Raw genomic sequence first — 56,883 nt, 5'->3', positions numbered from 1 at the left:
TGCCGTCACTGACCGAAACGATAGTACCTTCGTTGCGGGCTTCACTGACGACTTCGAACTGCTCGATCCGCTGCTTAATCAGATCGCTGATTTCAGTGGAATTCAGTTGCATGCTCAAACTCCCAATTACGACTGCAGCTTATCAGACAGGCGGTTTAATTTGCCGCGGACGGATCCATCTATCACCAGATCCCCTGCCTTGATAATAATACCGGCGATAAGCTCGGCATCGACGCTGCAATTCAGCTTAACTTTGCGTGCGAGACGTTTCTCTAAAGAAACACTGATCTGCTGTTGCTGCTCAGAGCTAAGCTCAGTAGCAGATACCACGTTGGCTTCGATTTCCTTAGCCCATTCGTGGCGAAACTCAGCATAGAGCTGAGATACAGCAGACAGTACCTCCAAGCGACCGTTTTCAGCCATTACCTTGATCAGATTTTGACCGTGCTCATCAATTTGCTCGCCACAGATATTGATAAAGAGTGCAGCTAGCTTATTGCTGGACATAGATCCAGCCAGCAGTGGCTTCATGGATTCGTTTTCACTCACCATTGCCGCGAAATCGAGCATTTCTGCCCAGTTTTCTACTGCTTGATGTTCAACAGCAAAGTCAAAAGCTGCCTTAGCGTAAGGGCGAGCAATGGTGGTTAACTCAGCCATAACTCAACTCCCTTATCAAATTTCAGCAACTAGTTTATTAACTATGTCGCTTTGGGCGGCTTCATCAATCGAACGCTCGAGGATCTTCTCTGCACCAGTGATGGCAAGAGTCGCAACCTGCTTACGCAGTTCCTCTTTCACGCGATTACGTTCAGCTTCAATTTCTGCTTTACCCTGAGCAATGATTTTCGCACGCTCAGCGTCTGCTTCAGCTTTGGCTTCATCAATAATCTGAGCCTTGCGCTTGTTGGCAGACTCAATGATTTCGTTGGCTGTAGCCTTGGCGTCTTTCAGTTGGTCAGTCGCTTTCGCTTGAGCCAACTCCAGGTCTTTTGCTGCACGGTCAGCGTCAGCAAGACCATCAGCAATCCTTTTCTGGCGCGCTTCGATGGCATTCATCAAAGGGGGCCATACAAACTTCATGCAGAACCACACGAAGATAATAAAGGCGACCGTCTGACCGATTAGGGTAGCGTTGATATTCACAACAGCCTCCTATTTAGAGTTAAGACAGAAGCGTTTATTACAGCATTGCACCCAGTGGGTTAGTAAACAGCATGTAAAGTGCAATACCTACACCGATCATGGTCACGGCGTCGAGCAGACCCGCTACAATGAACATCTTAACTTGCAGCATAGGAGCCATTTCTGGCTGACGCGCAGCGCCTTCCAGGAACTTACCACCCAAAAGGCCGAAACCGATAGCGGTACCCAGTGCACCCAAACCAATGAGCAGAGCAACAGCAATTGCAGTAAAGCCCAGAATCGTTTCCATCTGTATCTCCAGTATCTAAATCTGTGTTGGTTGATGATTTAGTTTAAAAAATTTCTTCAGCAGTCCTTAATGATCTTCATGAGCCATGCTTAGATAAACAATAGTCAGCATCATGAAAATAAACGCTTGCAGCGTGATAACCAGAATATGGAAGATCAGCCAGCCCAGTTGCAAAGTCACACCCAGAGCGGCAATCGCCAAGTTGGTACCATACATCAGCGCAATAAGGATGAAGATCAACTCACCTGCATACAAGTTACCAAAAAGACGTAGCCCCAATGAAATAGGTTTAGCTATCAAGGTAACAGTTTCGAGCAGGAAGTTGACGGGTATCATTGCCCAATGGTTGAAGGGCTGTAGCGTCAGTTCTTTCGCAAATCCTGACACACCTTTGACCTTGATGCTGTAGTAAATAATCAGCACAAACACGCCCAACGCGAGGCTGAAAGTGATGTTAAGGTCAGTAGTCGGTACTATCTTCAGATAAGGCACACCGGCCAAAGCGGCAGTATGTGGTATCCAGTCAACTGGCACCATATCCATGAGGTTCATCATGAATACCCACATAAAAATAGTCAGAGCAAGAGGTGCAATCAAAGCATTGCGACCGTGGAATGTATCTTTAACGCTGTTGTCGACAAACTCGACGATCATCTCGATAAAGCATTGAAGCTTACCGGGAACGCCAGAGGTTGCTTTTTTACCAACGCTGCGGAACAACCACAGAAACAGCACGCCAAGACCAACCGAAAAGAGCAATGAATCAATGTGCCATGTCCAGAAACCTTCACCAACGGTAAGGTTGGTAAGGTGATGCTGGATATAGCCCTGCGGTGTTAATGTTTCACCAGGTGCAGCCATGATTCATCCCACTTAACTTTGCTTGAAGTACAAAGGAGCTGCCCAATGCACTATCAACGCCAGTACATAGCAAATAAAAAGGGGCATAAATGCGACCTCTAAATTGATAAATACCAGCGAAAACAACGCTATTGTCAACAGCAACTTTACCGCTTCCCCCCAGTAAAAGCCTTTTAGGACCTTACCGGCAGAGCTTGCTCCCATATGGGAAAAAGCCAGGGTAGCGAATACAAAATTAGGGAGCACAGCTATGGCAGTTCCTGCCAGAGCAGAATAGCCAAACTGGGCTCCCCACACGGCAAAGAAGATAATTGAAGCACCCCCAGCTATCGCCGCCTGCATCATCACCAATTTATAGGCTGACCAACGGCCACGACGCGCTAAAACCTTACTCAATTATTCTTCTCCGCATTCCTACTTTTTGTTTCGATGACCGGACTACAAATATCCGTATAGAGTCGAGGTACAAAAAGCTTGCGAAAGTATACCTTTTCAAGTCTTGTTTGCAACTTTGAGATAAGTAAAAACCTCACCTTTTAACGTGATACAGCCCCAAATTCGCATAAATGCAATATTAACAAACGTCACAAATTTACACTAAAAAGCGTTAACGACGTTTTTTTAATGGATTTTGGCAAGAATGCCGTCTAATTCAGCCAGATTTTGATAGTTAATTACAATTTTTCCCTTTCCCTTACTACCGTGGGAAATAGAAACTTTTGCACCTAGCCTCTCAATTAACTGACTCTCCAGACGAGCAACATCGGTATCTTTTACAGGCTTTTCGGCCTCTTTGGCAGGATTTAAGACTTTATTAACCAATCGTTCTGTTTCACGAACGGTCAATTCCTTCGCTACCACCAATCGGGCAACAGAAGTTTGCTCCTCACCTTGCAATGCCAGCAAGGCTCGGGCATGACCCATCTCAATATCACCGTACTCCAGTAATCGCTTTACCGGTTCATTCAATCCATTGAGTCGCAGCAAATTTGAAACGGTAGCCCGTGATTTTCCCACAGCATCAGCTATTTGTTGGTGAGTAAGATCAAATTCTTCGATCAAACGGTTAAGCGCAATAGCCTCTTCCATGGCATTGAGATCTTCCCGCTGAATGTTTTCTATCAGGGCAATAGCCACAGCAGCCTCATCGGCAACCTGTTTGACTATACAGGGCACCTTGTCCAACTTGGCCAGCTGCGCCGCACGCCAGCGACGTTCACCAGCGATAATTTCGTATTTGTCATCACTGATCTTACGCACCACTATGGGCTGAATAACGCCCTGAGCCTTGATAGATTCAGCCAGCTCTTCCAGCGCCTCCGGCGACATATCTTTACGGGGTTGATACTTACCGGGTTGCAGCAGATCCACATCCAAAGTCAGCAAGGTTTCGCCGGCATCAACCTTGGATTGCTCGGCATCATCACGCTTCTTACTCGCCGCATGGCTGGTACTCAAAAGTGCGTCCAGGCCCTTGCCCAGACCCCGTTTTTTCAGTGTCATGCTCATTCCTTTATGCCTGTTTCGCTTGCTGATTCTGCTCTGAGCGACGAATGATTTCGCCGGCTAAAGCCAGATAGGCCTTGGCCCCAGCGCTACTCTTGTCATAGTACATAGCCGGAGCGCCAAAACTCGGCGCTTCGGCCAAGCGAATATTTCTTGGGATCACAGTGCGGTAAACCTTGTCACCGAAATGCTGTTTCAGTTGATCGGAAACATCGTTGGCCAGACGGTTGCGGGGATCGTACATGGTTCTGAGTATTCCCTCGATCCCGAGTTTAGGGTTAACCATGGCCGCCAACTTGGAAATGGTATCCATCAGGGCAGTCAAGCCTTCCAGGGCATAATACTCACACTGCATGGGAACCAGTACTGAGTCGGCCGCCGACATGGCGTTCACAGTCAACATATTCAGCGAAGGAGGGCAGTCGATAAAGATAAAGTCGTACTCATCCTGCACCTTTGCCAAGGCGTTGCGCAGGCGAATCTCCCTGGCAAAGAACTCCATCAATTTGATTTCGGCGGCTGTCACATCACCATTGGCGGCAATGAGATCGTATTTTCCGGCAGTGTTACGCACGACGACTTCGTCAAAACTCTTTTCTTCCACCAGCAACTCATAGGCGGTGTTTTCAACTTCGTATTTGTCGACGCCACTCCCCATGGTGGCATTGCCCTGGGGATCCAGATCGATCAATAGCACCCGCCGCTTAGTTGCCGCCAAAGAGGCAGCCAAATTAACACAAGTTGTTGTTTTTCCAACGCCACCTTTCTGGTTGGCTACGGCAATAATTCTCGCCACACTGTCACCTTGTCTGTCAATTTTGTTATTGATGCCCGGTTCCGTTTGCATCAAGTTGCTTGATACGCCAGCCAATTGCAAGGCATTCAAACCTGGGGAGCTATGATCAGCAGATGTCTCTGTTCATCCAATTTTGGAACCTTGAGTTCAATGGATTCCCTGATGCTGTACCCCTCAGGGATCCCGGTTAACTCATCAGGGTTCAGTTGCCCTTTAAGGGCATAGAATACTCCATTTTGCGCCGGCAAATGCTGACACCAGCTTAACATGTCTGCCACTGAGGCAAAGGCACGGCTTAGCACACCGTCAAACCCTTGCGGATCCTGAAAGGCTTCCACCCGGCTCTCAACCGACTGTATATTTTTCAATTTGAGTTCAATCTGAACCTGTTTTTGAAAACGGATCCGCTTACCCAAACTATCGAGCAGCACAAATTCTTTATCCGGATTCAAAATCGCCAGCGGGATGCCGGGCAACCCAGGGCCTGTGCCCACGTCGATAAAACGCTGTCCCTTGATATGAGGAGAGACGACCAGGCTATCCATGATATGACGGATGAGCATCTGCTCAGGTTCGCGCACCGAGGTCAGGTTATAGGCCTTGTTCCATTTGTTGAGCATGGCAACAAAACCAAGCAACTGTTGCTGCTGTTCATCTGATGCATTGAGGCCTGTCTCAGCCAGATATGTTTTTAACTGTGCTGCAAGCACGGGTATTCTCCCCAGAAAAATACTGCGGGGCTATTATGCGGCCCCAAAACGGCCAAGGGAAGCATCTACAGCTTCCCCGGCTCTGGAATGGTTTACTGTATCAGGCCGTTCGGCGCAGTAATCCCCGTTTTTTCAGATGCACCAGCAAAATGGAGATGGCTGCCGGAGTTACCCCCGAGATCCTGGAGGCCTGGCCTATGGTCTCTGGTTTATGGGCATTGAGCTTGGCGATCACTTCGTTGGATAAGCCTGGCACTTCATTGTAATCTAGCTCCAGCGGCAGGCCGGTATTTTCGTTACGCTGTGCTTTGGCGATCTCTTCCTGCTGGCGCTGAATATAACCGGCATATTTAACCTGGATCTGCACCTGTTCAGCCGCTTGACGATCCTCTAGCCCCGGCCCGAAACCTTCAATCCCCATAAGCTTGTCATAGTCCAACTCAGGGCGCCGTAGCAGCTCTTCAAACGAAGCTTCGCGAGATATTGGAGTATTGAGATGCGGATTCAGCGCTTCAACCAGAGGGGAATTCACATGGATCCATTGACTGCGCAGACGTTGCAGCTCAGATTCTATCGCCTCAACCTTGGCTGAGAACTTGGCCCAGCGCTGATCGTCAACCAAACCCAGCTCACGGCCTTTCTCGGTCAGGCGCAGATCGGCATTATCTTCGCGCAGCAGCAAGCGATATTCGGCGCGGCTGGTAAACATACGATAGGGCTCTTTAGTGCCTAACGTCGACAAATCATCCACCAGCACGCCAAGATAAGCCTGATCCCTTCTAGGTGCCCAAGCGTCTTTACCTTGCACCTGTAAAGCCGCATTCATGCCGGCCAACAGGCCTTGAGCTCCTGCCTCTTCATAACCTGTGGTGCCGTTGATTTGACCTGCAAAGAACAACCCATTTATGGTTTTGGTTTCCAGCGAATTTTTCAGATCTCTGGGATCAAAGTAATCATATTCAATGGCATAGCCAGGGCGCATGATCTCAGCATTTTCCATCCCCTTGATCGAGCGGACCAAAGCAATTTGCACATCGAATGGCAAACTGGTTGAGATACCGTTGGGGTATAACTCATTGGTATTGAGTCCCTCAGGTTCAATAAAGATCTGATGCGAACTCTTATCGGCAAAGCGATGGATCTTGTCTTCGATAGACGGACAGTATCTCGGGCCTATTCCTTCGATAACCCCAGAATACATAGGGCTTCGGTCCAAACCGCCACGAATTATCTCGTGGGTTTTTTCATTGGTATGGGTGATATAGCAAGAGATTTGTTGAGGATGTTGGTTCACATCACCGATAAAAGACATCACAGGAAGAGGATTATCTCCTTGCTGTTCTGTCATCTGCTCGAAGTCGACACTGCGAGCATCGATACGAGGCGGCGTACCCGTTTTGAGACGGCCAACTCGAATAGGTAACTCTCTGAGTCTATGAGCTAGAGCGATCGCTGGAGGATCACCTGCACGCCCACCACTGTAATTTTCCAATCCAATATGGATCTTACCTCCCAAGAAAGTACCGGCTGTCAGCACCACAGCAGGAGCTTCAAAAGCCAGTCCCATTTGGGTAACAACACCAATGACTCTGTTGTTTTCAACAACCAGATCGTCAACAGCTTGTTGAAAGATCCTTAAGTTGGGCTGGTTTTGCAATATCTGTTGGATCTTTTGTCGATATAAGGCGCGATCTGCTTGGGCTCTGGTAGCTCTTACTGCAGGTCCCTTACTTGAATTCAGGGTTCTGAATTGGATCCCGGCATAATCAGTTGCTGTTGCCATGGCGCCACCCAAGGCATCTATCTCTTTAACCAAGTGCCCTTTACCTATACCCCCGATAGCCGGGTTACAGGACATCTGACCCAAAGTGTCAATATTATGGGTTAAGAGTAGGGTGTTAACTCCCATTCTGGCAGCTGCCAATGCGGCTTCAGTTCCGGCATGACCACCACCTACAACAATTACATCAAACCGTTCATGAAAACGCATAGATTTACCTTTGGCTGAGCAAGGGATGAAAAAGGAATTTCAGCCGATCATTTTAGCACCTGTAACGATTCAGGTGAATGCTCTATTTCATGCTGATGGATCGCAAGGGATCTGCCTTATAGATCTTAAGATCTTTATATAGATCTTCTTGTTATGTTTACTATTAGGATCGGGTTTTTCTGTGGGTAACGGTTATATTTACATAAAAACAATAGGTTAACGCAAATCGATCCTGTGATCAGTTGGCGATCTATCTCCATTAAAGCTGGGGATAGATCGCGATCTTATCCACAAGGAGGATCTGGCATGCATTCAGGATCCGATTCATGCAACGATTGATCAGATCAAAATAAAGTATTATCCACAGAGTTATATTTTATTGAGCAAAATTGTGGGTAAGTTAGATCTAAATTGTGAGTATTTGATAGCTTATTCAGTTTTAAATACGTTTTAGAGTTTGCCTAACCAGTCATCAAGCCACGCCAATGCTGGATCTTCCGGTACGGGATCGTATTGAACATCGATCTGGATCTTATCCACATAGGATTGGGCGCCAAGTGCGCTCAGTTGGTGTAGCAGCTTTTCCGGGCCTTGGCAGAAAGTGTCGTAACTCGAGTCGCCGATCGCACATAAAGCATACCGACAGTCCTGCAGATTTTGGTTTGACTGGAGTAATTCCTGATAGAAGGGCTGCAAATTGTCCGGAAGATCGCCGGCCCCATGGGTGGAGGAAACGATCAACCAAAGGGCTTTGGGATCCAGTTGATCCAACTGTGGGGTCAAATACAGGTTTGTCTGGTGGCCGTTTTGTTCAAGCTTATTGATGAGTTCTTCGGCGACATATTCGGCTCCTCCCAAGGTGGTTCCGACCAATACTTCGACTTTCGCCATGATATTCCTCTCTGTATGTAGCGCCTGGCGCCTTGATTTAATCGGCCCATATTAATCCAATTTGCGGTGACAGACAGCCTTGGGTAACCTGAGTTTGAGCACTATTGCATTAATCCTGTTGTAGGCTCTTTCTGCGCTTGAGGCTGATATGAAACTGAAGTGGTTGCTGATCTTCCCGTTGCTTTCTTTGCTGGTGATACTCGGGGGATGGCATTGGTTGTTTACTGTACCGGCAAATGTTCAACTGCAATCTGACAGGGTTGATTCCAATACCGGCGCGGCCTGTATTCAAACGCCAACGGCAAAGGCGCTGGATAATAATGGTGAGTTTGGTGTATTGATCTGGAATATTCAGAAGCAGCAAAACTGCCAGTGGCGTTCTCGTCTCGATGATTTTACAACTGGCAGGCAGTTGGTGCTGTTGCAGGAAGCCAGTTTGGATCCCGGCATGTATCTTTATCTGAATACTGCGCAGTGGTTTTGGCGTTTCGCTAATGCTTTCAGTGTATTGGATACCCCAGCTGGGGTAATGAATCTCTCCCGCAGCGCTCCTTTGAGCAGTTGTGGCTACCGTACTCTTGAACCTTGGTTGCGGTTGCCCAAGACGGCTTTGGTCGCTGAATATCCTTTGTCTGATGGTTCATTATTGACTGTGGTCAATGTCCATGGAATTAACTTCAGTGTCGGTATCGAAGAATATCGGCAGCAACTTAAGTCTTTGACTGAAGCCCTGGCTGAGGAAAGAGTTATGGGGCCTATTATTCTGGCGGGTGATTTCAATACCTGGAGTGAGGAACGCAGTATGCTGCTGGCCGCCTTTGCTTCCTCTTTGGGATTGAATGAGGCTCATTTTGGCGAGGATAACAGGGTGAGAGTTCTGGGGTATCCTTTGGATCATCTCTTTTATCGAGGATTGAAACCCAAAGAGCTGTATGTGCCGGAAACAGATGTGTCTGATCACAATCCTATGGTCGCCAGCTTTGTGATTGCTGAGAACTAGGCCATAAGGAAGGTGCGAACAAGTCCCATGCGTTCTCTGCGTCGGCTTACGGGCATGGATGCAAGGCGTGGTTCGCAGCAAATGGCCTTAGTCCTTTGTAAGAAGCACAACACAGCAGGCAGGCCTGTAAGCCACGCCCTTCGGGGCTTACACAGCAACCGGCTCTCTGCGTTATCCGACTTTGACAGGCCCCGGCATGCCTTCAGTCAGATGCCTTGAACGCCAATTGCTGTGTAAGCCAGAGTACCGCGAGGACTTATTCGCACCTTCCCTAAGTAACTCATGTTTCCCTGACACCGGTTCCTCCAAAAAAGGACCTGTGACCGAAGTAGCGGAAGTCAGCATTCCTAACGGAGGGCCCTGATAGATTATCTTTCCGCCATGTTTTCCGGCTCCCGGGCCCATTTCTATTACGTGGTCGGCATTGGCTATCATCTCAAGAATATGCTTGATGATTAGCAATGTTTTTCCTTCAACTGCGAGTAAGGTAAATAGTTCGAGCAGGCGCTCGACATCGGCCATATTCAGGCCAGAGGTGAGGATTTAAGGACATTATGCAGCGACCACCCCTGAGTTATACAATGAAAATACGTCAAATCAATTGTGGCAAATATCGCCAGAAAAAGAACACTGGCGTACCCAGCCTGCCTGTTAGGGAATTGACTTAAATTCGCTTTTGCAGCGACTCTGTATAACTGGTAGCGGTAGAACACTTGCATGGCTCAATCCTTGACCGTGGTTTCTGTCCTTCAGTGGCGCACGCCGTTAACTCTTCCGATATCGAGTGCATGGAATAGCCGACGGCGATGCTTGAATTCTTAGCCTTTATTCAAATTAAATTTGTTGTTTGGGTGTGAGTAGGTACGCCGGCTACTGATATTCTGCCTTCCACAAAGTCAAAGGTTCGGCAGAGCACCATTGCCAGAATTTCTTCTCCACCAAGTCACTTGCCGCAGCTGCATCCCGTCCCTCAAACAAGCGCCAATTTTCCTCTGCAGATTTCAGGGCATACTGTCTCAAGTGACCGGTGATCCTCTCGAAATCGGATGGCTCGAGAAGAAATATGCTGCCATCCCTGTAAGACTCCCAAGGTATCTGATCTTTAGGTTGTCGTTGATGATTCTGAAAGAACGCCTCGCTGTAGATGCTGGCCGAACCACCCGCAGACACACAGTCGTCCCAACGTTGGCAGCGAAAGAAAAACTCGTCCTCTGCCTCGGCAGTGCCTGTTAGCTCTCGATAGGGGCAAGATTTTTCCCAAGGCTTATTGATATTGGCCTCGGCCACACCTTGGCGCGCAAGCTCTATCTCATGGGGCTTGGGGAACCTGTCCATCAGTAATTGCGCTGGTTCGCCACTCTCGTCTGCCATCAAAATGGAGGTAGTTCCCAAAAGGAACACACCGAGCGCGACGCGGGTGAAAGTTGACTTTGAAAACGATGGCATCAAGCGAAATGACATTCTACAACCCTCTGAAGGACTAAGTTATTTATCCAGAAACAGGAATAGGCCATTTATAACAATGGCCTTTATCCTTACTTGTGCTGGTTACTTACGAGTACTGGCCTTTGAAGCAGTCTCGTTGTAAGCGTTCAAGCCACCAGCCTTGGCAGCGTCAGTTACCGCTTTTTTACCTGCTTTTTCAGCTTCACTATTGGCAGTCTTAGTTTCACTTGCACTACCTGAAAGTTCAGCGGCCATAGAAGCCGTTTGGTTACGTACCACATCACCAAACATAGTGAACGCACCGATAGCCGCAATGGCAATTAGAGCAACAATTACGATGTATTCAGTCATACCCTGACCGCGAATTTTACGTTGGAAAATAGTTTCACTCCTTGAAGCAATTGATAGTAATTTCGCGGTTATTATTAGAGTAATCCATCTATGACTCAATTACTCCGGAGGATAAAAATTGCTCAGGCATTACACCTTAAAGGATTAATTAATTAGTATGATGACATTAATTGAATTCGCCCTTTAAGGTTGTTTTTTCTGTAAATATTTGGAGATGCATTTTCACAGTGTTTAGCGAAATATTCAGCGCATTTGCGATTTCCTGATTGCTTATTCCTTTAAAAATACAATCCACTATTTGCCGTTCTTTCAGGGTGACATCAAGAGCCGTTCTTTCAGAACTGACCACCTTGTTTTTAAATGATGTTTTAAGAACATATTGCGAAAGTGCTTTTCGTGAAAAGTACATCTCTTCTTTAACAAGGAAATCGATAGCAGTTAGCTGCAACACTAAAGAACTATTTCTTATCAATTGGCCGTGAAACCCTGTCCGCAGTAATTCGACTTCGATTTGAGTATCGAGGTTATTGACTATCACGATATAGGCTGTAGAGGGCTTTCGCGTCGAAGATACGCAGGGCTCTGGCTTTTGTGTTCAATCTACAAAAACCACGCTATTGATATGCTGTTCATCCGTGTATGATAATGCTTTGCGTAAACACCGACCATTCGCAAGGTAAAACTGCTTTAACTCAGGCAGTAAGTCAAAAACCTCTCCCTCCAGGCGTATACTGGTGCGAGTTCGTATATCCATTTCGTATATTCATATAGTTCTCGGGTAATATTCAGCTGAAACAAATACGAAGGCTGACACTTTAATTATTTTATCGTATCATCCTACTCTCTTAATTAATACGCTAAAGTAAGATTCGCCCGCTGAAAAGGATTTTTTTATGGGACAAAATACTTTATTGAGTGCAGTATTTTTGGTTGTTACTGCCTTCAGTGCCTCTGCCAGTACGCTTTTCGGCACTTTCCCTGATGCCAAATATCCCGCAGAAAAACGCATTCATTTTACGCCATTTGATCTCATTACTGCCGTTGATGGAGACAAGCTCTCCGTTTTGCCTGTGTCAGGAAAACTGACTCAACACAGCTTCGAGCTCCCAGACAGCTATACGCTGGAGCTTGTTATCAATAACTATTTGGCACAACTTAAAAAAATAAATGCTGAGATAGTGTTTCTATGCCAGCAGGAAGCCTGCGGTGATCCCTATGTCCTAAGGGACCAGTTGGCACCTAGGATAACCGTAGATACCAGTTATCTCGGCGCATACGTGGCGGCAAAACTAACAGGTTCCAGCGGGGATGTTTACAGCGTCATCTATGCTTTTCACCGTGAGGACCGTTACACCAAGGTACAGCTTGTGACCCTTGAGAGTATTCCCGAGCCACTGGATCTGATTGAGGCAAACCCGGCGTTTTTACAGCAGGATCCACAAGAGGTGGAGATAAAAGATAGACGCAGTGAAGATAGTCAGGACTCGGCAGATCATCCGCTGCTTGGCCGCATGCCCGGCAGTTTCATTAGTCGCTACAAGCAAACCAATTTTACCCAAGTCCCTGTGATTGTCGGCATATCTGCAGCCGGTTATCAGACCCAGCCACTCAATGCCAAACTCACCGAGATACGTTATCGGATGCCAGAGGAATACTCGCTGTTTGAAATCAGCAGTAACTACGCCGCCGCAGCCAACAAGCTGGCCGCTGAGTCCGTATTCCATTGCGAGGGTAAAGCCTGTGGTGACGATGCCGAATTGATAAAGTCCATGGGGTTACATCAGGATGTTAACACCGATGAATGGCAGGACTATCAGCTATTTAAACTGAGCCGCCCTGGTGGTGATGTGTATTTCGATATCTATGCCCAGGGCCGCTACGATGGTACGCCGGCAGACACCACTGTGCGAGTGATGGAGCTTTCGGCACTGAAAGATGACAGGGTTGTCATTGACCTCGATGCTCTCACCAAGGCCATTACCCAATCCGGCAAGGCTACTCTGGAAGGCCTGCTGTTCGATTACGACAGTGACCAGATGCTGTCAGAGTCCAAGCCAGTGCTGGAAGTACTGGCAAGCTACCTTAAGCAGCACCCGAAGCTGGATTTTTACGTGGTCGGCCACACCGACGATAAGGGCGACAACCGCTATAACCAGAGCCTGTCACAGCGCCGAGCGGCGGTAGTGATAAAACAGCTCACCGAGCAATACCAGATCCCCGCCAGCCAATTAGCAGCCCATGGCAATGGCGAGTACAGCCCCGTTGCCAGCAATGCCAACTAAGCAGGCCAGCGGCTGAATCGCCGTGTGGAGCTGGTGCTCCGCTCTGACAAAAAGTAACCCACTGAACCTTTGCAGCCGGTTACATTGTACTGTCATCAACGGTGAGGTTAACCCGTTGGTTACGTAGGGAAATAGACCACATAATTGCAGATGACTTTACTCTGGCTGTTGCTCTGACAGGTCTTTGTACCATAGCTGGCAGACGAAGATATTTATAAGTGGGTGGGTGTTTTAGGTTTGTCGTGAACGTACAGGTTTAAGGTTTCTTAGCTGCGTTTACGTTTATTTTGGCGTTCACCTTGTATATTTGTGGTGTAGCCATAGTCATAAACTAGGCGTAGTGAGCGTGTGCCGTCAGTTCTAAGTGTTCGTTTTTCAATGGAAATAGCCCCCAATTGGTCCCCAATACGGCATTTATCATGTCATTGGGGCCCAACTGGGGACTAGATTTGGCAACGAACAGAAAATAAAGAACTAATAAAATCAGTGTGTTATCTACTGTTGTTTGCTGTTGTTTTCCGTTATTTGCCCGCTTTACTTCCCGATACAGAAGCTGGAAAAAATTCTTCCCAGCAGATCGTCCGAGGTGAATTGGCCGGTGATTTCGGCCAGAGCCTGTTGAGTCATGCGCAGTTCTTCGGCCAGCAGCTCACCTGCCTGATAGACTTCCAGCTGTACTTTGCCCTGCTGTAGATGTTCACCGGCGACTTCCAAGGCTTCCAGGTGACGGCGACGGGCGATAAAACCGCCTTCCAGGTTACTCTGATAGCCCATCAGGTTCTTGAGGTGCTGTTTCAGTGCATCGACCCCGAGCCCGGTTTTGGCTGAGATCCTAAAGACGTCATAGCCTTTCTCTTCGCCGGGGCTCAGTGACTCTCCGGTCAGATCCGCCTTATTGCGTACCACAGTGACGCCGAGGTTTTCCGGCAGGCGATCAATAAAGTCCGGCCAGATTTCATGGGGATCAACGGCTTGGGTTTCTGTGCCATCTACCATAAACAGCACTCTGTCGGCGGTGGCGATTTCGGCCCAGGCTCTTTCTATGCCTATTTGTTCCACTGTGTCAGTAGTGTCGCGCAGGCCGGCGGTGTCTATAACATGCAGCGGCATGCCATCCAAGTGGATATGCTCCCGCAATACATCCCTTGTGGTGCCGGCTATTTCGGTGACAATCGCCGACTCTTTTCCCGCCAGGGCGTTGAGCAGACTGGACTTACCGGCGTTGGGGCGGCCGGCTATCACTACTTTCATCCCTTCGCGGATGATGGCGCCCTGTTTGGCACTGGCCTGTACCAAGTCCAGTTTATCTATGATGCGATAAAGAGCATTGGCAATCTTGCCATCAGAGAGGAAGTCTACCTCTTCATCTGGGAAGTCGATGGCGGCCTCGACATAGAGGCGCAGGTTGGTAACCTGTTCCACCAGCTCATGCACTTCGCGGGAAAACTCGCCCTGAAGTGATTGCAGGGCGCTCTTGGCGGCCTGTTCGCTGGTGGCATCAATGAGATCGGCTATCGCTTCTGCTTGGGTCAGATCCAGTTTGTCATTCATAAAGGCCTGTTCGCTGAATTCCCCCGGGCGTGCCAAGCGGAGTCCTTCGACTTCCAGGACTCTTTTGATCAGCATGTCCATGACGATTTGACCACCATGGCCCTGAAGTTCCAGCACATCTTCACCGGTAAAAGAATTGGGGCCTTTGAAGAACAGGGCTATACCCTGATCCAGCACTTCTCCCTGACTTCCCTTGAAGTCACAGTAATCGGCATATCTTGGCTTGGGCTGATGGCCCAGCAATGCCTGTGCAACGGCTTGGGCCTTGGGCCCCGAAACTCTGACTATGCCTACACCACCGCGGCCTGGAGCGGTGGCCTGCGCCACGATAGTATCTGTTGTCACTGCATTAACCCTTGAAAACGTATTTATAAAAAACAAAAGGCGACCCTTAGGCCGCCCTTGATCATTTGACCCGAAATCGGCTTATTTTAAGCCTTTTTTCTCCAGGCCGGCATAGATAATCTTCTGCTGGATAATGGCAACTATGTTACCCACCAACCAGTAGAGTACCAGACCGGATGGGAACCAGAGGAAGAATACGGTAAAGATGACCGGCATCCATTGCATCATCTTCTGCTGCATAGGATCCATGGTCGGTGCCATTGGCTGCATTTTTTGCATCAGGAACATGGAGACACCCATCAGCAGCGGCAGGATGTAGTAAGGATCCTGTACCGACAGATCGTCAATCCACAGCATGAATGGCGCATGGCGCAGTTCCACGCCTTCCATCAGTACCCAGTAAAGGGCAATAAAGATAGGCATTTGCAGCAAGATAGGCAGACAGCCACCCATAGGGTTCACTTTTTCCTTCTTGTACAGCTCCATCATGGCCTGGCCCATCTTCTGGCGATCATCACCGAATCTGTCCTTTAGCTCCTGCAGTTTTGGTTGCAGGTTACGCATCTTGGCCATAGAGGTGTATTGCGCCTTGGTCAGCGGGAATAGAATACCGCGCACCGTCAGGGTGATCAGTATGATGGCCACACCCCAGTTACCCACGATGGATTGGAAGAACATCAGCAGCTTGTAGATAGGCACTGCCAGCCACCAGAGGAAGCCATAATCCACAACCAGGTTAAGGGTGTCAGACAGCTCGGACAGGGCGGCCTGATCCTTTGGACCTACGTAGAAGTCGGCGCTCAGGGTCATTTCAGTGCCAGGGGCAACTGTCTTTTTCTCGCCCATGAAGCCAATGTTGGCGGTACCTGAACTATCTCTGGTAAATATGGTGTTGGTTTCATTCTTTGGTGGAACCCAGGCTGACACAAAGTAGTGTTGCAGCATGGCGGCCCAGCCACCTTCAGTCTTCTTCTCCAGGTTCTTTTCCTGGATATCTTCAAAGTTATACTTTTCGTAGCGGATATCGGCAGTTGAGAAGGCCGCACCACGATAAGTAGGCATCATCATGCTGCTGTCTGAAGGCTTGATGGTCTGTTTTATCTGACCGTACATCTGAACCTGCAGTGGCTCAGATGTGGTGTTGTCAATCTTGTAATCAACGTCTACGGCAAACTGGCCTTTGTGGAAGGTGTAGATCTTGGTGTACTTGGCGCCGTTTGCTGCTGTGTAACTCAATGGAACAGTCAGTGTGTCCTGACCATCGGCAAGAGTAAATTCTTTGGCGCTGGCTGAGTAGGTAGAACGGCCCTTGGTACTGTCTGTACCGCCGCTGCCCATCAGGCCACTCTGGGCTATGTATACAAACCCCGGCTTCTGTTCCAACAGGACGAAGGGCTCGTCTTTGTTCAGCTCCAGTTTATGAGAAACCAGAGCCGCATGAACAATGTCACCGCCGACAGGGTTGATCAGCACATCCAGTTGATCTGTGGTGACTCTGATAAGATCTTTGGACGCCACGGCTGTTTCTTCTGGCATGCCTGATTCGGCAACCGGAACGTCAGCGCTGTGAGTTGTCTCTTGAACGGAAGTGGCAACTGTATTTTCAGTTACAGCGGGTTTGGGTGCTTTATCGGTTTGCCATTGTTGCCACAGCAAGAAGCTGACAAACAGCAAGCCGATAAGCAGTAAATTGCGTTGAGATTCCATAGCCTATTTATTACACCTGTCATTTTTAGGGGGGACGGGATCACTGCCGCCCGGATGTAAAGGGTGACATTTTAATATGCGTTTGATTGCAAACCAACTCCCTTTAATCGTTCCGTGCACTCGCACCGCTTCTATGGCGTAGTGAGAGCAGGTTGGATTAAAGCGACAACGAGGCCCCAGCAGAGGGCTGATAAGGAGTTGGTAGGCTCTGATAGCCTTAATTATCAGCCATTGAAACGGCGACTGAGTTTGCGCCATAACTTTTCTACCAGCTTTCTGAGCTGTTCATTATCCATATCCAGCACACCGCCGCGCACCAGCACTACAATATCCAGTGGTGGCAAATCATGTTGATTGAGGCGGAAGCTATCCCGGATCACCCGCTTGATACGATTGCGTTGATTGGCTCTCTTTACATGGCGTTTGGCCACTGTGAGTCCCAGACGCGGATGTTGCATCTCATTGGGTACAGCAAGCAGGGTTATTTCAGCTGAGGAGGCTTTAATGGGGTTGGTAAATACGGTTTTGAATTGCGCGGGAGTTAGCAAGCGTAACTCCCGCGTAAAGGTGTAACGAGTCACCTAGTTGTCTACTCGCAATTAAGCAGACAGACGAGCGCGACCTTTGGCACGGCGACGAGCCAGTACCTTACGGCCGTTCGCTGTAGCCATACGAGCGCGGAAGCCGTGAGAACGCTTGCGCTTCAGGTTGCTAGGTTGAAAAGTACGTTTACTCATGATGGCAATCCGTCTTTGTTAGTGAATTTACCTTATCTCTGTTTGAGGTAAGGGCAAAAAAGAGGCCGAATTGTAATCACTTTAGTCAAGGCAGTCAACACGTGCAGCCCCTCTCAAGGTAATTTATCTCGGCATTTTCGCGATCTGTTGAGCAGAGGTCACCACAAGATGTGGATAACTCTGTGTACGGACACTACATCTTGTGGATCCATTAATATCTTGGCAGATCGGCGGGTGTTGATTATAGATCAGGGTGGATCGCTTTATAAAGCGGGATTTTAACCGTCTCGCCAAATAGCGGATCCTGGGGGATCGATCTGGATCCGACAGATCTGACTGTTGGGATCTGCCTGGGGATAATTACACTTAAAGGATAGCGATTATTCAGATCTCACTATAGAATACCCTCCTTTCGAGGCGATCTTTTGGGGATAAGTACGTGGCGGTTTCACTTTGGCAGCAATGTATCGGACGACTACAAGATGAGCTTTCTGCTCAACAATTCAGTATGTGGATCAGACCGTTACAAGCCGAAATGGATGGGGATACCCTGGTGCTCTATGCGCCCAACCGGTTCGTGCTTGACTGGGTTAGAGATAAATATCTCAACATTATCAATCAGTTTTTTACTGAGCATTTGGGCAATGATGCACCGAAACTCAGGTTTGATATTGGTAGCCGTCCGTCGGCCAAGCCCCAGGTACAGGCCCCAACTGCGACCAAGGCGTCTGTCAGCGCGCCCAAGAGTGCAGCCGGTAAAGGTGCAACCTTTAACACTGCTGCTGAACCGGCTGTAAACCACAGTTATCGCAGTAATATTAATCCCACTTACCAGTTTGACAACTTTGTTGAAGGTAAGTCTAACCAACTGGGTAAGGCGGCCGCATTGCAGGTGGCAGAAAACCCGGGTGGTGCCTATAACCCTCTGTTTTTGTATGGCGGTACCGGTCTGGGTAAGACTCACCTGTTGCACGCCGTAGGCAACGGCATTATCAAGAATAATCCCAACGCCAAAGTGGTTTATATGCATTCCGAGCGTTTTGTTCAAGACATGGTCAAAGCGCTGCAAAATAATGCCATTGAAGACTTCAAGCGTTACTACCGTAGCGTAGATGCCCTGTTTATTGATGACATTCAGTTCTTTGCCAATAAAGATAGATCCCAGGAAGAGTTTTTCCATACTTTTAATGCCTTGCTTGAGGGCAATCACCAGATCATTTTGACATCGGATCGTTATCCGAAAGAGATCGATGGTGTGGAAGATCGACTCAAGTCGCGCTTTGGCTGGGGTCTTACCGTGGCCATTGAGCCGCCGGAGCTGGAAACCCGGGTCGCCATTTTGATGCGCAAGGCGCAGGAGAGCGGGATCAACTTGCCGGATGAAGTGGCCTTCTTCATTGCCAAGCGTTTACGTTCCAACGTGCGTGAATTGGAAGGGGCATTGAACCGGGTTATCGCCAATGCCAACTTTACCGGTCGGCCAATAACCATTGATTTTGTGCGCGAAGCCTTGCGTGACCTCTTGGCTCTGCAGGAAAAATTAGTCACTATAGACAACATTCAGAAAACAGTGGCTGAATACTACAAGATCAAGATGGCCGATATGCTGTCCAAGCGCCGTTCCCGCAGTGTGGCGAGACCGAGGCAGATGGCCATGGCATTGTCTAAAGAATTAACCAATCAGAGCTTACCTGAGATAGGTGATGCCTTTGGTGGCCGTGACCATACAACTGTGCTGCATGCTTGCCGCAAGATTGCGCAGCTGCGGGAAGAGAGTCACGACATTAAAGAAGATTATGCCAACTTGATTAGAACCTTATCTTCTTAATCAGGGAACAGGACCATGAAATTTTCGATCGATAGGGATGCCCTATTAAAGCCGCTCCAGTTGGTCAGTGGCGCGGTGGAAAGACGCCATAACTTGCCCATTCTGGCAAACCTCCTGGTGGAAGTAAGCAATCACTCACTCAAGATGACGGGTACAGATCTTGAGGTGGAACTGGTCGGCAGTGCCGAGGTGAGTGGCGAAGTGCAGGAAGGTCGCACCACAGTGCCGGCCAAGAAACTGCTCGATATCGTCAAGTCTCTGCCTGAGCAGAGCGAAATCAAAATCGAACAGCAGGAAAACAAGTGGCTGCTTCGCAGCGGTCGCAGCCGTTTCTCATTGGCGACGCTACCGGCGGAAGAATACCCCAATGTCGAGAGTTTCCAGCCTGCCATCGAATTTAGCCTCAAGCAGGGCACACTCAAGTCACTGATAGATGCTACTCAGTTTTCCATGGCCAACCAGGATGTGCGTTACTACCTCAACGGCTTGCTGCTGGAAACCGAGGGTAATGTACTGCGCGCCATTGCAACAGACGGCCACCGCTTGGCTCTGAGTCACAGAGAGATAGCAGCCTCTTTGCCGGAAAATCAGGTGATCGTGCCTCGTAAAGGGGTGATGGAGCTGGCTCGCCTGCTGGACAGTGAGGATCAGGATATCCATATTGCCATTGGTGATAACGCCATTCGTGCTACTACCGCCAGCGCAGTGTTCACCAGTAAGCTGGTGGACGGCCGCTTCCCTGATTATCGTCGGGTATTGCCCAAGGGTGGTGACAAGATAGTGCTGGCCAGCCGTAATCAGCTTAAACAAGCACTATTGCGGGCATCTATCCTGTCCAATGAGAAATTCCGCGGTGTCAGGGTGCAGCTGGAAAATGCGCTACTCAAGATTACCGCCAATAACCCGGAGCAGGAAGAAGCCGAAGAGATCATCGATGTGGATTATGCCGGTCAGCCGCTTGAAATTGGCTTCAACGTCTCTTATCTGCTGGATGTGCTCAATGGCCTCAAGGCCGACGAAGTCAGGATTACCCTCAGTGACGGTAACTCCAGCGCCTTGATTGAAAACCACGTCGAGGAAGACTCCATGTACGTGGTGATGCCGATGCGCCTCTAGGGGTGACTTTGGGCCTTAAATGAGTCTAACTCGTCTCAATATCCAAGCTTTTCGTAATATCGATTCAGCCCAACTGCTCCCCGGCACTGGGCTGAATCTTATTTACGGCCAAAATGGCAGTGGCAAAACCAGTGTCCTGGAGGCGATTTACTTTCTGGGGATGGGACGTTCATTTCGCAGTCATCTGTCTCAGAGGGTGATCAATAACCAACAGGATCAGTTGACCCTGTTTGCCAATTTGAACCTGCCCTCCGGTGACAGTAAGTTGGGACTGCGACGGTTTCGCAGCGGCGAAACCGAGGTCAGAATGGATGGCGAGAAGATTAAGCGCCTGTCTGTGCTGGCCGACACTCTTCCGATCCAGGTGATAACTCCAGAGAGCTTTTCGCTGCTGTTTGAAGGCCCTAAGGCCAGGCGTCAGTTTATCGACTGGGGCGCCTTTCATTGTGATCCGCAGTTTTATCAGGCTTGGGTTAATGTAAGAAGAATCCTTAAACAGCGTAATCAGTTACTTAAGGATGGTGCTGCCTATCAGCAAATCGCATTCTGGGACCGGGATTTTGTCCGTTACTCCGAGTTGGTCACTGAGATACGAAAGGCATATGTAGACTCGTTAAATGAACTACTTAAGGGTATAATCGGGGAGTTTCTACCACAGGTTGATATTAAGGTTTCTTTTACCCGTGGTTGGGATAGTAAAACTGAGTTTGCGGCCCTGTTGCAGGCGTCTTATTCCCGGGATCTATCCATGGGGCACACTGTCAGTGGCCCCCATAAAGCTGATTTGAGACTCAGAGTGGGTAATTTGCCTGCTCAGGATGCTTTGTCTCGTGGTCAGCTGAAGTTGTTGGTGTGTGCATTACGAATAGCACAGGGAAAGTTACTTAAACAACAAATAGATAAGAATAGTATCTATCTGGTCGACGATCTGCCGTCAGAGCTGGATGCGAAACACAGGAAGTTATTGCTGCGGCAGTTGAGCGAAACCGGGGCGCAAGTGTTTGTCACTGCGATTGACCCGGCGGCAATATCAGATTCATTAAGCACGCCCCCCAGCCGAATTTTTCAGGTGGAACAGGGGCGGGTAACGGTCATTGAATAACCGATGAGAGAATAATATGTCAGAGAACAGTTACGATTCTTCGAGTATTAAGGTCCTTAAGGGCCTTGATGCGGTACGTAAAAGACCTGGGATGTATATTGGTGATACCGACGATGGCACGGGTCTGCATCACATGGTATTCGAAGTCGTCGATAACTCTATCGATGAAGCTTTGGCGGGCCACTGCAGTGACATAGTGATCACCATTCATGTTGATGGTTCTGTCTCTGTAAAAGATGATGGTCGTGGTATTCCGGTTGCCATTCACCCTGAAGAAGGAGTATCGGCAGCTCAGGTTATTATGACAGTGCTGCACGCCGGCGGTAAGTTCGATGACAACTCCTATAAAGTTTCCGGTGGTCTGCACGGTGTAGGTGTATCCGTGGTTAACGCACTGTCGGAAAAACTGCAACTGACTATTCGCCGCGATGGCAAGGTTTATGAGCAGTTTTACAAACATGGTGAGCCGCAAGAGCCTATCAAGGAAATCGGTGAAGCGACTAAGACAGGTACTGAAATTCGTTTCTGGCCCAGCCATGAAACCTTTACAGATACCGAGTTTCATTATGAGCTGCTGGCCAAGCGTATTCGCGAACTGTCATTCCTGAACTCCGGCGTGGGTATTCGTCTGGTTGACGAGCGCGACAACAAAGATGAGTTATTCCATTATGAGGGCGGTATCAAGGCCTTCGTAGAATACCTGAACCGCAACAAGACTCCGGTGAATAAGGATGTTTTCCATTTTTCTCAAGAGCGGGAAGATGGCATTACTGTCGAAGTGGCAATGCAGTGGAACGACGGTTTTCAGGAAAGCATTTTCTGTTTTACCAACAACATTCCCCAGCGTGATGGTGGTACTCACTTGGCAGGTTTCCGGGCGGCATTGACCCGTAACCTGAACAACTACATGGAGAAGGAAGGCTTCAACAAGAAGGGCAAGACCAACGCCACAGGTGACGATGCCCGTGAAGGTCTGACCGCGGTGGTATCTGTGAAGGTTCCGGATCCTAAGTTCAGCTCCCAGACCAAAGACAAGCTGGTTTCCAGTGAGGTCAAAGGCGCCGTGGAACAGACCATGGGTGAGAAGCTGAATGACTATCTGCTGGAAAACCCAGCCGATGCCAAGATGATTGTTGGCAAGATTATCGATGCTGCCCGCGCCCGTGAAGCGGCCCGAAAAGCGCGCGAGATGACCCGTCGTAAAGGTGCTTTGGATTTAGGTGGTTTGCCGGGTAAATTGGCAGACTGTCAGGAAAAAGACCCAGGTCTTTCTGAAATCTACATAGTGGAGGGTGATTCGGCCGGCGGTAGTGCCAAACAGGGCCGAAACAGAAAGAACCAGGCTATTTTGCCACTCAAGGGTAAAATTCTTAACGTAGAGAAGGCTCGCTTCGACAAGATGCTGTCTTCTCAGGAAGTGGCCACTCTTATCACCGCCCTTGGCTGTGGTATCGGCCGTGATGAATATGATCCGGACAAGACCCGTTACCACTACATCATCATCATGACGGATGCTGACGTCGACGGCTCGCACATTCGTACGCTGCTGTTGACCTTCTTTTTTCGTCAGATGCCAGAGCTGATCGAACGTGGCTTTGTTTATATTGCTCAACCTCCTTTGTTCAAAGTGAAAAAAGGCAAGCAGGAGCAATATCTGAAAGATGAACCGGCATTGACTGAATACTTGACCACTCAGGCTTTGGATGGCGGCAGCATCTATCCATCCAAGGATGCACCGGCTATGTCTGGTGAAGGCCTGGAGCGTCTGGTTTACCAATATCGTGAAGTGGAAGCCATCATTGAGCGCTTGGAAAAACGTTATCCAACCAATGTGACCAACCGCATGCTGTATCGTCCACGGGTGACAGCCGAAATGTTGGCCGACGAAGCCGCTATGACCACTTGGTGCAACGGGCTGCTGCAGGATCTTGAAGATGAAGAGAACGGCGGCGTGATCTACAAGATGGAAACTGTGCTGGATCCTGAGCGTAAGGTGTATCTGCCGCAGCTCATTGTGCGCAAACACGGCATAGATACCCATTATCTGTTTGGTTATGACTTCTTCCATTCCAGCGATTATGAGCGCATTGCCAAGCTGGGTGAGCAGATCTGTGATCTGATTGAAGACGGTGGCTATGTTAAACGCGGTGAGAGGGTTAAAGAGGTCAGCAGTTTTGTTGAAGCTCTTGACTGGCTGATAGCCGAGTCCAAGCGCGGTCTCTATATCCAGCGCTATAAAGGACTGGGTGAAATGAACCCTGAGCAGCTATGGGAAACCACCATGGATCCAGAGAGCCGTCGCATGTTGCAGGTTACCATTGAAGATGCGATTGCCGCTGATCAGCTGTTTACCACTCTGATGGGCGATCAGGTTGAGCCAAGACGCGACTTTATTGAGGCCAACGCCCTCAACGTGGCTAACCTCGACATTTAATCAAACTGCTTATTATCTTTAAAAGGAAGGCTTCTGGCCTTCCTTTTTTATTGGATGTTCGCCGCGTTTACTTTGTTAAATAGCGATTATACTGAACCATCTTGGGTGGAATAATTGCGCAGGAAATCAATTGATAAGACTCTTCAGGAAACTGTTTAATCTCAGGGAAAAGGTTGAAGTAGAGCGACCGAAAAGCTTCAACGAAGCCCCGCCCAATATCAAGCATGAGCGGAAAACCTTGAGCCGCTCCCGGGAGACAGCCACCGAGAGCGATGAGTTGGTGACCGCCGTTGATGCTACGGCGCTATTTTACAGTTTACTGTTCTCCGTCAGCAGTCAAAATAGCGGTGGCGTAGCCAATAAACTCGAAAAGCGGGTCATGAGCGACATTGAGCTGGCTCTGGCCTCACCGCAGCAGATTGCCGATTCTGTATTGCAGATCCCTGGCCGAATGCTGGAGCTGGACAGTAAACTCAGCGATCCTGAATTTGATAATCAGGATATAGTCGCGCTTATTCAACAAGATCCCGTGTTGAGTGCCGAGGTGATCCGCATCTGTAACTCGGCGGCTTTTCGCCGCAGCGAGCGGCAGATAACCAGTCTTCAGCAGGCTTTGGTTCAACTGGGCAGCAACAGGTTGAGACGGATAGTGACCACCTGCATGATGAAAGAGATGATAGATATCAAACCCATCTACTTTCGCCGCTTTGGGGCCCATTTGTGGCGCCATTCACTGCAGGTGGCTTTCCTGGCCGGAGAATTGGAAACCGAAGAACCTGATACTGCTTTTATGGTGGGGCTGCTGCACGATGTTGGCAAGATAGCCATCTTCAAACTACTGCTCGATGCCTTTATTCAAGCCGAGCCTGGTGAGCAGCCCAAGTCCTGGCTGTTCCGTCAGGTGATGACGGCGCGCTCCCTGTCATTGAGTAGCCTGCTGGTGAGTTGTTGGCAGTTGCCCAAGGCATTTGAGACTGTATTGCAACCTTTGGCCAATGTCGGTGCCAAGCCGGAAAATCGTTTAAGCCAGCTGATTTGGCAAGCCAATCTGCTCAGTGAATGTTCTATGCTGGTGGAAGAGGATAAGTTGCCTCCGGAATTGCTGGACGCCTTGTTGAAAGAAGCCAATATCAGCCGGGGAATGTTTGAACAATGGCACCAGCAACTGCTTGAAATAAAATGAAAAAACGCGCTTTTCGGCGCGTTTTTTTATCGGTTTGCCATTACAGCAACAGCCATCACTGCAACAGTGATATGTCGGCCACCCGCAGGAACTGATTTCGCAGTTGATTCAGCAGTGCCAGACGATTGCGGCGCAGCGCCTCATCGTCGGCCATTACCATCACATCTTCAAAGAAGGTATCTACCGGCTCTTTCAGCGTCGACAGCAGGGTCAATCCCTGTTGATACTCCCCTTTGGCAAATAAGGGGTCAAGTTGTGGCTGAAGTGAGCTCAGAACTTGATTCAGGGCTTTCTCGGCATCTTCCTGCAGCAGAGTCATATCGACTTCGCTTGGCAATTCACCTTCAACCTTGGCAAGAATGTTGGAAACCCGCTTGTTGGCAGCGGCCAGAGAGGCTGCCTGCTCCAGGCTGCGGAAATGGCTGACGGCCTGGATACGGCTGTCAAAGTCGGCCGGACGAGTCGGCCGACGGGCCAGAACCGCCAGAATCACATCGGTACTGATGCCTTTATCTTGATACCAGGCGCGGAAACGGCCCATCAGGAATTCCAGCACCTCTTCGGCGCAGTTCTGATTGCTGAGGTTGCTGCCGTGGGCCTTGATGGCGTAGGCAATCAGCTCGACCAGATCCAGTGGCAGTTTGTTCTCAACAATGATCCTCAGTACACCTATGGCCGCGCGGCGCAGGGCAAAGGGGTCGGCAGCGCCTTTAGGAGCCTGGCCGATACCGAATATTCCGCTCAGGGTATCCAGCTTCTCTGCCAGTGCAACAGCGCAGGATACCGGCGCTGTTGGCACAGTATCACCGGAGAACTTGGGCTTGTACTGTTCTTCCAATGCCTGGGCAACCGCTTCGGTTTCGCCTTCGAGGCGCGCGTAATGCATGCCCATGGTGCCTTGAGTGTCGGTAAATTCCATGACCATATTGGTCATCAAATCGGCCTTGGACAACAGACCGGCACGCTTGGCATCGGCTTGGTTGGCATCGATTTTGGCCGCAATGGCTTCGGCCACACAGGAGATACGCTCCACTCTGTCTTTAAGGGTGCCCAATTGCTTCTGGAATACCACGGTTTCCAGGCTGGCAATGCGGGACTCGAGTGATTGCTTTTTATCTGTGTTAAAGAAGAATTCGGCATCGGCCAGGCGAGGGCGGACAACTTTCTCATTTCCGGCAATGATTTGCGCCGGATCTTTGGACTCAATATTGGTCACAAAGATGAAGTTGGGCATCAGTTTATTGTTGCCATCAAATACCGGGAAGTATTTCTGATCGCCTTTCATTGTGTAGACCAGGGCTTCAGCGGGCACCTGCAAAAACTTCTCTTCGAAAGCCGCTGTCAGTACCACAGGCCATTCAACCAAGGAGGCGACTTCTTCAAGCAGTTCATCGGCGATATCGGCACGGCCACCCAACTTGGCAGCGGCTTTTTCTGCGTCTGTCTTGATGATATCTATTCTGGCCTGATAGTCGGCAATCACCTTACCGCGCTCTTTCAAGCTGCTGAGATAGTTGTCGGCATGATCCAGCTCGAAGCTGGCTTCACCCATAAAGCGGTGACCTCGAATGGTACGCGCTGAATTGATACCCAGCAGCTCACCGGCTACCAGCTTGTCGCCCAGTAGTATAGTAACTGTGTGCACGGGGCGGATAAATTGAGTCTTGTTGCTGCCCCAGCGCATAGGCTTGGGGATCGGCAGCTTGTCCAGAGCGTGTTGAGCCATGGACGGGATCAGGCTTTCAGTGGTCACACCTTCAACCTTGGCTCGGTGCAGCAGCCATTCACCCTTGTCTGTCACCAGACGCTCGGCTTCGGCAACGCTGATACCATTGCCGCGGGCCCAGCCTTCGGCGGCCTTGGTTGGCTTGCCTTCGGCATCAAAGGCCGAGCTGACCGCTGGGCCTCTTTTCTCAACCACTTTATCCTGTTGTGCCAGAGCCAGTTGCTCTATGTAGAGCGCCAAGCGGCGCGGAGCGGCATACCAGTGTGCCTTGCTATAGCTGAGTTCGGCCTTGTCCAGTTCTTCGCAGAAGTTGTTTACAAAAGATTCTGCCAGAGTGCGTAGGGCTTTTGGTGGCAGCTCTTCTGTACCTATCTCTATGAGTAAGTTGTCAAAATTCATTAGTTCTACCTCACTTGCACATTGGGAAGCCCAGGGCTTCACGCGCCTGGTAATAAGCTTCGGCTACCGCCTTGGCCATGGTGCGCACCCGCAGGATATAGCGCTGACGCTCGGTCACAGAGATGGCGTGACGGGCATCGAGTAGGTTGAAGGCGTGTGAAGCCTTCATAACTTGCTCATAAGCGGGCAGAGGCAGAGGTTTTTCCAGTGAAAGCAGGTGCTGGCAGGTTTTCTCGCACTGATCGAACAGACCGAACAGGAAGTCGACATCGGCATGTTCAAAGTTGTAGGTTGACTGCTCCACTTCGTTTTGGTGGAACACGTCACCATAGGTGATCCTTCCCATTGGGCCGTCGGTCCACACCAGATCATAGACGCTGTCTACGCCTTGAATATACATGGCAAGACGCTCTAGACCATAGGTGATTTCGCCGGTTACCGGGCTACACTCTAGGCCACCAACCTGTTGGAAATAGGTGAACTGGCTGACTTCCATACCGTTGAGCCAAACTTCCCAGCCCAGGCCCCAGGCCCCCAGGGTAGGTGATTCCCAGTTGTCTTCAACGAAACGGATATCATGGATACTTGGGTCTACACCCAGGGCTTGCAGTGAGCCGAGGTATAGCTCCTGAATATTATCCGGTGAAGGTTTCAATACGACCTGAAACTGATAGTAGTGCTGAAGACGGTTGGGGTTTTCACCATAGCGGCCGTCGGTAGGGCGGCGCGATGGTTGGACATACGCGCTGCTCATCGGCTCAGGGCCCAATGAACGCAAAAAGGTTTGTGGATGGAAGGTGCCGGCACCGACCTCCATGTCCAGGGGTTGAACTATGGCGCAACCTTGCTGCGCCCAGTATTCTTGCAGGGTCAAGATAAAACCCTGGAATGTCTTCACGTCGTGTTTCGTCGTCATATCTACTGCTGTCAGCTATTAATAGAAAATGGTTTCGATTATACCTTGTCGATATAGGCTTATGTAGGTTATTTTTTATCGGATTTAGCGATTTAAGGGATTTTGAGTAATGGATATAGTTCGTTGTGGCTGGGTGACTGATGATCCTCTCTATCAGGAATATCACGACAAGGTGTGGGGAAGGCCGGTTTACGATGCCAAAGAACTGTTTGCCAAGCTCTGTCTCGATGGTCAGCAGGCGGGACTGTCTTGGCTGACCATACTCAAAAAGCAGGCTAACTATGAACGCGCCTTTGCCGGGTTTGATCCCCAAGTCATTGCCGGGTTCGATCAAGCCAAAATAGATGAATTGCTGCAAGACCCAGGGATAGTGCGCAACAGAGCCAAGGTGAATTCCATAGTTCGAAACGCCAAGGCATATCTGGCATTTGTGGAACAAGGTAATGATTTTTCAGAATTTCTTTGGGGTTTTGTCGGCTGGGTACCCAAAGTGAATCGCTTTGAAACCCTGACTCAGGTTCCGGCTCAAACACCCGAGTCGGAGGCGATGTCCAAGGCGCTGAAAAAACTGGGGTTTAACTTCTGTGGCCCGACGATTTGCTATGCCTTTATGCAGGCTGTTGGCATGGTCAACGATCATTTGTTGGATTGCTGTTGTTATCCCCATGATTAAGTTTTCCCGGCGTCGCCGTTTTTTGTTGGCGCTGTTCAGTTCGGGTCCAGGGCCCGGGCCCTTTGCGACGATAATCTATCTACCATTGTGCATGCTATTCTGGATGTTTATCGCATTTGTTTTTGGTCGATTATTGGCGCTTAGTGATGGCGTAAGTGTGTTTATTGGAGCGCTATTTACATTGCCAACTCTGGCGCTGGTGAACTTGTGGGCCGTTCGGGTGGGTGATACTTTACTGCGACTCAGCTTTGGCAAACAAGCCATCATGCCGACACTCATCCGTTTCCTGTTGCCGGCGCTTGTTAGCTACCTACTATTATCTTTGGTACTGCTACTGCTTATAAAATAAAAGGATGTTCCACGTGGAACATCCTTCCGTATTCACGTCGGGTTTAATCTTTTTTAAATCTCTTCAAAGAAGAAGGGCTGGCGCTGCTTCTTATCACCATTGAGTTGATTCATGGTTTCGGCATCATAGAGTTTGCCATTGACCATAGTATGAGTGACCCTGTCTGTGACCCTAATGTCCTCTAGTGGGTTACCGTCGATAACAATAAGGTCGGCTAATTTGCCTGGTTTAATTGAACCAAGCTGATGGTCCATAGCGAAGGTCTTGGCGGGATAAAGCGTTGCCGTCTTCAGCACTTCCATATTGCTCATACCGCCCTGGGCAAACATCCACATCTCCCAATGAGCTGCCAAGCCTTCACGCTGACCATGGGCACCAATGTTGGGATGGATCCCCAATTGATTCACCTCATTGGCGACTCTGGCTACATTGAAGTGGTTGTAATGTTCATCCGGTGCGGTAGGCCTTCTCATGGAGCGAGCCCGCAACAGATCGGCAGGAACATATTTTGACAATCGTGGATGAGCCCAGACATCTGTCTTATCGTACCAATAGTTTTCACCCGAAATGCCGCCATAGGCCACCACCAGAGTGGGGGTGTAACCTACTTGGGTTTGGCTCCAGAATTGCTTAATATCGTCGTAGATTGCTGCGGCCGGCAGGGAATGTTCCACTGTGGTGTGGCCATCGGCAATCATGGTGAGATTATGCTGCAGCAGGCTTCCTCCCTCAGGAACCACCATCATCTCCAATTCTCTGGCCGCGGCTATGACTTGTTGACGCTGATTGCGCCTGGGTTGGTTATAGCTCTTGACGCTGAAAGCGCCGACTTTTTTAAGTCGTTCGAGGTGGAATTTGGCATCATCCAATGAGTCTATGTGACTGGTGTAGCCTGGTAAGTTGGCTCCATAGAGTATGGTGCCGGTAGAGAATATCCGCGGGCCAACAATCTTTCCGGCTTTTTGTTGCTCGCTGGCAGCAAAAATTTCGGTAGTGTCATTGGAGGGATCATGGATGCTGGTAACCCCCAAGGCCAAGCCGGCATATAACTGCCAGTTCTGCTGGGGGATGATTTCGCTTTCACCTTGAGCGCCATGGGCATGGGCATCAAACAGACCCGGCATCAGTGTCTTACCTGAGATATCCACTAGCATAGCATCATCCGGAATAGCCATGCCGGCTTCACCCACGGCTTGGATATGGTTATCTTTCACCAACACCACACCTTTATCTATGACCCTATCATTCTCCATTGTGATGATCTTTCCGCCGACGAAAGCGATTGTTCCACGTGGAACATCCATCTCTGTCTGAAAACCAATCTCAGTAACTTGGACCTTGTCCTTGGCATTCTTCTCTCGATAGTCGTTATCCAGGTTCACTTGATAGAGTTCTGGGCCAAGGGTCCAATAGAGCTGATCGCTGTTGGCGCCCCAACTGATACTCTCACCGGCACGGGTACTGAGCTGTGTTACCGGCAAATTAGTCGCCTTAGGCCCGATATCAACGGTTTCACCATGCTTGGCGAAGGGGGTGACCCAAACCCGGAAACGTTCGGCAAATGCGAGTTGCTTACCATCGGGAGATACCCTGAATTCTGTGGCGTGTTTGCTGGTGTAGTGTACCCGCTTATCGAAACCACTAAGCGCTATTGAGGCTAGTTGCGGCGTTTCACCACTCTCGATAAAGTAGACTCTGTCATTGTCGGCACCAAACTGTGGTTGGAAGCCCTGAGCTGAGAGTTTCTTTAGTCCTTTACCATTGCTGTCAACCAGGTAGAGCCCGGGATCCTGACTCCAGGTTTTTGGAGTAATATAGCCACCGGCAATTTTACGAAACACAACTTGCTTGCCATCGGGAGAGAAGGTGGGCTCAATATATTTCCCCGGCTCTTGGGTCAGTGTTGTGGTTTTTCCTCCTCGGGCACTGATGGTTCTAACGCTGCCTTGTTGCTGATCATTCCATGTGGTAAACACCACTCGCTTACCGTCACGGGACCATTGAGGGAATAACTCATCCACCCGGTCATCCAAACGGGTCAGGCGCTTCGGTTTGCCGTCCGGCAGCTGCTTTATCCAGATTTTTCCCAGAGCTTCGTAGATGACTTTGGTTCCATCTGGCGATACCTGAGCCATGCGCAGCATTTTGACATCCAGTTGCTGCTGATCTATGTCCTGCTTAAAGCGCACCGCCGGTTGCACGGCAAGCTCTGTGGTGACATTGAATGGGATCTCTGCCGTTTGTTTGGATGCCAATTCGAGTCTGTGGATTTTGCCTTTTGCCCAGAAATAGATCTCTGCACTATCTGGACTCCAGGCCATAGTGGGATAAACACCATGTATCGCCCAGGTTTCCTGCATGTCTCTGTCAAGGTCGCCATAGAGCTTTTGCTCTTTACCGGAAGCCAGATCCAACAGGTATAAGGTTGACTGAAAACCGTCGCGTTTGATGTAGGCCAACTGTTTGCCATCCGGGCTCGGAGTAGGTCTGATGGCGCCACCAGTGCCCTCGACAAGCACTTCGATATCCCCGGTTTGAGTATCGTAGCGTTTTATCTTGTATATGCCTTTGACCGAGTCTTTGGAGTAGTGAAAGGTCTTGCCTGGGGTGGCATCTTGGCTGAAGTAGATATATCGGCCGTCCGGGGAATAGGCGGGTTCACCCAAGTCTTTCTGATCATTTGGCCGCTCGGTGAGTTTAACTCCTTCGCCACCGGCAATATGATAAAGCCAGACTTCCCCGGCTCCTAGACTGCGACTGGCTGTGAAGTGCTTTCGCGCCACCAGATATTGGGAATCAGGGCTCCAGGCCGGGCTGTTGAGCAGGCGGAATGTTTCATTGGTTACCGGACGCGGATTACTGCCGTCAGCATTCATTACCCAGATGTTGTCGCCGCCATCTTGATCCGATGTAAAGGCAATGTATTTGCCATCTGGGCTGTAGACGGGCTGCATCTGCCAGGCTATGCCTTGTGCTAAAGGTTCGGCTTCGCCGCCCTGTGCGGGAATTCTGTAGATGTCACCCAGCAGATCAAACACCAGGTATTTGCCATCCGGGCTCAGGCTTAGGTTCATCCAGGTACCTTCAGAGACCTGAATTTTGGCTTGTTCTAGGGGAGCATTCTGTGGGGCATTGACGTCCCACTTGGTTGCGTGATCGTCACTGAATGCCGAAGCTGAAAAGAGCAATGAAACAGCTGTGTACAGAGGGGTTAGTTTAGGTCTCAACATGACAGCGGCCTTATTTTAGTTATCGGTTACCGACTGTCTGTTATCTCACAAATTTGTTAACAGTAAAACCTCAATACTGTATCAATTAGTTTTCCATTTTTTATAAGTCTAAGTTGCGATTTGGCCAGCTATCGAGTAACTGAACCGGGTCCAGAGGCTTGATTTTTCCCGGATTTATCACTTTGGCAGTACAGCCACCACGCCAACCAGGCGTTAATGCTGCTTCCAACCCTGGGTATGCTCGCTCCATTTTGCCGCAGGGGTCAGTTTCTCCGGTAAGTTCAAGCACCAGTTGTTCACCAATCCTCAGGTATTTACCCACCAATTCAGGTGCAAACTCCAGACCATCCAGCAGCAAGTTGGCTCTGCGGCACGTCCAGGGTAGCTCTGTCTGTAATTGAGTACAGGCTTGTTGCCACTGTTGTTGAGATAACAGCGTTACCTGACGCTTTCCTGGTTTACCAAAAACATCGCCCTCTACACCTTGAGCCAAACTGACTTCGGCCTGGGGCAACAAATCCATCGGCGCGTTTCTTTGCTTTTTATGGGCGATAGCGAGCAGGGTAATCATAGGTTCCTTCCTGGTGAGTGGGTTAGGTTAGAGACCTTTTTTAATTAAATATTGATAAGGCAGGTTATCCGTTTGACTGGCCACTAAGGTATGGTCCATAAACTGGCAAAAGCTGGGAATATCTCTGGTGGTAGCCGGATCATCGGCGATAATGAGCAGAGTTTCTCCCTCGGCCATATAACGGACTTTCTTGCGAACCATCATGACAGGCTCCGGACACCTCAAACCTAAAGCATCCAGTTGATGTTGGGCACTGGCAAAAACCTGACTCATATAACCTCTTACAACGAGAACAACAGAAGTGGCTAATATTACTCCAAGGCAGCGGTCAAACCAAGTTGGCAGCTATTTTTTGTGCTCTACCGCATTGTTCCACGTGGAACAATGTCTTACTCGTTATTCAGCACGGGGTTCTACTTCTCATTAAATCAAAGCGCTTTATCGTCAGAGAGCCAACATCGTATTTGTGGACATCAGGTTAATTAAAGGGTTATCTCTGTGATGAGGATAAACAGCTTTTACATAAAAAAACCGCTTAAGGAATAAGCGGTTTTTCATTGAGAAGGGCAGCTTTTCTATGCCCCTCTGTGTTGGCGATATTTACTCAGACACGCTCAAATACAGTGGCAATACCTTGGCCGAGACCAATACACATGGTTGCCAGACCCAAAGTCGCGTCTTTACTCTCCATCAGATTGATCAAAGTGGTGGAGATACGGGCTCCCGAGCAACCCAGAGGGTGACCCAAAGCGATGGCTCCACCGTTGAGGTTAACCTTCTCATCGACCAACTCCATAAGACCTAGGTCTTTCACGCAAGGCAGAGACTGCGCGGCAAAGGCTTCGTTCAGCTCAACCAGATCGATATCCGCTATGCTAAGACCTGCGCGAGTCAGTGCCTTTTGTGTGGCTGGAACCGGGCCATAGCCCATGATTGATGGGTCACAACCGGCAACCGCCATCGACTTGATGCGAGCTCGGATAGGCAGTCCTAGCGCCTTGGCTTTCTCTTCTTCCATCACCAGCATGGCAGATGCGCCATCGGACAGGGCCGAAGAGGTACCAGCGGTAACTGTGCCGTTAGCCGGGTCAAACACGGGGCGCAGGCCCGCCAGTGATTCCATACTGGTTTCAGGGCGGATCACTTCGTCATAATCTATTTTGATCAAGGCACCATTGGCATCATGGCCTTCGATAGCCTGGATCTCTCTGGCAAAACGGCCTTCAACTGTGGCTGCATGCGCACGTTTGTGCGAGCGAACGGCAAACTCATCCTGCATTTCACGGCTAATACCGTGCATGCGACCGAGCATTTCCGCCGTTAGTCCCATCATACCGGCTGCTTTGGCAACCCGGGTTGCCAGGCCAGGGTGGAAGTCGACCCCATGACTCATGGGAACATGACCCATATGTTCAACACCACCAATGATGAAGGTGTCACCCATGCCTGTCATGATGGCCCTGGCTGCTTGGTGAATGGCTTCCATGGAGGAGCCACAGAGACGGTTTACGGTAACTGCGCCAACTTGCTTGGGGATACCCGCGAGCAGAGAGGCATTACGGGCGATATTGAAACCTTGCTCCAGAGTCTGCTGCACACAGCCCCAGATAACGTCTTCTATGGTGCCGGGATCCAACTGGGGGTTACGTACCAGCAGGGCTTTCATCAACTCGGCAGAGAGTGTCTCTGCACGAACATTTCTAAATACACCGGCCTTGGAACGGCCCATGGGTGTACGAATGCAATCTACGATAACTGCTTGTTTCATGGTTAAAATCCTTTCCGCAAATTAGGCCTGATAGTAAGAACCGTTGTTGGCTGCCAGTTCACGCATGCCATCGGTCACCTGGTAGAGTCCCCCCAGGTGGGCGTATTTGTCAGCCAGGGCGACAAAGTTGGCAACGCCCATGGTATCCAGATAGCGGAACACACCGCCTCTGAATGGTGGGAAGCCAAGACCATACACCAGACCCATGTCGGCTTCGGCCGGGGTGGCGACTATGCCTTCTTCCAGGCAGCGTACGGTTTCAATAATCATGGGGATCATGGTGCGGGCGATGATTTCATCGCTGCTGAACTCTTTGAGTTCACCGAATTCGGTCTGCAGTAATTCGTAGCTGACAGGATCCTTGTCTTTCTTCGGCTTACCACGCTTATCCACAGAATACTGGTAGAAACCTTTACCGTTCTTCTGCCCCAGGCGCTCATGGTTAAACATGATATCTATGGCATCTTTGCCTGTTTTGCCCATACGGTCCGGGAAGCCTTCGGCCATGACGGCCTGGGCGTGATGGCCGGTATCCAAACCGACTACATCCAGCAGATAAGCCGGGCCCATAGGCCAACCAAACTGTTTCTCCATCACCTTGTCGACGGCGATAAAGTCTGCACCATCGGCCAGTAGGCCATTAAAGCCGGCGAAATAGGGGAAGAGTACCCGGTTAACAAAGAAGCCGGGGCAGTCGTTGACCACAATCGGCGTCTTGCCCATCTTGCTGGCATAGGCCACTACAGAGGAGATGGTTTCTTCCGAGCTGTGTTCGCCACGGATCACTTCCACCAGTGGCATCTTGTGCACAGGGTTGAAGAAATGCATGCCGCAGAAGCGGGAAGGGTCTTTCAGACTCTTGGCAAGCAGGTTAATAGAGATGGTTGAGGTGTTGGACGCTATGATGGCATCGGCAGCTAGCTGCTGCTCGACTTCGGCCAGCACAGTCGCCTTAACCTTGGGATGTTCTACTACCGCTTCGACCACTATGTTGGCGTCTTTGACGGCGCTGTAGTCGAGTGATGGGGTGATGTTGTTGAGTACTTTGGCCATCTTGGCCGGGGTGGAGCGACCACGCTCTACCTGTGCCGTCAGTAGCTTGGCCGCTTCGTTAAGGCCGAGATCCAGCGCCTTCTGCGCTATGTCTTTCATAACAATCGGCGTACCCTTGCTGGCGCTTTGGTAGGCGATACCGCCGCCCATAATGCCTGCGCCCAATACCGCGGCTTGTTCTATATTTTTGGCTTGTTTGGCGGCTTTCTTGGCTTTGCCTTTGACCAGTTGGTCATTGAGGAAGATGCCGATCAGCGCCTTGGCCACATCTGTTTTGGCCAGTTGAATAAAGGCTTGATGTTCTACCAATAAAGCCTCTTCACGCCCCAGACCGGCTGCCTTTTCCACTACGTTAACCGCCGCCATTGGCGCCGGATAATGCTTGCCGGCAACAGAGAACACCATACCCTTGGCTGTGGTGAACGACATCATGGCTTCCAGCTTGGGCAGTGTCAGTGGCGATTGTTTACGTTGACGGCGACTCTGCCAGTCGAGTTTGCCCGCCAGCGCGTCCTGTAGCATCTGTAGTGCTGCGGCCTGGAGTTGCTCTGGAGCCACGACGGCATCTACTGCGCCGACTTTGAGAGCGGCTTCCGGGCGTTGGTCTTTGCCTGTGGTGATCCACTCCAATGCATTATCTGCACCTATCACTCTGGGCAGGCGCACTGTGCCACCGAATCCAGGGATGATCCCCAGCTTGGTTTCCGGCAGGCCGATTCGGGCATTGATGTCGGCAATGCGGAAGTCTGTGGCCAATATGGTTTCGCAACCACCGCCCAAGGCAAAACCATTGATGGCAGAAGCGGTTGGGAAAGGCATGTCTTCCAGCTTGTTGAATACCGCATTGGCTTGCTGCAACCATGACAAGAGTACTTCATCTTCCTGAGCGAACAACCCAAGGAACTCAGTAATGTCGGCGCCGACAATAAAGGCAGCTTTGGCCGATGTCAGCAGCAGTGCTTTCACGCTGGACTCTGCTTTGATGGCGTCCAGCGCCTCATCCAGAGAGGTCAGGGTGGCGCGGTCGAATTTGTTTACCGATCCTTCGGCATTGAAGCAAAGGCGGGCGATATTATTCTCGAGTAACTCAACTTGAATCATCGAATTTTGGTAGATCATTGCTTGCATCCTTATTGCTTAGGAGTAGGGCAGCTCAGGCCATCATTTGACCAGTTGTTGCTCAGTGTGCTTCGAAAAAAGGAAAAATACAACACCCAATTTAAACGATCGTTTAATTGCTTGTCGGTTAGCTGCAAATTTCAGCTTTGTGATACACTGCACATTGGCTTTTGTTGTAACTGTGAACAGCGTCCAATGGCAAGGGGAACCTTGATTTCAGATAACAGGAACGGCTTATTATGCAACTGGCTCAGCATTATCAATCACATATAAACACTCTTAATCAAAGGGTTGCCGAGATTTGTGCTCGTGAGGGACTGTCTGGTTTGGCAATTCATTCGGGTCAACCCCACAGGCAGTTTCTGGACGATATCGATTACCCCTTCAAGGTGAACCCCCATTTCAAGGCCTGGGTGCCTTTACTGGAAACGCCTCATTGTTGGCTGCTGGTCAATGGTCGCGACAAGCCTGTGCTGATCTTTTACCGTCCCGAAGACTTCTGGCACAAGGTGATAGATCTGCCGCAAAGCTTCTGGTGTGACAGCTTTGATATCCGTATTTTGACCAAGGCCGATAAGGTGGCAGAGCTCCTGCCTGTGGCCGAAGGTCACTGGGCCTATATAGGTGAACACCTGGAAGTGGCTTCTGTGCTTGGGTTTAATAACTGTAACCCTGAAGCTGTAATGAGCTACCTGCACTTTTATCGTGCCTGTAAGACAGATTACGAGTTGGAATGTATGCGTCAGGCCAATCGTATTGCGGTCAAGGGCCATCGCGCGGCCAAGAACGCCTTCTACAGTGGTGCCAGTGAGTTTGAAATCCAGCAGCAATACTTGAGTGCCATAGCACAAGGGGAGAATCAGATTCCCTATGGCAATATTATAGCCCTCAACCAAAACGCCGCTATTTTGCATTACACTGCGTTGGAGCATGAAAGCCCACAGCAGAGGTTGTCTTTTCTGATCGATGCCGGAGCCTCTTTCCACGGCTATGCTGCCGATATCAGCCGTACCTATGCTTTTGAAAAAAATCGATTCCACGATCTTATCCAGGCGATGAATCAACTGCAGCTTCAACTGATTGAACACTTGCGACCCGGCAAACGTTATACTGAGCTGCATCTGCTGGCTCATCAACAGCTGGCGACTCTGTTACTTGAAGTCGGCCTGGCCAGAGGCTCGAAAGAGATGCTGCTGGAGCAGGGTATTACCCGGGCTTTTTTCCCTCACGGGCTGGGGCATATGTTGGGATTGCAGGTGCATGATGTCGGTGGTTTCTTCAATGACGAACGCGGCACCCATGTGGCCCCTCCTGAGGAGCATCCGTTTCTGCGCTGCACCAGGACTATGGCGCCCGGGCATGTAGTAACCATAGAACCAGGACTTTACTTCATCGATAGCCTGTTGGCGCCACTCAGGCAAGATGGCCGCAAGGCGTTGGTGGATTGGGATCTGGTAGCCAGTTTACGCCCGTTTGGTGGGATCCGTATTGAAGACAATGTCATAATCCACGCCCATAGTAACGAAAATATGACTCGAGAGTCAGGTCTCATTGATTGAAAGTTATCCCATTGCGGCAGAAGAGCTGGAATATGAAGAGGAGATAAAGCATAGCCGCTTTATCTCTTTGGTATTTCCCTGCCATTCGCCAGAAGAGTTTAAACAGCAACTACAACAGATAAAGCAGCGTTATCCCGGTGCCAGTCATTATTGCCAGGCATTTATTTGTGGTGCACCCAAGGGGCTGTCGGCCATGGGGTCGAGTGATGACGGCGAGCCGGGTGGTAGTGCCGGTCGCCCTATGTTGGCGGTCTTGCAGGGTGCTGGCATAGGTGAGATTGGCGCCGTTGTCGTGCGTTACTATGGCGGCACCAAGTTGGGTGTGGGTGGGCTGGTTCGTGCCTACAGTAGCGGGCTCAAGCAGATGATGCCTCGGCTGGCGACCAAGACCAAAATGCTCAGGGAAAAAGGCAGTTTGGTTTGCCGTTACGACCAACTGCCCGATGTCGAACATCTGTTGCAGAGGCTCGATGTGTTGATAGAAGAGCGGGAGTTTACTGACAATATTCGCCTGACACTGGCCGTGCCCCTATCTGTTACCGAGAGTATCAATAAAGAGTTGGCTCCCATGAGCCAAGGACAACTAAAGATAGATTTTTCACAGTGAACACTCTGATAACTTGTGCGACAATGCTGAGTTTTTATTGGCTAATGGACTGATTGAAAAGCGGCATGCATTACCGAACGATTACCCGTATTACCGGGTTACTGATAGGGCTTTTCTCCATCACTATGCTGCCCCCGGCATTGGTGGCCCTTATCTATGAAGACGGCGGTGGTACAGCCTTTATCAAAGCCTTCTTTATCAGTCTATTTATCGGTTTCTGGCTCTGGTATCCCAATCGCCACCATAAGGCAGAACTCAAGACCCGAGAGGGTTTTTTGATCGTGGTGCTGTTCTGGACCGTACTTGGTGCCATAGGTACCTTGCCCTTTTTACTATCGAAACAGCCGGACTTGTCGTTAGCCGACAGTATTTTTGAGTCTTTTTCGGCGCTGACTACCACAGGAGCCACTGTGATAGTCGGCCTGGATAACCTGCCAAAGGCGATACTCTTTTATCGTCACCTCCTGCAATGGCTCGGTGGTATGGGGATCATTGTGTTGGCGGTAGCTATTCTGCCGGTGTTGGGGATTGGGGGGATGCAGCTTTACCGGGCTGAGATCCCCGGGCCCGTCAAAGACTCCAAGATGACCCCCAGGATTGCCGAAACCGCCAAGACGCTCTGGTATATCTATCTGATGTTGACCTTGGCCTGTGCCGGCGCCTATTGGCTCGCCGGTATGAGTGCCTTCGATGCCATCAGTCACTCATTTTCTACTATCGCTATTGGTGGGTTCTCCACCCATGATGCCAGCATGGGCTATTTTCAAAGCCCGACCATCAATTTGATTTGCGTGGTATTTTTACTGATTGCGGCAGTGAACTTCAGCCTGCACTTCGCAGCGTTTTCCCGCCGGGGGATCAACTTCAAGGTTTATTTTCGTGATGCTGAATTCAAGGCGCTTATCGCTATTCAGTTACTGCTGACTGCCATCTGTTTCGCCACCTTGTATCACTCGGGTATCTATGATTCACCGGAGCAAACTCTGGATCATGCGCTGTTTCAGGCGGTATCCATTTCCACCACAGCCGGTTTTGGCACCGAGAGCTTCCATGTTTGGCCGCTGTTTCTGCCTATTCTGTTGATGTTTTCCAGCTTTATCGGCGGCAGCGGTGGTTCTACAGCCGGCGGTATCAAGGTTATCCGCGTGGTGTTACTGCTGTTGCAGGGCTCGCGCGAGCTTAAGCGTCTAATTCATCCCAGGGCCATGTTCTCCATTCGTATCGGTTCCAAGGCGTTGCCGGATAGGGTAATAGATGCTGTTTGGGGGTTCTTCTCCGCCTATGCGCTGGTATTTGTCATCTGTATGCTGATCCTGATGGCCATGGGAATGGATGCGATAACGGCCTTCAGCGCCACCGCAGCTTGCCTTAACAACCTGGGGCCTGGCCTAGGTGAAGTTGCCAGCAATTACGCCAGCATAGGTGATGGCGCCAAGTATGTGCTTGTGGTTGCCATGTTGTTTGGGCGCTTGGAAATTTTTACCTTATTGGTGTTGTTTACCCCGACTTTCTGGAAGAACTGATGAGCAAAACTCTGATTATTTATTCGACCGTTGATGGCCAGACCAAGGCGATATGCCAGATGATGGCCGATGAATTGAGCAAAGTGGGTGAGACAGTTTCTATGGTATCGTTGGCTGAGGCGGAAGCTGAGCCTTTGCAGACTTTCGATAAAATCCTTGTGGGTGCCAGCATACGTTATGGTAAGCATAGGCCGGAGTTGTACCGTTTCGTCAACCACCACCATGCGCTGCTGAATGCCAAGAAGAATGCCTTCTTTACCGTCAATGTAGTCGCTCGTAAGCCGGAAAAGAATACCCCGGAAACCAACCCTTATATGCAGAAGTTTTTGCAGTTATCCCTGTGGCAGCCACAGTTGCAAGGCGTGTTTGCCGGCAAGATAGCCTATCCTAACTACGGCTTATTTGACCGTAGCATGATTCGGCTGATCATGTGGATAACCAAGGGGCCAACTGATATCAGCGGTACTTATGAATTTACCGATTGGCAGCGGGTGAAAGCGTTTGCTGCCGAGTTTGCCGAGCTTTAAGACCTAAGGGCGTGGCTTACAGGCCTGCCTGCTGTGTTGTGCTTCTTGCAAAGGACTAGGGCCATTTGCTGCGAACCATGCCTTGCATCCAGGCCCGTAAGCCGACGCAGAGCACACATGGGACTTGTTCGCACCTTCCCTAAGCGCAGTACTTACGGTGCAGAATAGAAATGACCTCGGTGACCTGTTGATTCTTGAGCGAGTAGTAAACAACCTGCGAACTCTTGCGGGTTGCCACCAGATCTTCGGCGCGCAGTACTGCCAGATGTTGTGACAGCGCAGATTGGCTCAGCGGAACCGTTTCATTCAATTGAGTAACGCTCAGCTCCTGATCCAACAGTAGGCAGAGGATCATCAGGCGATAAGGGTTGGCGATGGCCTTGAGCCATTTGGCAGCATTTTCCGCATTGGAAAGCATGGCTGCGATATCAATATCTTTTTGCATCAGCTTGGAACCTCTTCGCCTTTTGATTAGGTTATTCTAATTGAATAGGGGGATGAGTACAATCATCAGTCTTTTATCTGGATCGCAATTCTAGCCTGAAAACTACCGATTCAGCGCGATTTGCGGCAATATTCTTAAGAGTTGAAGCCGATTATGTGATCTCTCAACTTGTTCTATCTGGGCGACAAGCCACACAATTTAAGTTACAGACACTCAATAGGCGAACTTATGAAATCCATTCTTGTGCTCTACTTCTCCCGTGGTGGCCACACTGCCAAGATCAGTCGCTGTATAGCTGAAAGACTACAGCAGTTGGGTCATGAGTGTGACAGCATGGATTTGGCTGCGGCCGAGGCGGAAAACATCGACTGGCAAAAATATGATGCCGTGGTACTCGGTGCTTGTGTGCTTTATGGCACCTACGACAAGAGTGTGTTCGCTTTTTGCAGCAAACACCAACAGGTGTTGACAGAAAAAGGGCTCAGCTTTTTCTCTGTTAATGTGGTGGCCCGCAAACCGGAGAAACGAATACCGGAAAACAACAAGTATCTGCAGAAGTTTATTGCTCTGTCGGATTGGAAACCCAAGGATGTGAAGATTATCGCCGGTAAGGTGGACTACCCCTCTTGGGGCTGGCTGGATAGCTTTATGATCCGGTTGATCATGAAGATGACCGGCGGCCCAACCGATCCCAAGACGGTTATCGACTACACGGACTGGGAAGATGTAAAGCGCTATGCCGAGTATTTGAGTGATTTGGCATCCTGATAGAGCCGATGTTTTCCAAGCGCAGTCATGGTACTGCGCTTTTTTGTATGTGTTGAAAAGACTGCAAGGCAAGCTTTGTTTGCCTGTTGCCCACTTAATATGGGCGGCTTTATTGTATGACTTTTAGGAGGTGTCATGAATGACGGTGAGATTCGCCTGCGGGCGCTGGAAAGAACAGACCTGAGATTTATTCATCAGTTAAATAACAATCGCATTATTATGGCTTATTGGTTTGAAGAGCCCTATGAGTCGTTTGATGAGCTTGAAGAGCTCTACAACAAGCATATCCATGACAAGACGGAGCGACGCTTTATCGCAGAAAATGCTCAGCAGCAGACTATAGGCCTGGTTGAGTTGGTGGAGATCAATGACATTCATCGTAACGCCGAGTTTCAGATCATTATAGCGCCGGAGTTTCAGGGGCGAGGTTATGCCAGACCTATGGTCAACAAGGCGCTCAATTACGCCTTTACCATACTTAACCTATACAAGGTTTATCTGCATGTGGCACTGGAGAATGACAAGGCGTTGCAGCTCTATCAAAAGTGCGGTTTTAAAGAGGAAGGCCATTTGGTACAGGAGATCTTTATCAACGGCCAATACTCGGATGTCAAACGTATGTATGTCTTACAAGCCGATTATCTACAGTTGAATAATATTCACCTATAGAGGGGTTGTCAGTATTTCCAGAAACTGGGGTGGAACAATACGGCAACGGTAAGGATCTCCAAGCGGCCCAGTAACATGCCTATCGACAGCGCCCATTTGGCCAAGTCCGGCAAGCTGGAAAAGTTGCCTGCAGGGCCAATAACCGGGCCGAGTCCTGGGCCGACATTGGTCACTGCCGTGACTGCGCCGGAAAGGCTGGTGATAGGATCCAGACCACAAAGCACCAACACCAGTGTCAGCATCACGATAACCAGCATAAACAGCAGCGCAAAGGTCACCAGGGAGCGCACAATTTCTTCGTTGATAGGTCGGTTGTTGTAGCGCTCGCGGAAAATACCGTTGGGATGAAACTGCTGCTTCAATTGTTCACGCATGATGGCGCCGGCTATCTGGAAGCGGAATATCTTGATACCGCCGGAGGTTGAACCTGAGCAGCTGCCGACAAACATCAGGAATAGAAAGGCGATATTTGCCAGTGCCCCCCAACTGCCGTAGTCAGTCAGACCATAGCCTGTGGTTGTGACCACGGAAACTACGTTAAAACTCGAGAGCCGCAGGGCATCAATAAAAGCTATTTCCCGCGAGCTGTAGAGCCAATAGGCCAGAGAGAAAGACACCAGCAGCAGAAAAAGAATAAAGCCTTTTACTTGGGCATCATTCCACACCTTGATACTACGTTGCTGCAGGCTTTGGACAAACATCAGCAGCGGCAGGCCGCCGGCAGCCATAAATACCACGCCGACCCAGTGCGCAGCTTCGGGAAAGGCCGCCATGGAACTGTCCGAAGTCGAGTAGCCTCCAGTGGAGAGTGTGGTCATGGCATGATTCAGCGCCTGAAACCAGTTCATCCCTGCCAGGTGATAAGCCAAACCGCAGCATACTGTCAGTCCCAGATAAACCAGAAACAGGTATTTGGCCAAGCTCTGGGTGCGAGGGATGGCCTTCTCGGACCAATCTGAGGATTCAGTTCTAAATAGCCGCATTCCCCCCACGTTGAGAAACGGCAGAATGGCCACCGCCATCACGATAAAGCCTATGCCACCGAGCCACTGCAACAGCGAACGCCAGACGAGAATGCTGTGATCCATGCTATCCAGGCCGGATAATACTGTGGATCCTGTCGTGGTGATCCCCGACATGGTTTCAAAGAAGGCATCGGTATAGCCAATACCGTGATACAGGGTAAAAGGCATGGCGGCGAATAGGCTGACGATAAACCAGGTGAGACTGGTCAGCAGGAACATGTCGCGGATATTCAGATTGAGTTTTTGTCCCTGGCCCCTATGCATACAAAGGCTGGAGATTGTGCCTGTGACCAGTGCCGATGCCATGAAGGCTGCCACTGTTTCTTCACCGTAAAACAGAGCGAAGAAGAGTGGAATAAACATAAAGGCCGTCAGCATGGATAAAAACAGGCCTAGGATGAATAGCAGTGGGCGAAAATTCAGCATGGCCAGAGCCTTAGAAGAAAAACGCGCTCGGCTGGAACAGTTTTTCCACTTCACCGATAAACTTCTTGTTCACCAGAAAGAGAATGACATGGTCTCCCTGTTCGATAACTGTTTTATCGTGGGCCATTAAGACTTCATCATCGCGGACTATGGCACCTATGGTAGTGCCAGGCGGCAGCTTGATTTCGCCTATCTGTTTACCTACGACTTTACTGGTGCTGGAGTCACCGTGGGCTATGGCTTCAATCGCTTCGGCGGCACCCCGACGCAGTGAGTATACGTTACAGATATCCCCTTGACGGATATGGGTTAGCAAGGCCGAGATAGTGGCTTGCTGCGGCGAAATGGCGATATCGATATTGGCTTCCTGAACGATATCGACATAAGCTTCACGCTGAATAAGCACCATCACTTTCTTGGCGCCCATGCGCTTGGCCAATAGCGCTGACATGATATTGGCCTCGTCGTCGTTGGTGACGGCGATAAACACATCGGTTTGATCTATATGCTCTTCCATCAAGAGTTCCTGATCGGAAGCATCGCCGCAGAATACCGTGGTATTTTCCAGCTTTTCTGACAGTGCTTCGGCTCTGTCCTGACGGTGTTCTATCAGCTTGACCGAGTGATTACGCTGCAGTTTCTTGGCCAGTCCCAAACCTATGTTACCGCCACCGGCGATCATGATATTGCGGTAGCTGTTATCCAGCTTCTGCATCTCACTCATCACTGCCCGTACATGGCGACTGTCAGCGACAAAGAACACTTCATCATCGGCTTCTATGATGGTGGTTCCCCTGGGCATAATCGGCCGTCCCTGACGGAAAATAGCCGCCACCCGGGTATCAATATTCGGCATGTGTTCGCGCAGCGTTGCCAGCGCGTTGCCCACCAAGGGGCCACCATAATAGGCGCGAACAGCCACCAGGCTCAGTTTGCCTTCGGCGAACTCCAGAACCTGTAAAGCCCCAGGATAATCTACCAGGCGTTGTATGTAAGCGGTTACTAACTGCTCGGGAGCTATCAGCTCATCTATGATGAACCCCCCCCGGGTACGAGGCTCATTACTCTTGGTTTCACTGTCGATAAACAGTTTATCCTGCATCCCCAAATACTGCTCTGAGCGAATACGGGCTATCTTGGTTGGTGTGCCAAACAGGGTATAGGCAATTTGACAGGCGGCCATGTTGCATTCGTCGCTGTTTGTTACAGCGATCAGCATATCGGCATCTTCGGCGCCGGCTTCTTTCAAGACGCCGGGATGGGCTCCGTGACCGACAACCACCCGCAAGTCATATTTGTCTTGCAGTGCCCTAAGGCGGTTTCTGTCACTGTCGACTATGGTGATATCGTTGTTTTCACCCACCAGGTTTTCCGCAAGGGTGCCACCGACCTGACCTGCGCCCAAGATGATTATTTTCATGGCCTCGTCTTATCCCTGAAGTTTCGACTTAACGATTCGCGCGTAATAAAACCCGTCCATATTGTCCTGTCCGGGCAAGATTTGCCAGCCTATCGCATCTGGCTGGTCTGCCTGAGTGATAGCTTCCAGCCGGGCATCCGGCGTACGCTCCAGGAAGGCGACAACTTGATCGCGGTTTTCCTGTGGCAGGATAGAGCAGGTGGCGTATAACAGTACACCTCCTGGCTTTAACCACTGCCAGCAATGATCCAATATCTGTTGCTGCACCTTGGCCAACTCCTCAATATCCTGCGGCTTACGCAGCCACATGATATCCGGATGGCGCCGAATAACGCCGGTAGCCGAGCAGGGAGCATCCAGTAATATGCGATCAAACTTGCCACCCTGCCACCATGAAGCAATATTTGCGGCATCGCCGTGCACCAACTTGGCATTCAGTTGCAACCTTTGCAGGTTCTCGGCAACTCTCTGCAGCCGTTTGTTGTCGTTGTCGACCGCCACCAGTTCTATGTCCGGACACAGCTCCAGCAGATGGCAACTCTTGCCTCCCGGAGCGGCGCAGGCATCGAGAATGGTTTCGCCCGCTTGAGGTGCCAGCAGGGCGGCGGCCCATTGAGCAGCACCATCCTGTACAGACACTGAGCCTTCGCTAAAGCCGGGCAGAGTGGTGACATCGCAGGCTTGCTCGAGCAATATACTGTCTTCCCCCTGACCTGGAGTGGCGGCAATTTCGGCTTCAGCCAAGTGTTGCAGATATTGCTCACGGCTTTGGGATAAACGGTTGTTGCGCAGCCACAGTGGCGGCCGCTGGTGACTCTGCTGCACCACTTGTTGCCAGTTTTCCGGATAGGCGGCAGTGAGCGCCTTGAGGATCCAGTTGGGCGTATTGTGTTCCAGCACAGGGTTATCTGTGGCCAGTGGACTATTGTCTCGCTGGATATTGCGTAAAACGCCGTTGACTACCTTGACCAGGTTTTCAAACTTCAGCTGACGACAGGCTTCAGCAGTTTCCGAAATAGCTGCATGGGCCGGTATCCGGGTGAAATACAATTGGTAACAACCCACAAGAAGCAGCTGGTGGACGATACGCTGTTTCCCTTTGAACTGTTTACTGAGGCAGTCGCTGACTCTCTTGTCCAGTTGTGGCAGGGTGCGCATTACGCCATAGCAAAGTTCGGCCAAAAGCGCCTTGTCTTTGCCGCTGTGAAGCTGCTGTTGTTGTTCGGGCAGGGCAACAGAGAGGGACATGCCCCGTTCCAGTACCTGAAAGATGGCCTTGGCGGCAAGGGCTCTGAGATTCTGCCTCATGATGCTTGAGCCAAATTCTTACCGGGCTGGAACCATTCGCCCCTGGCGTTGAGAATATCGGCGATATCCAGCGGCTTTTTCCCTGGCAGTTGCGCCTTTTTCAACACTAATAAGCCATCGGCAGTGGCAATGGCTAATCCTCGCTTGTCGGCGCGCACCACAGTGCCCGGCGCAAACTGCTCGTCTGATTCTTCCACTTCGGCCTGCCAGACCTTGATATTTTGTCCCTGGCATTCAAAGTAGCTCACCGGCCAAGGATTAAAGGCGCGGATCTCCTGCCACAGGTTGCGGGCAGCTTTATGCCAGTCGAGGCGGGCTTCCTCTTTACTGAGTTTTTCGGCGTAGTTGGCCAGTGATTCATCCTGCGGCTCGGCGGTTAGCTTGCCTTCGGCCAGACCTTGCAGAGCTTGGATCAGTGCTTCCGGTCCCTGTTGGGCCAGTTTTTCATAAAGGGTTGCTGAAGTGTCGTCATCGGCTATCGGCAGCGAGGTCTTGAGCAGCATATCGCCGGTATCCAAACCGACATCCATCTGCATTATGGTGACCCCGGTTTCTTTGTCCCCGGCCCACAATGCCCTTTGGATAGGCGCCGCACCGCGCCAGCGCGGCAGAATGGAGCCGTGAACATTGATGCATCCCAGGCGGGGAGCCTGCAATACTGCCAATGGCAGGATTAGGCCATAGGCGACCACCACCATGATATCGGCTCCCAGAGCTGCCAGCTCCTGCTGGGCTTCTTCGTGGCGCAGTGATTTGGGCTGATAGACAGGAATATCGTGTTCCAGCGCCAGCGCCTTGACCGGGCTGGGGGTGAGTTTATGGCCTCTTCCGGCGGGTTTGTCCACTCGGGTATAGACGGCGATGACTTGATGCTCTGAGTCCAGCAGCGCCTGCAGGTGGCGCGCTGCAAAGTCCGGAGTACCGGCAAAAATGATCTTCAGTGGTTTCAAAATAGATCCTAATTATTCGGGATTGATTCAGGCTTTCGCTTCCTGACGTGCCGCTTTTTCCAGCTTTTGTCTGATCCGCTGACGTTTCAGTGGTGACAGATAATCAACGAAAAGCTTGCCCTTTAGATGATCCATCTCATGCTGAATACAGATGGCAAATAAGCCGTCTGCTTCAATAGTAAATTCATTGCCATCTCGGTCGAGTGCCGTCACGGTAATAAATTCGGCTCTGTCCACCTTGGCATAAATACCGGGTACAGACAGACAACCTTCTTCATTACAGAAGTCACCGCTGGCACTGATAATTTGGGGGTTGATAAAGACTTTTGGACGTTCAACGTCATCCTGTAAGTCCATCACTATCAGTTGCTTATGAAAATCGACTTGAGTTGCGGCCAGACCAATACCCTTTTCTTCGTACATGGTCTCGAACATATTATCGATTTGCGTCTGCAGCGCAGAATCAAATTCTGTCACGGGCTGGGCAATCGTGCGTAATCTCTCGTCGGGGAATCGTAATACTTTTAACATGGTCATAGATAAACTCTTAACAAGTCTGTCAAATCCGTGCCAGTTGGTTATACTGACTTGTGCTATTGCGTTAATTTTAATCCTTAGCGGCTATCAATAACAGCAAAAGCTCTTACTAATGAGCCAGACAACATGGAAGCCCCCATGAAACGGTTAATTTTACTCGCGTTACTGACATTTAATTGCACCTTCGTTGCAGCAGATACCCTGACATTAAAACCCGGTCATCCTGATACTTATGTGGTCAAGAAAGGCGATACCCTTTGGGATATATCGGCACTGTTTCTCAAAGACCCCTGGCGCTGGCCCAAACTTTGGGGCGCCAATCCCCAGATAGCCAATCCACACCTTATTTATCCCGGCGATCGATTGACGCTGGTGTTTATTGATGGTGAACCCAGATTGGTCAATAAACCTCATGTTCGCAAGAGTCCCGCCGGAAGAGCTCAGCCCAAAGGTGGCGCCATTCCCGCGGTGGATTTGGCTTTGATCCAGCCCTATCTGGTGCAGAACCGGGTGGTCGACCCTGAGTGGTTCAAGGAACAACCTATGGTGCTGGGGGGGGAAAGAGATTCCCGTCACCATGTGATGGACGACATTATTTATATCCAGGCCAATCTGCCACAGGGCGATAAGGTCGGGATGTATCAGCCCGGGCGCGAATTTACCAATAAGGAAAGCGGCGAGTTGCTGGGTCAGGAAGTGATCCTCAGTGCCAGCGGCCGAGTGGTGGAATCGGGTGAAATTTCCAAGGTGAAGCTGCTTAACAATTTCCGTGAAACCAAAGCCGGTTTCCGAGTGTTGGCGATAGAGGATGACTCCTTATTGTCAGCCTACTTTATTCCCAAGGCCAGTGATTTAGAGGGCGCCAAGGTGTTGGCATCTGAACGTAAAATTCGCGCCATGGGTAAACTGGATGTGTTTTATCTGGACCGGGGCAACCGTGAAGGTGTTGAGCCCGGCGATGTGTTCTCTATCTATAAGGACGGTGCCGAGGTGGTGATCAACGGCGAGGGTATCCCGGTGCCGCCGACCGAACGCTCCGCTTACGATAACTTGATGGCCAAGATGGGCTCAGACAATGCCGTTAAGCTGCCGGATCTCTATCGCGGTCAGGTCATGGTGTTTAAGGTATTCGACAAGACAGCTCTCGGGCTCATCATGGTGAATGAAAGCCCTGTCAGGGTAGATGACCTTTTGGTCAGGCCTGACACATTATTGAAAGGTGAATGACGCATAATAGTCTGGTTGATTGGCTGGTTGTCGCTGCGGTATCTGGACTGGGACCCCTCCGGATAAGGCAATTACTCTTGCACATGGATGTGGCTGAGTTGAGACAGAGGCTGGAACATGAACCCCAGTCTTTGCCAATAAACCAGACACAGCTCCAACGCTTGGAGTTGGCTCCTGAAAAAGTTGACCAAGCCTTGCAATGGCAGCAGGGTGCAGAGGGCAGATATCTAATCTGTCCTGACGATCCTTTTTATCCGCCTCTCTTGAAACATATTCCTGACTTTCCTCCGATTTTGTTCGTCAAAGGACAGGTTGAAACCCTGCTGCAACCCGCGCTGGCCATGGTCGGCAGCCGAGATGCCAGCCGCGCCGGTTTGTCGCTTGCCTGGCAGTGGGGCGCCGAACTGGATGCCTTGAACATCAGCGTATGCAGTGGTATGGCTGCCGGCATAGATGGCGCAGCTCACCGGGGAGCCTTATCGGCAACCGGCAAAACCATTGCGGTACTAGGTACCGGAATTGACGAAATTTACCCTCGAAGGCATAGGGTTCTTTATGATGATATTCAAGTACATGGTGCAGTTATCAGTGAACTTTGGCCCTCCGTCGGTGTATTTCCCGGGAATTTTCCCAAACGAAACCGTATAATCAGCGGCCTTGCAATGGGAACCTTGGTGGTAGAAGCTCGTCGGCGCAGTGGTTCACTGATCAGTGCTCGCCTGGCATCAGAGCAAGGTCGAGAGGTTTTTGCAGTTCCAGGTTCAGTTATGGGCGATGAACACCAGGGATGCCACGATTTAATTCGTAATGGGGCAAAACTTGTGGAGTCGGTGGCCGATATAGTGGAAGAGTTGGCGCCTTTATGTAGCTGCCACCTTGAAGACTTGCGCAAGAGTCACCATATAAAACCAAGTGAGAACTCTGAGTTGCCATTTAAAACGCTGTTAGCTAGTGTAGATTATGAGACCACACCTTTGGATGTGGTGGTTGAGCATAGTGGAATAACGTTGGATCTGGTGTTGGAACAATTGCTTGAACTTGAGTTGCAAGGTTGGGTTGCCGCAGTACCCGGTGGTTACGTTAGACTTAAGAGGAAATAGCCATGTTTGATATCCTCATGTATCTGTTTGAAAACTATGTTCATAGTGAAGTTGAAATGTTGGTCGACGAAGATGAGTTGACCAAAGAACTCACCCGTGCCGGTTTCCATCAGTCCGAAATCATCAAGGCGCTTTCCTGGCTTGAGCGGTTGGCCGAACTGCAGGAGAGCGATACTCCCTACCTTAGAGGGCATACTCAACATTCCTTCCGCATCTACACCAAAGATGAAATGGAGAAACTGGACGTCGAGTGCCGTGGTTTCCTATTGTTCCTGGAGCAGATTCGGGTATTGAATGTGCAAACCCGGGAAATGGTTATCGATAGGGTGATGGAATTGGACGAGCCAGCTATGGTGTTGGAAGACCTCAAGTGGTTGATTCTGATGGTATTGTTTAATGCGCCCGGTAATGAGTCTGCCTATGAGCAGATGGAAGATCTTATCTTCGAGCAACCAGAAGAAGGTCGATTACACTCCTGAACGGCAGTTTACATTCGACAATCTCAGCACGGATAGTATGGCTAATGTGAAGTGGTTTTATATCGCTCTGGCACCAAACGAGATGTGCTGAGATTCTTGAGCAAAAAGAGCAGCTGCAAGATATATGTGCCGTTATTGCCTGTCTTGGCCGGTATCAATTCAATTCGCTTTCAGGATATTCTTAGAAAGTTGGGCAATCTTTTTGGCTGCAGTTATCTTCATTTCCCCATTGTCTGAATACTTCAATTTTTATCATTCCGCAAAAGAGAGCGATAAGCCTTTCTGAAAAAGACCACGACAGTTTCCAACCTATGTAACTTTTTCCTGAAGTGAAGGCTATTTCACTATCTGTTCTTGCCGGCTGAGTCTTTCAGTGAGTGTGGTCATCAACTCGACTCCCTTTATCCGTGTGGCGCTGGTAAAATGTTCGCCTAACTCTTTTAACAGCGAGATGTGTCATGGCCAAGATAGACCAGCAGTTGTTCAATGCTCGGGCGCACGCGCTCGAAAAAGAATATGAACTTTGTCCCAAGTGCGGCAGTGAGCTCTCCGTGCGCCACAGTAAGCATGGTGGTTTCATTGGCTGTAATAATTATCCAGCGTGCGATTACACCCGGCCTTTGGTGCAGCACGAATCCATCGACTCCCAGCCTATTCCCGGCTCCGAGTGTCCCCAGTGTGGTCACGAGTTGGCGGTCAAGTCGGGGCGCTTTGGTATTTTTATTGGTTGTACCCAGTATCCGCAATGCACCCATATCGAGCGACACGATCAGCAGGAAGAGGCTGAAAAAGTGCCTTGTCCTCAGTGTAATAGCGGAGTGCTTGAGCATAGAACCAGTAAGTTCGGCAAGAGCTTTTATGCTTGCAGCAACTACCCCAAGTGCAAGTTTCTGGTGAATTTTCCTCCTCGGGCAGAGGCTTGTCCTGAATGCGGTTTCGGTATTCTGGTAGAGCGCAAGGGCGCTGCCGGCGACAGACTGGAATGTCCCCGTAAGGAATGTAAGTACAAGCGAACTCTGTGATCCGGCTCAATATGTGACTATAATCACCTCCGCTGTCGCCGAGGGCGCTCAGCCGTCTTTGTCTCTATAAAAGGTACTCTCAATGCTGCACTTGCTCGCCGCCAGGAGTAAGCAACTGCTTCTGGATGGAGGGGTCATAGCGTATCCCACCGAAGCTGTTTATGGTTTGGGATGCGATCCCGATAATGAAGCCGCCGTTTCCCGAATTCTCGACATCAAACAGCGTCCCTGGCACAAGGGGCTTATCATGGTTGCCAGTGACTATCGGCAGTTGCAACCCTATCTGGACGAGTCTCAACTGAGTGATGAACAACTGCAGCAGGCGTTTGCCAAATGGCCCGGACCTTTTACCTTTGTTATGCCGGTGCGTCAGGGAATGAGCCAACTGCTTTGTGGTCATTTTGATTCTATTGCCGTCAGGGTGTCGGCCCATCCGGTTGTTCGGGAGTTGTGTGATACCTTGGGCAAGCCGCTGGTATCCACCAGTGCCAACTTGGCGGGTGAGTCGCCGGCTCTGACAGTGAATGATATTGAAACAACGTTTGCCGGGCAGATAGATGCCCTTATCGAAGGAGAGTTGGGGCAGCAGCGCCAACCTTCCACCATCATAGATATTCGCAGCGGCCAGATCCTGCGTAATGGCTAATAATTCCAAGCAAGAAGGAGCGAGCATGACGGCACCTGATTCTCACCAGGTAAAAGCATTCTTGATGCAACTGCAACAACAGATTTGTGAAGGACTGGAACGACTGGACGGCAAAGCTGAGTTTACTACCGATGCCTGGAAACGGGCCGAGGGCGGTGGCGGTATCAGTAAGGTACTTAACGGCGGTGACGTGTTTGAACAGGCCGGGGTGAACTTCTCCCATGTAGAAGGCGCGGCCATGCCTGCCTCGGCAACGGCACACAGGCCTGAGTTGGCCGGACGAAGTTTTGAAGCTATGGGGGTTTCACTGGTTATCCATCCGCGTAATCCCTATATTCCTACTACCCATGCCAATGTGCGCTTCTTTATTGCCCGCAAAGAAGGTGCCGATCCCGTCTGGTGGTTTGGTGGTGGCTTCGACCTGACCCCCTATTACCCCTTCCTTGAGGACGTACGCGAATGGCATCAGCAAGCCAAAGCGATTTGCGAGCCTTTCGGCGAAGCGGTATACCCCAAGTACAAAAAATGGTGCGATGAGTATTTCTTCCTGCCGCACAGAAACGAAACTCGCGGTGTCGGTGGCCTCTTCTTCGATGACCTCAATGAAGGTGGCTTTGAGCAGTGCTTTGCTTTCATGAAGGCTGTTGGAAATGGCTTCTTATCTGCCTATGCCCCCATTGTTGAGCGGCGTAAGGATACCGAATATGGCGAGCGTGAACGTGAGTTCCAACTGTATCGCCGTGGTCGCTATGTAGAGTTCAATCTGGTCTATGACAGAGGAACTCTATTTGGGCTGCAAACCGGCGGCCGAACCGAGTCAATACTCATGTCGATGCCGCCCTTGGTTCGCTGGCAATACGCCTATGAACCCGAAGCCGGCTCTGCCGAAGCAAGGCTCTACAGTGATTTTTTACATCCCAGGGATTGGCTCACCGAATAGTTAGTAAGGGTAACCAATAAGCCTTTCTTTGGCTTATTGGTTACGCATATGGTCTGCTAACTGAGCGATAGCATTGAAAATCACCTTTCTGTGTTCGGGAACCTTCAGATTGGCCTCCAGTGAGGCCCTCATACATAACAGCCACTGATCACGCATTCTTTCATCAACGGCAAACGGCATATGTCTGGCTCTAAGCGCCGGGTGGCCATATTTGGCTTGATACAGCTGAGGCCCTCCCAACCAACCACTGAGAAATTCATATAACTTCTGTTCCGATTGTGCCAGCGGAGCCTGATGTATGGACAAAAGTTCCTGAGTATCCGGCCGCGTTTGCATTTGCTGATAAAAGCTCTTGGCTATGGCGCGTATCGTTTCGTCGCCGCCAATCAGATCATAGGCGTTGGACTGAGTGGGGTCCCGCTCGGCCTCGGGTTTACGATTGAGAATTTTCTTTAGCCAGTTCATTTTGTGTTGAATCTTGTTGTCGATTTTGGCGCCAGTATACACTGAAAACCCCATAGGTCGGCAGCCTTGCCTGGCCTTGGGCCGCTGAGTAGACTGATACATCTTCCATTGCTCTGGAGCACAGATGACCGACAGCTATGCCGTCTTTGGCAATCCCATTCAACACAGTAAATCACCCGCTATCCATGCAGCTTTTGCCGTTCAGACTGGGCAAAACCTAAGCTATCAAGCGATTCTGGCGCCAATCGATGACTTCAGCGGCAGTGTCACGGCTTTTTTTGCTGCCGGGGGGATGGGCGCCAATGTCACTGTGCCTTTCAAGGAACAAGCCTTTCAACTCTGTGATGAGTTGAGTCAGGAAGCTGAAACCGCCGCCGCAGTGAATACCCTGATTAAACTGGATGATGGCAGAATTCGGGGTGACAATACCGATGGCTACGGCTTGGTGGCCGATCTCAGTCGTTACCTGATACTGAAGGATAAAAAGGTCTTGCTGCTCGGCGCTGGTGGGGCTGCCAGGGGTTGTCTGCTTTCTCTGTTGGCGGCCGGTGTCGGCCATATTGATATCTATAATAGAACATACAGTAAGGCCGAGGTGCTGGCGGCTATTGCGCCACAGCAATTACAGGCGTTGAGGCGAAATGAACTCTATGAGGGTTATGATCTCATTATCAATTCCACCTCAGCCAGTTTACATGGTGAGTTGCCGGATATTCCCGTAACCGTGGTTGCCAATCATAGCTATTGCTACGACATGATGTATTCGGCACAAACAACCGCGTTCAATTGCTGGGCTGCCGAGCAAGGGGCGGCAAAAACACTGGATGGGTTAGGAATGTTGGTGGGACAGGCGGCTAGAAGTTTCTATTTATGGCGAGGTGTCATGCCCAAAGTTAAGCCTGTACTCGAGAGTCTGCGGCAAGAATTAAAAGGAGAGGCCTCATGAATCAGGGGATCATCTTCAGCGACTTGTGTCAGTGGCAAGCCGAATCAAACAGGCTCAAGTTTATGGCCCAGCAGCAAGGGGTCAATATTCCTTGTTATGTTGGCTTACAACGTATGCAGCAAATAAGTGGCAAGGTTGTTCTCGAAGAGCAAGAGATCCTGAGCCTGTTTGAACAGTGGCGCTTCGACTTCGAGGATGAAGCCGAGGCGCTGATTGAGCAGGAATGCTTCAATGACTCAGGTGAGATAGAGTTACCTGAGTCAGTATAACTTTCTTAGTCAGTACTACTTTGCTCGGCCAGGTACTCATCTTTAAGGCGGACATAGTTGTCTGCCGATTGTGGCAGAAATTGGCGTTCGGCCTCGGTCAAGGGGCGGGCTTGTTTGGCCGGGCTGCCTATATAGAGAAAGCCACTCTTTAGTACCTTACCGGGAGGCACCAAGGAACCTGCACCTAAAATCACATCGTCTTCGATGATGACGCCATCCAAAATAATGGCTCCCATGCCAACTAATACTCGATTACCTACCTTGCAACCGTGAAGCATGGCTTTGTGCCCTATGGTGACATCATCGCCGATGAGCAGCGGGTGTCCTTCGGGGTTGGCCGGAGACTTACGGCTAACATGCAGGACTGTGCCATCCTGAACACTGCTGCGTTTGCCGATGCGAATATGATTGACGTCACCCCGGGCAGCCACCATGGGCCAAACGCTGGCGTGCTGATCCAAAAAGATGTCACCTACCAGAACCGCAGCTTCATCAACATAGACGCCTTCGGCCAACTTTGGCTTGGTACCTTGGTAAGATCTGAGAGAATTGGCCATAAAAAGTCCTTAAATGAATGGTTTTCGCCATTATAAAGATTAAAAAGTGGCAGGTCAGGACAAATTCTCAGCAAGTAAGCCAAAAACAGCAGTTTTCTTTTAAAAAGCCCTTGCACAAAAGTTCAGGCTCCCTATAATGCGCTCCCACTGACACGGCACAGCGGCAACGCGAAGGACGTGACAGGGTCGAAGAAAAGAGGCTTTTGAGTCCTTTCAGCGACAGGCGAAAAAAGATGGTAAATACCTCTTGACGCCGCAGCAGGAAAGCGTAGAATACGCAGCCCTGACCCGATGACCGCAGCGTCTAAGGGATTGCTCTTTAACAAGATAAACAAGCAAATCTGTGTGGACACTCACAGGCATTGAGAAATCGACAAAACGATTTAACTCGAT

57 protein-coding genes (1 of these 57 only partly in view) are annotated in these 56,883 nt (G+C 50.1%); 23 read left to right on the top strand and 34 right to left on the bottom strand.

The features are described 5' to 3' along the window. From atpA to mioC, 11 genes are all read right to left on the bottom strand, one after another. On the bottom strand, positions 1–112 hold the start of the coding sequence (gene atpA / locus AYI96_RS18145) for a F0F1 ATP synthase subunit alpha (protein WP_039035952.1). Its footprint begins 1,430 nt before the window's first position; only the first 112 of its 1,542 coding nucleotides appear in the window; the start codon lies at positions 110–112; its stop codon lies off the left edge, out of view. A 14-nt stretch (positions 113–126) separates the two neighbouring features. After that, complete coding sequence (gene atpH / locus AYI96_RS18140) at positions 127–660, bottom strand: F0F1 ATP synthase subunit delta (RefSeq protein WP_039035951.1); 534 nt, start codon at positions 658–660, stop codon at positions 127–129. A gap of 15 nt (positions 661–675) precedes the next feature. After that, the gene (gene atpF / locus AYI96_RS18135; protein WP_028780952.1) at positions 676–1,146 is read right to left on the bottom strand and encodes a F0F1 ATP synthase subunit B; all 471 of its coding nucleotides are present in this window, start codon (positions 1,144–1,146) and stop codon (positions 676–678) included. A gap of 37 nt (positions 1,147–1,183) precedes the next feature. Further along, positions 1,184–1,435 carry a F0F1 ATP synthase subunit C gene (gene atpE / locus AYI96_RS18130; RefSeq protein ID WP_025011729.1) on the bottom strand — a complete coding sequence of 84 codons (252 nt, stop codon included), beginning with the start codon at positions 1,433–1,435 and terminating at the stop codon, positions 1,184–1,186. A 66-nt stretch (positions 1,436–1,501) separates the two neighbouring features. Next, positions 1,502–2,296, bottom strand: a complete 795-nt coding sequence (gene atpB / locus AYI96_RS18125) for a F0F1 ATP synthase subunit A (protein WP_039035950.1) — start codon at positions 2,294–2,296, stop codon at positions 1,502–1,504. A gap of 12 nt (positions 2,297–2,308) precedes the next feature. Further along, a complete protein-coding gene (locus AYI96_RS18120) occupies positions 2,309–2,692 on the bottom strand; it encodes an ATP synthase subunit I (protein ID WP_039035949.1) in 384 nt (127 codons plus the stop codon). A 225-nt stretch (positions 2,693–2,917) separates the two neighbouring features. Then, positions 2,918–3,799, bottom strand: coding sequence for a ParB/RepB/Spo0J family partition protein (locus tag AYI96_RS18115; RefSeq protein ID WP_039035948.1), 882 nt, complete (start codon positions 3,797–3,799; stop codon positions 2,918–2,920). Between the two features lie 10 nt (positions 3,800–3,809). Continuing rightward, positions 3,810–4,598, bottom strand: a complete 789-nt coding sequence (locus AYI96_RS18110) for a ParA family protein (protein ID WP_039035962.1) — start codon at positions 4,596–4,598, stop codon at positions 3,810–3,812. A gap of 86 nt (positions 4,599–4,684) precedes the next feature. Further along, complete coding sequence (gene rsmG / locus AYI96_RS18105) at positions 4,685–5,308, bottom strand: 16S rRNA (guanine(527)-N(7))-methyltransferase RsmG (RefSeq protein WP_144362105.1); 624 nt, start codon at positions 5,306–5,308, stop codon at positions 4,685–4,687. Positions 5,309–5,408: 100 nt separating this feature from the next. Next, on the bottom strand, positions 5,409–7,298 hold the full coding sequence (gene mnmG / locus AYI96_RS18100) for a tRNA uridine-5-carboxymethylaminomethyl(34) synthesis enzyme MnmG (RefSeq protein ID WP_144362104.1): 1,890 nt from the start codon (positions 7,296–7,298) through the stop codon (positions 5,409–5,411). Positions 7,299–7,748: 450 nt separating this feature from the next. Continuing rightward, entirely contained in the window at positions 7,749–8,189 is a 441-nt protein-coding gene (gene mioC / locus AYI96_RS18095; protein WP_144362103.1) for an FMN-binding protein MioC, read from the bottom strand. Between the two features lie 148 nt (positions 8,190–8,337). Here mioC and AYI96_RS18090 point away from each other — a divergent pair, with 148 nt between their 5' ends. Then, positions 8,338–9,189, top strand: a complete 852-nt coding sequence (locus tag AYI96_RS18090; RefSeq protein WP_144362102.1) for an endonuclease/exonuclease/phosphatase family protein — start codon at positions 8,338–8,340, stop codon at positions 9,187–9,189. Between the two features lie 870 nt (positions 9,190–10,059). On the opposite strand, the gene AYI96_RS18085 is transcribed toward AYI96_RS18090, so the two are convergent. The 3 genes from AYI96_RS18085 to AYI96_RS18075 form a co-directional block, all read right to left on the bottom strand. Beyond that, positions 10,060–10,560: a hypothetical protein gene (locus tag AYI96_RS18085; RefSeq protein WP_177192607.1), complete on the bottom strand. Its 501-nt coding sequence runs from the start codon at positions 10,558–10,560 to the stop codon at positions 10,060–10,062. Between the two features lie 177 nt (positions 10,561–10,737). Continuing rightward, entirely contained in the window at positions 10,738–10,986 is a 249-nt protein-coding gene (locus AYI96_RS18080) for a pilus assembly protein (RefSeq protein WP_144362101.1), read from the bottom strand. Positions 10,987–11,152: 166 nt separating this feature from the next. Next, positions 11,153–11,524, bottom strand: a complete 372-nt coding sequence (locus AYI96_RS18075; RefSeq protein WP_071476695.1) for a LuxR C-terminal-related transcriptional regulator — start codon at positions 11,522–11,524, stop codon at positions 11,153–11,155. A 355-nt stretch (positions 11,525–11,879) separates the two neighbouring features. Here AYI96_RS18075 and AYI96_RS18065 point away from each other — a divergent pair, with 355 nt between their 5' ends. Continuing rightward, positions 11,880–13,268 carry an OmpA family protein gene (locus tag AYI96_RS18065; protein ID WP_144362100.1) on the top strand — a complete coding sequence of 463 codons (1,389 nt, stop codon included), beginning with the start codon at positions 11,880–11,882 and terminating at the stop codon, positions 13,266–13,268. A 534-nt stretch (positions 13,269–13,802) separates the two neighbouring features. Here AYI96_RS18065 and mnmE read toward each other — a convergent pair. The 5 genes from mnmE to rpmH form a co-directional block, all read right to left on the bottom strand. Then, complete coding sequence (gene mnmE / locus AYI96_RS18060; RefSeq protein WP_071476697.1) at positions 13,803–15,164, bottom strand: tRNA uridine-5-carboxymethylaminomethyl(34) synthesis GTPase MnmE; 1,362 nt, start codon at positions 15,162–15,164, stop codon at positions 13,803–13,805. An 81-nt stretch (positions 15,165–15,245) separates the two neighbouring features. Next, positions 15,246–16,871: a membrane protein insertase YidC gene (gene yidC / locus AYI96_RS18055; RefSeq protein ID WP_144362099.1), complete on the bottom strand. Its 1,626-nt coding sequence runs from the start codon at positions 16,869–16,871 to the stop codon at positions 15,246–15,248. A 3-nt stretch (positions 16,872–16,874) separates the two neighbouring features. Beyond that, the gene (gene yidD, locus AYI96_RS18050; RefSeq protein ID WP_081737191.1) at positions 16,875–17,129 is read right to left on the bottom strand and encodes a membrane protein insertion efficiency factor YidD; all 255 of its coding nucleotides are present in this window, start codon (positions 17,127–17,129) and stop codon (positions 16,875–16,877) included. Continuing rightward, positions 17,096–17,452, bottom strand: coding sequence for a ribonuclease P protein component (gene rnpA, locus AYI96_RS18045; protein WP_025889662.1), 357 nt, complete (start codon positions 17,450–17,452; stop codon positions 17,096–17,098). The genes yidD and rnpA overlap by 34 nt, the downstream gene beginning before the upstream one ends. A gap of 18 nt (positions 17,453–17,470) precedes the next feature. Further along, positions 17,471–17,608 (bottom strand): 50S ribosomal protein L34, encoded by a 138-nt coding sequence (rpmH, locus tag AYI96_RS18040; RefSeq protein ID WP_011758135.1) that lies wholly within the window; start codon positions 17,606–17,608, stop codon positions 17,471–17,473. 439 nt (positions 17,609–18,047) lie between these two features. Here rpmH and dnaA point away from each other — a divergent pair, with 439 nt between their 5' ends. The 5 genes from dnaA (at position 18,048) to AYI96_RS18015 (ending at position 25,271) form a co-directional block, all read left to right on the top strand. After that, positions 18,048–19,436: a chromosomal replication initiator protein DnaA gene (gene dnaA / locus AYI96_RS18035; protein WP_039035678.1), complete on the top strand. Its 1,389-nt coding sequence runs from the start codon at positions 18,048–18,050 to the stop codon at positions 19,434–19,436. A gap of 15 nt (positions 19,437–19,451) precedes the next feature. Next, positions 19,452–20,552: a DNA polymerase III subunit beta gene (gene dnaN / locus AYI96_RS18030; protein ID WP_028780941.1), complete on the top strand. Its 1,101-nt coding sequence runs from the start codon at positions 19,452–19,454 to the stop codon at positions 20,550–20,552. A 19-nt stretch (positions 20,553–20,571) separates the two neighbouring features. Beyond that, entirely contained in the window at positions 20,572–21,654 is a 1,083-nt protein-coding gene (gene recF / locus AYI96_RS18025) for a DNA replication/repair protein RecF (RefSeq protein ID WP_039035679.1), read from the top strand. 16 nt (positions 21,655–21,670) lie between these two features. After that, positions 21,671–24,088, top strand: a complete 2,418-nt coding sequence (gene gyrB / locus AYI96_RS18020) for a DNA topoisomerase (ATP-hydrolyzing) subunit B (RefSeq protein ID WP_144362098.1) — start codon at positions 21,671–21,673, stop codon at positions 24,086–24,088. A 130-nt stretch (positions 24,089–24,218) separates the two neighbouring features. Next, the gene (locus AYI96_RS18015) at positions 24,219–25,271 is read left to right on the top strand and encodes an HDOD domain-containing protein (protein WP_260853028.1); all 1,053 of its coding nucleotides are present in this window, start codon (positions 24,219–24,221) and stop codon (positions 25,269–25,271) included. A 55-nt stretch (positions 25,272–25,326) separates the two neighbouring features. Here AYI96_RS18015 and glyS read toward each other — a convergent pair whose 3' ends face one another. Then, on the bottom strand, positions 25,327–27,396 hold the full coding sequence (glyS, locus tag AYI96_RS18010; protein WP_039035682.1) for a glycine--tRNA ligase subunit beta: 2,070 nt from the start codon (positions 27,394–27,396) through the stop codon (positions 25,327–25,329). 10 nt (positions 27,397–27,406) lie between these two features. Continuing rightward, positions 27,407–28,312: a glycine--tRNA ligase subunit alpha gene (gene glyQ / locus AYI96_RS18005; RefSeq protein ID WP_028780936.1), complete on the bottom strand. Its 906-nt coding sequence runs from the start codon at positions 28,310–28,312 to the stop codon at positions 27,407–27,409. 109 nt (positions 28,313–28,421) lie between these two features. On the opposite strand from glyQ, the gene AYI96_RS18000 reads away from it, so the two are divergent. Both AYI96_RS18000 and AYI96_RS17995 read left to right on the top strand, forming a co-directional pair. Then, positions 28,422–28,985, top strand: a complete 564-nt coding sequence (locus AYI96_RS18000; RefSeq protein WP_144362096.1) for a DNA-3-methyladenine glycosylase I — start codon at positions 28,422–28,424, stop codon at positions 28,983–28,985. Positions 28,986–29,088: 103 nt separating this feature from the next. After that, positions 29,089–29,334 carry a hypothetical protein gene (locus AYI96_RS17995; protein ID WP_144362095.1) on the top strand — a complete coding sequence of 82 codons (246 nt, stop codon included), beginning with the start codon at positions 29,089–29,091 and terminating at the stop codon, positions 29,332–29,334. 53 nt (positions 29,335–29,387) lie between these two features. Here AYI96_RS17995 and AYI96_RS17990 read toward each other — a convergent pair whose 3' ends face one another. From AYI96_RS17990 to fadB, 5 genes are all read right to left on the bottom strand, one after another. Further along, positions 29,388–32,564 (bottom strand): amidohydrolase family protein, encoded by a 3,177-nt coding sequence (locus AYI96_RS17990; protein ID WP_071476701.1) that lies wholly within the window; start codon positions 32,562–32,564, stop codon positions 29,388–29,390. A 100-nt stretch (positions 32,565–32,664) separates the two neighbouring features. Then, entirely contained in the window at positions 32,665–33,135 is a 471-nt protein-coding gene (locus AYI96_RS17985) for an MOSC domain-containing protein (protein WP_071476702.1), read from the bottom strand. A gap of 27 nt (positions 33,136–33,162) precedes the next feature. After that, complete coding sequence (gene tusA / locus AYI96_RS17980; protein WP_101056537.1) at positions 33,163–33,408, bottom strand: sulfurtransferase TusA; 246 nt, start codon at positions 33,406–33,408, stop codon at positions 33,163–33,165. Between the two features lie 331 nt (positions 33,409–33,739). Continuing rightward, positions 33,740–34,903: an acetyl-CoA C-acyltransferase FadA gene (fadA, locus tag AYI96_RS17975; protein WP_044735608.1), complete on the bottom strand. Its 1,164-nt coding sequence runs from the start codon at positions 34,901–34,903 to the stop codon at positions 33,740–33,742. Positions 34,904–34,924: 21 nt separating this feature from the next. Next, positions 34,925–37,075, bottom strand: coding sequence for a fatty acid oxidation complex subunit alpha FadB (fadB, locus tag AYI96_RS17970; RefSeq protein ID WP_144362094.1), 2,151 nt, complete (start codon positions 37,073–37,075; stop codon positions 34,925–34,927). Between the two features lie 236 nt (positions 37,076–37,311). Here fadB and pepQ point away from each other — a divergent pair, with 236 nt between their 5' ends. The 4 genes from pepQ to hemG (AYI96_RS17950) all read left to right on the top strand — a co-directional run bounded on the left by pepQ (position 37,312) and on the right by hemG (AYI96_RS17950) (position 41,291). Next, entirely contained in the window at positions 37,312–38,634 is a 1,323-nt protein-coding gene (gene pepQ, locus AYI96_RS17965; RefSeq protein WP_071476704.1) for a Xaa-Pro dipeptidase, read from the top strand. Beyond that, positions 38,627–39,241 carry a YigZ family protein gene (locus tag AYI96_RS17960; RefSeq protein WP_039035691.1) on the top strand — a complete coding sequence of 205 codons (615 nt, stop codon included), beginning with the start codon at positions 38,627–38,629 and terminating at the stop codon, positions 39,239–39,241. The genes pepQ and AYI96_RS17960 overlap by 8 nt, the downstream gene beginning before the upstream one ends. Before the next feature lie 65 nt (positions 39,242–39,306). Continuing rightward, positions 39,307–40,764: a TrkH family potassium uptake protein gene (locus AYI96_RS17955; protein WP_039035692.1), complete on the top strand. Its 1,458-nt coding sequence runs from the start codon at positions 39,307–39,309 to the stop codon at positions 40,762–40,764. Beyond that, complete coding sequence (hemG, locus tag AYI96_RS17950; RefSeq protein WP_039035693.1) at positions 40,764–41,291, top strand: menaquinone-dependent protoporphyrinogen IX dehydrogenase; 528 nt, start codon at positions 40,764–40,766, stop codon at positions 41,289–41,291. Before AYI96_RS17955 ends, hemG (AYI96_RS17950) begins: the two co-directional genes overlap by 1 nt. A 139-nt stretch (positions 41,292–41,430) precedes the next feature. On the opposite strand, the gene AYI96_RS17945 is transcribed toward hemG (AYI96_RS17950), so the two are convergent. Then, positions 41,431–41,736 (bottom strand): ArsR/SmtB family transcription factor, encoded by a 306-nt coding sequence (locus AYI96_RS17945; protein WP_039035694.1) that lies wholly within the window; start codon positions 41,734–41,736, stop codon positions 41,431–41,433. Positions 41,737–41,964: 228 nt separating this feature from the next. Here AYI96_RS17945 and hemG (AYI96_RS17940) point away from each other — a divergent pair, with 228 nt between their 5' ends. Together hemG (AYI96_RS17940) and speG are read left to right on the top strand one after the other, a co-directional pair. Next, positions 41,965–42,504, top strand: coding sequence for a menaquinone-dependent protoporphyrinogen IX dehydrogenase (gene hemG / locus AYI96_RS17940; protein WP_039035695.1), 540 nt, complete (start codon positions 41,965–41,967; stop codon positions 42,502–42,504). Positions 42,505–42,639: 135 nt separating this feature from the next. After that, positions 42,640–43,173 carry a spermidine N1-acetyltransferase gene (gene speG, locus AYI96_RS17935; protein ID WP_039035696.1) on the top strand — a complete coding sequence of 178 codons (534 nt, stop codon included), beginning with the start codon at positions 42,640–42,642 and terminating at the stop codon, positions 43,171–43,173. Between the two features lie 8 nt (positions 43,174–43,181). Here the strand turns inward: speG and AYI96_RS17930 are convergent, their stop codons facing one another. Genes AYI96_RS17930 through def form a run of 5 tightly spaced genes read right to left on the bottom strand, consistent with a single transcriptional unit; the run spans position 43,182 to position 48,839 of the window. Then, positions 43,182–44,624, bottom strand: coding sequence for a TrkH family potassium uptake protein (locus AYI96_RS17930; RefSeq protein ID WP_039035697.1), 1,443 nt, complete (start codon positions 44,622–44,624; stop codon positions 43,182–43,184). A gap of 10 nt (positions 44,625–44,634) precedes the next feature. Beyond that, on the bottom strand, positions 44,635–46,044 hold the full coding sequence (gene trkA / locus AYI96_RS17925) for a Trk system potassium transporter TrkA (protein WP_039035698.1): 1,410 nt from the start codon (positions 46,042–46,044) through the stop codon (positions 44,635–44,637). A 9-nt stretch (positions 46,045–46,053) separates the two neighbouring features. Then, on the bottom strand, positions 46,054–47,352 hold the full coding sequence (gene rsmB / locus AYI96_RS17920) for a 16S rRNA (cytosine(967)-C(5))-methyltransferase RsmB (RefSeq protein ID WP_144362093.1): 1,299 nt from the start codon (positions 47,350–47,352) through the stop codon (positions 46,054–46,056). Beyond that, the gene (gene fmt, locus AYI96_RS17915; RefSeq protein ID WP_071476707.1) at positions 47,349–48,302 is read right to left on the bottom strand and encodes a methionyl-tRNA formyltransferase; all 954 of its coding nucleotides are present in this window, start codon (positions 48,300–48,302) and stop codon (positions 47,349–47,351) included. Before fmt ends, rsmB begins: the two co-directional genes overlap by 4 nt. A 27-nt stretch (positions 48,303–48,329) precedes the next feature. Continuing rightward, complete coding sequence (def, locus tag AYI96_RS17910) at positions 48,330–48,839, bottom strand: peptide deformylase (RefSeq protein ID WP_144362092.1); 510 nt, start codon at positions 48,837–48,839, stop codon at positions 48,330–48,332. Positions 48,840–48,965: 126 nt separating this feature from the next. Here def and AYI96_RS17905 point away from each other — a divergent pair, with 126 nt between their 5' ends. The 6 genes from AYI96_RS17905 (at position 48,966) to hemF (ending at position 54,253) form a co-directional block, all read left to right on the top strand. Next, on the top strand, positions 48,966–50,066 hold the full coding sequence (locus AYI96_RS17905; RefSeq protein ID WP_144362091.1) for a LysM peptidoglycan-binding domain-containing protein: 1,101 nt from the start codon (positions 48,966–48,968) through the stop codon (positions 50,064–50,066). 83 nt (positions 50,067–50,149) lie between these two features. Then, the gene (dprA, locus tag AYI96_RS17900; protein WP_039035703.1) at positions 50,150–51,166 is read left to right on the top strand and encodes a DNA-processing protein DprA; all 1,017 of its coding nucleotides are present in this window, start codon (positions 50,150–50,152) and stop codon (positions 51,164–51,166) included. Between the two features lie 2 nt (positions 51,167–51,168). Further along, positions 51,169–51,645, top strand: a complete 477-nt coding sequence (locus tag AYI96_RS17895; RefSeq protein WP_129979509.1) for a DUF494 family protein — start codon at positions 51,169–51,171, stop codon at positions 51,643–51,645. 458 nt (positions 51,646–52,103) lie between these two features. Next, positions 52,104–52,667, top strand: coding sequence for a type I DNA topoisomerase (locus AYI96_RS17890; protein ID WP_025889805.1), 564 nt, complete (start codon positions 52,104–52,106; stop codon positions 52,665–52,667). An 82-nt stretch (positions 52,668–52,749) separates the two neighbouring features. After that, the gene (locus AYI96_RS17885; protein WP_039035705.1) at positions 52,750–53,313 is read left to right on the top strand and encodes an L-threonylcarbamoyladenylate synthase; all 564 of its coding nucleotides are present in this window, start codon (positions 52,750–52,752) and stop codon (positions 53,311–53,313) included. Between the two features lie 25 nt (positions 53,314–53,338). Next, positions 53,339–54,253, top strand: coding sequence for an oxygen-dependent coproporphyrinogen oxidase (hemF, locus tag AYI96_RS17880; protein ID WP_071476708.1), 915 nt, complete (start codon positions 53,339–53,341; stop codon positions 54,251–54,253). 33 nt (positions 54,254–54,286) lie between these two features. On the opposite strand, the gene AYI96_RS17875 is transcribed toward hemF, so the two are convergent. Continuing rightward, positions 54,287–54,718, bottom strand: coding sequence for a group II truncated hemoglobin (locus tag AYI96_RS17875; RefSeq protein WP_144362108.1), 432 nt, complete (start codon positions 54,716–54,718; stop codon positions 54,287–54,289). A 124-nt stretch (positions 54,719–54,842) separates the two neighbouring features. Between AYI96_RS17875 and aroE the strand changes: the two genes are divergently transcribed. Next, positions 54,843–55,664: a shikimate dehydrogenase gene (gene aroE, locus AYI96_RS17870; RefSeq protein ID WP_144362090.1), complete on the top strand. Its 822-nt coding sequence runs from the start codon at positions 54,843–54,845 to the stop codon at positions 55,662–55,664. After that, positions 55,661–55,933, top strand: a complete 273-nt coding sequence (locus tag AYI96_RS17865; protein WP_039035709.1) for a DUF1488 domain-containing protein — start codon at positions 55,661–55,663, stop codon at positions 55,931–55,933. The genes aroE and AYI96_RS17865 overlap by 4 nt, the downstream gene beginning before the upstream one ends. A gap of 5 nt (positions 55,934–55,938) precedes the next feature. Here the strand turns inward: AYI96_RS17865 and AYI96_RS17860 are convergent, their stop codons facing one another. After that, a complete protein-coding gene (locus tag AYI96_RS17860) occupies positions 55,939–56,490 on the bottom strand; it encodes a gamma carbonic anhydrase family protein (RefSeq protein WP_101096730.1) in 552 nt (183 codons plus the stop codon). Positions 56,491–56,883: the final 393 nt, after the last annotated feature.

The sequence above is a fragment of the Shewanella sp. MSW genome, from assembly GCF_007636515.1.
GTDB lineage: Bacteria > Pseudomonadota > Gammaproteobacteria > Enterobacterales > Shewanellaceae > Shewanella > Shewanella indica.
The sequence above is the reverse complement of the archived record's forward strand: the minus strand, read 5'-3'. Positions and strand labels throughout refer to the sequence as shown.

What these genes read in the sequence shown, in the direction of transcription:
- AYI96_RS17990 (WP_071476701.1), bottom strand. Translation starts at nt 32,564, where the DNA reads ATGTTGAGACCTAAACTAACCCCTCTGTACACAGCTGTTTCATTGCTC.
- fadB (WP_144362094.1), bottom strand. Translation starts at nt 37,075, where the DNA reads ATGATCTACCAAAATTCGATGATTCAAGTTGAGTTACTCGAGAATAAT.
- AYI96_RS17865 (WP_039035709.1), top strand. Translation starts at nt 55,661, where the DNA reads ATGAATCAGGGGATCATCTTCAGCGACTTGTGTCAGTGGCAAGCCGAA.
- AYI96_RS17885 (WP_039035705.1), top strand. Translation starts at nt 52,750, where the DNA reads ATGCTGCACTTGCTCGCCGCCAGGAGTAAGCAACTGCTTCTGGATGGA.
- mioC (WP_144362103.1), bottom strand. Translation starts at nt 8,189, where the DNA reads ATGGCGAAAGTCGAAGTATTGGTCGGAACCACCTTGGGAGGAGCCGAA.
- atpE (WP_025011729.1), bottom strand. Translation starts at nt 1,435, where the DNA reads ATGGAAACGATTCTGGGCTTTACTGCAATTGCTGTTGCTCTGCTCATT.
- trkA (WP_039035698.1), bottom strand. Translation starts at nt 46,044, where the DNA reads ATGAAAATAATCATCTTGGGCGCAGGTCAGGTCGGTGGCACCCTTGCG.
- tusA (WP_101056537.1), bottom strand. Translation starts at nt 33,408, where the DNA reads ATGAGTCAGGTTTTTGCCAGTGCCCAACATCAACTGGATGCTTTAGGT.
- atpB (WP_039035950.1), bottom strand. Translation starts at nt 2,296, where the DNA reads ATGGCTGCACCTGGTGAAACATTAACACCGCAGGGCTATATCCAGCAT.
- AYI96_RS17875 (WP_144362108.1), bottom strand. Translation starts at nt 54,718, where the DNA reads ATGAACTGGCTAAAGAAAATTCTCAATCGTAAACCCGAGGCCGAGCGG.
- AYI96_RS17955 (WP_039035692.1), top strand. Translation starts at nt 39,307, where the DNA reads ATGCATTACCGAACGATTACCCGTATTACCGGGTTACTGATAGGGCTT.
- dnaN (WP_028780941.1), top strand. Translation starts at nt 19,452, where the DNA reads ATGAAATTTTCGATCGATAGGGATGCCCTATTAAAGCCGCTCCAGTTG.
- AYI96_RS17930 (WP_039035697.1), bottom strand. Translation starts at nt 44,624, where the DNA reads ATGCTGAATTTTCGCCCACTGCTATTCATCCTAGGCCTGTTTTTATCC.
- AYI96_RS18065 (WP_144362100.1), top strand. Translation starts at nt 11,880, where the DNA reads ATGGGACAAAATACTTTATTGAGTGCAGTATTTTTGGTTGTTACTGCC.
- glyQ (WP_028780936.1), bottom strand. Translation starts at nt 28,312, where the DNA reads ATGACGACGAAACACGACGTGAAGACATTCCAGGGTTTTATCTTGACC.
- aroE (WP_144362090.1), top strand. Translation starts at nt 54,843, where the DNA reads ATGACCGACAGCTATGCCGTCTTTGGCAATCCCATTCAACACAGTAAA.
- AYI96_RS17890 (WP_025889805.1), top strand. Translation starts at nt 52,104, where the DNA reads ATGGCCAAGATAGACCAGCAGTTGTTCAATGCTCGGGCGCACGCGCTC.
- hemG (WP_039035695.1), top strand. Translation starts at nt 41,965, where the DNA reads ATGAAATCCATTCTTGTGCTCTACTTCTCCCGTGGTGGCCACACTGCC.
- AYI96_RS18085 (WP_177192607.1), bottom strand. Translation starts at nt 10,560, where the DNA reads ATGGCAGACGAGAGTGGCGAACCAGCGCAATTACTGATGGACAGGTTC.
- fadA (WP_044735608.1), bottom strand. Translation starts at nt 34,903, where the DNA reads ATGAAACAAGCAGTTATCGTAGATTGCATTCGTACACCCATGGGCCGT.
- AYI96_RS17995 (WP_144362095.1), top strand. Translation starts at nt 29,089, where the DNA reads ATGTTTATCGCATTTGTTTTTGGTCGATTATTGGCGCTTAGTGATGGC.
- yidC (WP_144362099.1), bottom strand. Translation starts at nt 16,871, where the DNA reads ATGGAATCTCAACGCAATTTACTGCTTATCGGCTTGCTGTTTGTCAGC.
- hemG (WP_039035693.1), top strand. Translation starts at nt 40,764, where the DNA reads ATGAGCAAAACTCTGATTATTTATTCGACCGTTGATGGCCAGACCAAG.
- yidD (WP_081737191.1), bottom strand. Translation starts at nt 17,129, where the DNA reads ATGGCGCAAACTCAGTCGCCGTTTCAATGGCTGATAATTAAGGCTATC.
- AYI96_RS18000 (WP_144362096.1), top strand. Translation starts at nt 28,422, where the DNA reads ATGGATATAGTTCGTTGTGGCTGGGTGACTGATGATCCTCTCTATCAG.
- AYI96_RS18080 (WP_144362101.1), bottom strand. Translation starts at nt 10,986, where the DNA reads ATGACTGAATACATCGTAATTGTTGCTCTAATTGCCATTGCGGCTATC.
- mnmG (WP_144362104.1), bottom strand. Translation starts at nt 7,298, where the DNA reads ATGCGTTTTCATGAACGGTTTGATGTAATTGTTGTAGGTGGTGGTCAT.
- speG (WP_039035696.1), top strand. Translation starts at nt 42,640, where the DNA reads ATGAATGACGGTGAGATTCGCCTGCGGGCGCTGGAAAGAACAGACCTG.
- AYI96_RS17985 (WP_071476702.1), bottom strand. Translation starts at nt 33,135, where the DNA reads ATGATTACCCTGCTCGCTATCGCCCATAAAAAGCAAAGAAACGCGCCG.
- gyrB (WP_144362098.1), top strand. Translation starts at nt 21,671, where the DNA reads ATGTCAGAGAACAGTTACGATTCTTCGAGTATTAAGGTCCTTAAGGGC.
- AYI96_RS18115 (WP_039035948.1), bottom strand. Translation starts at nt 3,799, where the DNA reads ATGACACTGAAAAAACGGGGTCTGGGCAAGGGCCTGGACGCACTTTTG.
- dprA (WP_039035703.1), top strand. Translation starts at nt 50,150, where the DNA reads ATGGATGTGGCTGAGTTGAGACAGAGGCTGGAACATGAACCCCAGTCT.
- atpH (WP_039035951.1), bottom strand. Translation starts at nt 660, where the DNA reads ATGGCTGAGTTAACCACCATTGCTCGCCCTTACGCTAAGGCAGCTTTT.
- rsmB (WP_144362093.1), bottom strand. Translation starts at nt 47,352, where the DNA reads ATGAGGCAGAATCTCAGAGCCCTTGCCGCCAAGGCCATCTTTCAGGTA.
- AYI96_RS17895 (WP_129979509.1), top strand. Translation starts at nt 51,169, where the DNA reads ATGTTTGATATCCTCATGTATCTGTTTGAAAACTATGTTCATAGTGAA.
- hemF (WP_071476708.1), top strand. Translation starts at nt 53,339, where the DNA reads ATGACGGCACCTGATTCTCACCAGGTAAAAGCATTCTTGATGCAACTG.
- def (WP_144362092.1), bottom strand. Translation starts at nt 48,839, where the DNA reads ATGACCATGTTAAAAGTATTACGATTCCCCGACGAGAGATTACGCACG.
- glyS (WP_039035682.1), bottom strand. Translation starts at nt 27,396, where the DNA reads ATGAATTTTGACAACTTACTCATAGAGATAGGTACAGAAGAGCTGCCA.
- AYI96_RS18090 (WP_144362102.1), top strand. Translation starts at nt 8,338, where the DNA reads ATGAAACTGAAGTGGTTGCTGATCTTCCCGTTGCTTTCTTTGCTGGTG.
- recF (WP_039035679.1), top strand. Translation starts at nt 20,572, where the DNA reads ATGAGTCTAACTCGTCTCAATATCCAAGCTTTTCGTAATATCGATTCA.
- AYI96_RS17905 (WP_144362091.1), top strand. Translation starts at nt 48,966, where the DNA reads ATGGAAGCCCCCATGAAACGGTTAATTTTACTCGCGTTACTGACATTT.
- rpmH (WP_011758135.1), bottom strand. Translation starts at nt 17,608, where the DNA reads ATGAGTAAACGTACTTTTCAACCTAGCAACCTGAAGCGCAAGCGTTCT.
- AYI96_RS17945 (WP_039035694.1), bottom strand. Translation starts at nt 41,736, where the DNA reads ATGCAAAAAGATATTGATATCGCAGCCATGCTTTCCAATGCGGAAAAT.
- AYI96_RS17860 (WP_101096730.1), bottom strand. Translation starts at nt 56,490, where the DNA reads ATGGCCAATTCTCTCAGATCTTACCAAGGTACCAAGCCAAAGTTGGCC.